This is a genomic window from Yersinia sp. 2541 StPb PI, from assembly GCF_052217145.1.
GTDB lineage: Bacteria > Pseudomonadota > Gammaproteobacteria > Enterobacterales > Enterobacteriaceae > Yersinia > Yersinia enterocolitica_E.
Genome location: NZ_JAZGQB010000001.1, coordinates 4035887 through 4093557 on the forward strand (window position 1 = coordinate 4035887; position 57671 = coordinate 4093557).

Consider the following 57671-nt stretch of genomic DNA (forward strand, 5'->3'; position numbering starts at 1 on the left):
TAACACAGTATGCTGCAAGATGAACACGACTAAATTAGCGGTTATAAATCCTCTAACACCGCCAACGCATCAGCCAATTTCTTCACCCCGAACACCTGCATATTGGGCAGGGGTTTCTTCGGCATATTGGCATACGGCACGATAGCGCGTTTAAAACCGTGTTTGGCGGCCTCAGAGATGCGTTCCTGGCCACTGGGCACTGGGCGAATTTCACCGGCTAGCCCTACCTCACCAAAGACCACTAAATCCTGTGGCAGCGGGCGGTCACGCAAGCTGGAGACTAGCGACATCAACAATGCCAGATCAGCACTGGTTTCTGTCACTTTCACCCCACCCACCACATTGACGAACACATCTTGGTCCGACATCTGTAACCCGCCATGGCGATGCAATACCGCCAACAAGATTGCCAGCCGGTTCTGTTCCAGACCGACCGCCACCCGACGTGGGTTGGACATCATTGAGTGATCGACCAGCGCCTGAATCTCTACCAGCAGCGGGCGAGTCCCTTCCCATACCACCATCACCGAGCTACCAGCAGTGACTTCATTCCCACGGCTGAGGAAAATCGCCGACGGGTTGCTAACTTCACGCAAGCCCTGTTCGGTCATAGCAAATACACCTAACTCATTAACCGCACCAAAGCGGTTTTTGTGGCTACGCAGCGTACGGAAACGAGTATCACCGTCACCATCAAGCATCACAGAGCAGTCAATACAGTGCTCCAGCACTTTCGGCCCGGCCAGTGAACCATCTTTCGTCACATGGCCCACCATGATAATGGCAACACCCCGGGTTTTGGCAAAACGGGTCAGGTAGGCGGCCGTTTCGCGCACTTGGGCCACGCTGCCCGGCGACGACTGAATATCCGCCATATGCATCACCTGAATGGAGTCGATCACCATCAAGCGCGGCTGCTCTTGCTCAGCAATCAAGCAAATTTGCTCGATACTGGTTTCCGACAGCATATTGAGGCCCGCTGTAGGCAACCCCAAACGATGCGCACGCATCGCCACCTGCTGCAACGACTCTTCGCCAGTGACATACAGGGTTTTCATGTTTTCAGACAGCTTGCAGAGCGTTTGCAACAGTAAGGTACTTTTCCCCGCGCCGGGGTTACCACCAATCAGAATGGCACTGCCCGGCACTACACCACCACCTAGCACCCGATCAAACTCAAGAAAGCCCGTTGAAAAGCGCGGTAGTTCGTCCAGACTGATATCTGACAGCTTCTGTACCCGGCTGACGCCTGCATCACCGGCATAGCCACCAAAACGCTCATTGCGCGACGACGACGAGGTTGCCGCCGCCAGCCTGATTTCGGTAATGGTATTCCAGGCATTACAGGCACTGCACTGCCCCTGCCAACGAGGATAATCGGCACCACACTCATTACAGACAAATGCTCGTTTTGGCGCTTTAGCCACGGTTCACCTCAATTTAATTAGCTCACACCTGCCTGAGCCCCAAATTACCTAATAAGCGTAATTGTTGCAGGCAGTTTGAGTGCAGACAGCGCGCAGAAATCGGAGCGTACACCATGACGTTGTAAATCATGGCGACGTGAGGATTTTATTCGCTACGCTCCCCCTACGGGCCGCCCTTAAGTGTGTTCAAAATGGCAAATAAAATAGCCTATTTCATCGTTCTTCGTGCTTCAGACTGCCGGTCAAAATGCAAAGAACACTCAGCAAATCACCGTGGCGGATCGCCACTTTCGCTTTGGCATACACCTTCGGCTTTGCATGGAAAGCCAGCCCTAAACCGGCGGCTTGCATCATTTTCAGGTCATTGGCGCCATCGCCGATAGCCACTGTTTGAGCAATAGGGATATTGAGTTTTTCCGCCAACTTGAGCAGGGTATCGGCTTTATATTGTGCATCGACAATCGGCCCTAACACTTTGCCGGTCAGCTTGCCGTCTTTGATTTCAAGTTCATTGGCTGCCACATCGACCAGACGCAGTTTGTCGCGCAGATATTCAGCGTAATAAGTAAAACCACCGGAGGCGATCGCCACATGCCAATCTAATGCCTGAAGCTTACGGACCAGGCTGGTCAGCCCCGGCATCAATGGCAGTTGGTCACGTACCTGTTTTAAGATATTGGCATCCGCCCCTTTCAGGGTGGCAACCCGCTGGCGCAGGCTGGCGGCGAAGTCCAGTTCACCTTGCATGGCGCGTTCGGTGACGGCAGCCACTTCTTCGCCGACACCGGCGAGTTTGGCAATCTCATCAATACATTCGATTTGGATGGCAGTTGAATCCATATCCATCACCAGCAGGCCCGGGGTACGCAAATGCGGGATAGCTCCCAGAGGGGCGACATCAAGACCGTTTTCATCCGCTAACGTTTTAATCCGTGGGGTTAAACTGCCGGCCAAACGGATGACCTGATAATCCTCCACACACCAGGCGGAGACAATCACCATGGCGGCACCCAATTGGCCCTGAAAACCCGTAATACGCTGTTTATCCAGCTTTCTACCGTACAGTAGCCAACCTGTATGACCGGCACGATAATCCAGCGGCATGACCTCATCACCACTGAGCGAAAGTGGCAGACCTGGCCATTGATAGATCTCCGCGGGGAGATCGCAATAGGTCAGACTATTAGACATGAATGACTCCTGTAGAAAACGGGGTAAAGACCAGACAAAAGGACGCATCAAGCTATCCTATCGCCCTTGCTTCTGGCAACATATACCCTAAATAATTCGAGTTGCGGGAAGGCGGCAAACGAAATAATCCCGATAAACTTACATCAGTAAGTGATTCGGGTTATTGAGAGTAGCCAACGCACATGCGGCTTGAAGTATGACGGGTATAAAGTCACCGATTCTTGCAAGGAACCTGCATGGCTAAGGCCAAACTAAAATTCCGACTGCACCGTACGGCTATTGTGCTGATTTGCTTGGCATTATTAGTCTTGCTGATGCAAGGTGCATCCTATTTCAGCCTCAGTCATCAACTCGCTCGTTCGGAACAAGTTGAAGAGCTGGCGAAAACACTGGCAAAACAAGTCACTTTCAGCCTCGCCCCCATCATGGACAGTGGGGATGATGATATCGACAGCCAAAAAGTTGACGAAATTCTCCAGCAACTGACGCAATCAAGCCGCGTATTGGATGCCAGTGTATATCAAATTGACGGAACGCTGGTCGCCAGCGCTGGAGAGAACGTAAAAGTACGTGATCGACTGGCTTTGGATGGTAAACGCCCCGGCAGCTATTTCAACCACCAGATTGTCGAGCTGATCCCCGGGAAAAGCGGGCCAAGCGGCTTTCTGCGTATGACGCTGGACACCCATGTGCTGGCGACGGAATCCAAGCAAGTGGATAATACCACCAATTTGCTGCGCTTGATGATTCTCGTCGCACTGGCGGTGGGGATCATTCTGGCTCGCACTCTGCTGCAAGGTCGCCGCAGCCGTTGGCAGCAATCACCTTATCTGCTCACCGCCAATACGCCGGTCAAAGAAGATGAGGATGAAACACCTGAGACACCTGAGACACCTGCCAGTCAGGCAGATGCAGATAAAAAGACGGGCGATAAATAATACTGCGGATAGATATTATGCCATGCGCTCAATTAGCGTGGTGAGAGAAAGCAGTTTTCCCTGCATCTGTCGGGCAATAAGTTTGAATTCATTACTGATGTTCGAGTGATCTATCACCTGTTGCCAGAATATATTTGCCAGTTGCTGTGCGCGTTGCCAGTGCAGCTTGCTGATATCAGCAGATAAAGAGATTTCCGGCACGTTGTGGCGCATATTCCCCGTACTCGTCGGGGCAAATGCCATTGGCAGCATATCGTAAACTGGCGCTAATGATAGTGGTGTGTTCTCAGGATGCAGAAAGGAAAGGTTACCTTGGTGCATATCGGTATTGGCGATTAATTTACCAAATGCCCAGATAACGTTGACCTGCTCTAATGCCGGCGCGGCCAGTAATCCTTTATCGACTAATTGTTGGCAAACTTGTGGCCAACTGGCAACTGGGTTGCCAACAAATTCGGCATTAACCGCCTCTAAAGAAACTATCCCTAAACGGCCACGCTGCCCGCAGCGATCAAATCGCTCTACCTCAAGGAATATTTGCCTACCAACCCCCTGTAAAACCTGACTTGTGGCCGCTTTATAACCCCTATCATTCAAGGTGTTAAGTGCAAGCGACTCAGATATCAGTAGGTCACCCCAGCGCCGACTATTGGCGTTTTGTGAAGAGGCAGAAAATTTGACAATAACATAAGACGAAGGCCGATCCAGATACCCTGCATAACAAGTAAATTTCGGTTGTTCGCCGCCCGCAGAAGAACCGACCATTTCACCCGCCAGAGCCTTTTGAGAAAGTTCTGCATAACGAGATAACTTATCTACCGGATCGATAGGTATCGCATCAGGTGCTGCTAACCAATGTTGATAACTTTGTTGTCCAATCAATATATTGCCATTCATATCATCGGCCTGACGTGACAGTGCTAATAAGATATGGTCTTCATTCCACAAACGAACGTCATCGGTGAGCTGTAACTTACCTGCAACTGACTTCCCCCAAATCCGCCCGAGAAACCCCTGAGGCCGCATATCAGTCAAATACCACGGCAAGCTATCAAATAGCTGCCATGTATCAGATGCCAGTTGATGTACACAGCACACTTCAGCCGGATGGATAGGATAGAGCATCGCGAAATGGGTTACATGACCCTGTTCATCGATACGATATAGCGGAAATGCATGCTCTCTGGCACTATCTCCAGCAATGTACCGCCGCAAGGCATATTGGGTTGCTTTACCTTTACCTATTTTCAGCACCCTCTCTTTTAACCTGCTTAATTGCCGGGAAACAGTGGGTTGACTGATTGCCATAGCTTGCGCCAGATAGCTCGCGGTCGCCGGGTTTTGGCGTAATAACGTTTCCAGAGAGAGCATGTGAATAGATTCATGAATAGAATGATGAATAGATTTATAGCGCTAATTATCTGATGTGTAAAGAAACCTATTTTTTCTGGCAGATTTTATGAATAGATTCAGCGGCAGAAATCGCTGCCGCTGAATAGAGGGAAGCAGAGACGGGATTACTTCTGATCGCCCAACAACACCGATTCTAATGCAATTTCAATCATGTCATTGAAGGTGGTCTGGCGCTCCGCAGCGGTGGTTTGCTCACCGGTACGGATATGGTCAGAAACAGTGCAGATGGTCAGGGCTTTAGCACCGAACTCCGCGGCAACGCCGTAGATACCGGCCGCTTCCATTTCCACGCCCAGAATGCCGTATTTTTCCATCACATCAAACATTTGCGGGTCTGGCGTGTAGAACAGGTCAGCAGAGAAGAGGTTACCTACACGGACGTCGATACCTTTCGCTTTTGCCGCATCCACTGCATTGCGGGTCATTTCAAAGTCAGCAATCGCTGCATAGTCGTGATCTTTAAAGCGCATACGGTTTACTTTGGAGTCGGTACAAGCCCCCATGCCGATCACCACATCACGCAGTTTCACATCGGCGCGAACCGCACCACATGAACCGACACGAATGATTTTTTTCACGCCAAAATCAGTGATCAGTTCTTTGGCGTAAATGGAGCAGGACGGGATACCCATACCGTGGCCCATTACAGAGATTTTGCGGCCTTTATAAGTACCGGTGAAGCCCAACATGCCACGCACATTGTTCACTTCGCGCACGTCTTGCAGGAAGGTTTCGGCGATAAATTTCGCACGCAGTGGATCCCCTGGCATTAATACAACGTCAGCGAAATCACCCATTTCAGCATTAATATGTGGCGTTGCCATAATCACTTTCCTTAAAAATCAGAGAATTAAAATTTATATTACTGAGCTGTTTTTAAGTTTGAACTACTTTGCACAGTTCAGAGAAAATCAGCCATCGCCAGCGTAGATGAGCACCGACAGTTTGGGCACGGCCAGCGCACAGCCCCCGGAGCGTACACGCAGTACGTGAGGAGGGCGAGCACTGCCCGGGTTCAAAATGGCACGCTCAGCTTAGCTGAATGACTTAAAGCATATTCTTACCGTAATCCATTGGGGATAGATTGAAATATGTCGCTACCGTCTGCCCAATATCAGCAAAGGTCTCACGATGCCCCAGCGATCCCGGTTTGACTTTCGGGCCGTAAACCAAGACCGGAATGTGCTCACGGGTATGGTCAGTGCCCGGCCAGGTTGGGTCACAACCGTGGTCAGCCGTCAGGATCATGATGTCATCCTCTTTTACCAGCGCCATCAACTCAGGCAGGCGGCGGTCGAACAGTTCCAATGCAGCAGCATAACCAGCAACGTCGCGACGGTGACCGTAAGAAGAGTCAAAATCCACAAAGTTAGTGAACACGATAGTGTTATCACCGGCTTTCTTCATTTCTTCTATCGTGGCATCAAATAGCGCATCCAGACCGGTGGCTTTCACTTTCTGAGTGATACCCACATGCGCATAGATATCGGCGATTTTACCGATAGAAACCACTTCCCCCCCCTTCTCATCCACCAGTTTTTTCAACATGGTTGGCGCTGGCGGTTCAACGGCCAGATCATGGCGGTTACCGGTGCGTTGGAAGTTACCCGGCTTGTCACCAATAAACGGACGCGCAATCACACGGCCAATATTGTAGCCACCTTCGGTCAGTTCTTCGCGGGCAATTTCACACAGCTCATACAAGCGATCCAGGCCAAAAGTTTCTTCGTGGCAGGCAATCTGGAACACCGAGTCCGCCGAGGTATAGAAAATCGGTTTGCCGGTTTTCATATGCTCTTCACCCAATTGGTCAAGGATAACGGTCCCACTTGAGTGACAGTTACCCAGATAACCCGGCAGGTTGGCCCGTTTTACCAGTTTATCCAACAGTTCCTGTGGGAAACTGTTTTCGACATCACTGAAGTAACCCCAGTCAAACAGCACCGGCACCCCCGCAATCTCCCAGTGGCCTGACGGTGTATCTTTACCGGAGGATAACTCACTGGCATAACCATAGGCACCAATGATGTCTGCATTCTTATCCAGCCCAACTGGGAATTTACCGGTGGACTCTTCGGCAGCTTTACCCAACCCTAAACGACTCAAGTTTGGCAGCGTCAATGGGCCACTACGACCAACGTTAGCTTCACCACGGGCGCAGACCTCAGCAATGTGGCCCAGTGTATCGGCCCCTTGGTCACCAAATTTGTTAGCATCGGCGCTGGCACCAATACCAAATGAGTCCAATACCATAATAAATGTACGTTTCATTATTTTCTCCTGCGTGGGTTCACGCTCTGGGGCAGCTACGTTCATTTGCTCCCCCATGTAATTAATCTGTTTTTGCTAACATTTGCCTCGAAAGCAAATAGCGTCAATAACAAAAGTATGGCGTTTATTCAGTAATACGGCGATAGATAACCGGTGTTTCTTCCGGCGCTTTGTCACCCAAGGTGATCGCCGCACGTAGTGCGTCTGCTGCCTGCTGCCAGTCGTCTTCGTTATTGGCATGAATCACCGCTAATGGCTGCTGGCCATCAACACCAGTCCCCAGACGTGCCATTTCAGTGATACCAACACTGTAATCAATAGGATCAGTTGCCCGCCGACGACCACCGCCGAGGGAAACCACCGCCATACCCAGCGCACGGGTATCCATCGCGGTAACAATGCCGGCTCGTTCAGCAAAGACCGGTTTGCTCAGCGTGGCTATCGGCAGGTAGCTGTCATAGCGCTCAACGAAATCACTTGGGCCTTTTTGCGCCGCCACCATGCGACCAAAGAGTTCTGCTGCTTTACCGTTATCCAGCACCGCCTGTAACTTGGATCTGGCGTCAGCATCATCTTGCGCCAAACCACCGGATAACAGCATCTCAACGCACAGCGCCATCGTCACTTCTAACAAGCGTGGATTACGATATTCACCCGTCAGGAAGCGCACCGCTTCGCGCACTTCAACCGCATTACCGGCGCTGGAAGCCAACACCTGATTCATATCAGTCAATAGTGCCGTCGTTTTACAACCCGCGCCGTTAGCCACACTGACAATGGCCTGTGCTAAATCGGCAGATAGTTGATATGTCGGCATAAAAGCACCAGAACCCACCTTCACATCCATCACCAACGCATCCAGCCCCTCAGCCAGTTTCTTCGCCAAAATAGAAGCGGTAATCAGTGGAATGGAATCTACAGTGGCGGTGATATCACGGGTAGCGTAGAAACGTTTATCTGCCGGTGCTAATGAGCTGGTTTGACCAATGATGGCGACACCGACGTCCTGAATGATTTTACGGAACGCATTATCATCGGGGAAAATATCAAAACCGGGTATAGCTTCCAGTTTGTCCAAGGTTCCGCCGGTATGGCCCAAGCCACGGCCAGAAATCATCGGCACATAGCCACCACAGGCTGCGACCATCGGGCCAAGCATCAGTGATGTCACATCACCCACGCCACCGGTAGAGTGTTTATCCACGATGGGGCCGTTTAGATTAAGGCTCTGCCAGTTGAGCACCGTGCCAGAATCACGCATTGCCATAGTAAGTGCCACGCGCTCCGGCATGCTCATGTCATGGAAATAGATGGTCATCGCCAAAGCAGCAATCTGCCCTTCGGAAACCACATTGTCGCGGATCCCATTGATAAAGAAACGAATCTCTTCTTCGCTCAGTGGCTGACCGTCGCGTTTTTTACGGATAATTTCTTGTGCCAGAAACACAGCATCCCCCTGACCTAAATAAGGATAAAAGCCGCACGGCAGGCTAGTCGCCCGCAGCGCATCGGCTAAACTCAATGATTGCGATAATGATTAGTAACCGCTACTTTTGCTATCACTCTGATGGCCCAGCGTGGTTAATAAGCTGGCTAACAGACTGGATGCGCCAAAGCGGAAGTGGCGGGCGTCGGCCCAACCCTCACCCATCAATTGATCGGCCAGTTGCAGGAATTGCGCGGCATCTTCGGCAGTACGTACTCCGCCCGCTGGCTTAAAGCCGACGGTTTTACCCACACCTAAATCACGGATAGTGCTCATCATAATACCCGCACTTTCCAATGTGGCATTGACCGGCACTTTACCGGTGGAGGTTTTGATGAAGTCCGCGCCAGCTTTAATAGCAATTTCAGAGGCTTGACGGATCAAGTGCTCTTGCTTTAACTCACCGGTCTCTATGATTACTTTCAGTAATACATTCGCGGCAGCGCAGGCTTCTTTGCACTCTTTTACTAATTCGAAGCCGACCTTATCATTACCCGCCATTAAGGCGCGGTAAGGGAAAACCACATCCACTTCATCAGCACCATAGGCAATGGCGGCACGGGTTTCGGCCAGTGCAATAGCAATATCATCATTGCCATGTGGGAAGTTGGTCACTGTCGCAATACGGATTTCAGGGGTACCCTGCTCGCGCAACGTTTTACGCGCAATAGGAATAAAGCGGGGATAAATACAGATTGCCGCCGTGTTACCGGCAGGGCTTTTTGCCTGATGACACAACGCGATAACCTTATCGTCGGTATCGTCGTCATTCAGGGTGGTTAAATCCATCAAACTCAGTGCGCGTTTGGCATAATCGTTCAGATTCGCGCAGGCGGTTAAATCGGTCATAAAACTCTCCAACACTATTTCAGCCCCAGCACTTTGCCAGAACTGAGCATCTATTTATGAGCGGACAAAGAGACCGTACCGGTACCTTTGGTGATTAAAAGCCCCTCTCAAGAGGCGTAATTGTTGCCACCGGGCAAATAAAATCGCCCTAATGAGAGGGTTCTAAGCTCAATACGTTGGCGAGCGGACTTGGTTCCTTGAAGATAGCCCCTATGGGTGGCAATTGAGATCCATCTCACCGCACTAACTACTTGGTCATTGCATACATCACTGATGCAATGCGACGACATACAGGCTTTAGGCTTTCAATCCGAAAACCAATAATACTATTTGAACACGTTACCGATGCCTTGGGTGTGCTCAATTTCACACTAATCAATAGTAACTTGTAACGAGACGGAATTATATGTGATTAAAGTCACAAAATAACCTAATTTATAGCTTTCTGACCACGATACGCTCACTCGCTTCAAGAATAGCCTATGGGCAGGAATACGCAGTATTGTAGGCCTGAACCATAAAAAATTAAGCGTCAGCGGCGCAGACAGTTTGGGTGCGGACAGCGCGCAGGGACTGGAGCGTACACGAAGTAGGTGACAGGTCCCGAGCACTGCCCAATCCCAAAATGGCAAGTCAAGCTAGCCTAATTATAATGCCAGGAAGAAACCGGCGATCGTCGCACTCATCAGATTCGACAATGTGCCTGCTGCTACCGCTTTCAGGCCGAAACGCGCGATATCGTGACGGCGGTTTGGGGCCATGCTACCCAAGCCACCCAATAAGATGGCAACAGATGACAAGTTGGCAAAACCACACAGCGCGAAGGAAATAATAGCCTTAGTGTGCTCGGAAAGAACCTGTAAACCCGCGGCTTTGACTAACTCTTCTGCCTGGAGATACTGACCGAAATTCATAAATGCTACGAATTCGTTAACGATAATCTTCTGGCCGATAAATGAACCAGCCACCATCGCTTCACTCCATGGGATGCCTATCAAGTAAGCAATCGGCGAGAATACCCAACCCAGAATCAACTCTAGCGAAAGTTGTGGATAATCAAACCAGCCACCAATCCCACCCAGAATACCATTGAGCAGAGCAATCAAGGCGATAAAGGCCAGCAGCATTGCCCCTACATTCAATGCCAGTTGCATGCCGGAAGCCGCGCCAGATGCCGCTGCATCAATAACGTTAGCCGGGCGTTCATCTTCAGCAATCAAGGTTGTAGCATCAACGTTATCGTGCGTTTTTTCGGTTTCTGGCACCATCAGTTTAGCAAACAGTAACCCACCCGGTGCTGCCATAAAGGAAGCAGCAATCAGATATTCCAATGGTACCCCCATTTGCGCATAACCAGCCAATACTGAACCGGCAACGGAAGCTAAACCGCCGCACATTACTGCAAACAGTTCAGATTGGGTCATGGTGGCAATATAAGGGCGCACCACTAACGGCGCTTCAGTTTGGCCAACAAAGATATTAGCTGTGGCAGAAAGGGATTCAGTACGTGAAGTGCCCAGCAACTTTTGCAAACCACCGCCCAATACCTTAATAACGATTTGCATGATGCCAAGGTAATACAGAACGGCAATCAATGATGAGAAGAATACAATTACTGGTAATACTCGCAGGGCGAATACAAAGCCGCCACCACCAAAAACTTCAAACATTTTGTCAGAAACCAAACCGCCAAAAATAAATGAAATCCCCTCATTACCGTAGGCGATAACGTTAGCGACTCCTTCTGACATACCGCCCAGAATGCGGCGCCCGATGGGCACATATAATACCAGCGCACCAATAGCGATCTGGATAATAAATGCACCAACAACAGTGCGGATATTAATCGCCCTATAATTACTTGAAAGAAGTACGGCTATTAATATCAGTACTGCCATTCCAACCAGACTCATTAGCATGTCGCTATCCCTAATAGTGAAATCATTAATTAAATTGAAATAATTTTCGGGGGATTATACCGACATGAAGGCGCTATCAAATAATCTCTGTCACAAATAAACACAACTAAAAGCAACCGAATCAACGTAAGTGTGACGATGGTCACATTAAAAAGCGAAAATAAAGAGATCACACAAATTATTAGTATGGTTTGTATATTCCCGGAGGTGATTTAAAGTGGGCAGCTATCGGCGGGCGGTAATCGGAACAAACGTTGACTATTCGCTAACAACTGGCTGGCAATCTGTTGTGGCGCTTCAGAGCGTAGCTGACACAACACGCTGAACACATCAGCAGCCCGCTCGGGCCGGTTTGGCTGCCCCTGAAAACCGGCTAACGGCATATCTGGCGCGTCGGTTTCCAGCAGTAATGCGGAAAGAGGCAATGCGGCCATGACACTCCGGGTTTTCTGTGCCCGCACATAAGTAATGGTCCCACCCACACCAATATAATAACCCAAGCGAATAAATGCCTGCGCCTGCGCCAGGCTACCGGCGAAACCATGTACAACACCGGTGCGCGGCAACGCCGTTTTACGCAGCACCGAGGCTAATTGGTCATGGGAACGGCGAGAATGCAGAATAACGGGGAGATCATGCTGTTTAGCCAGCTTAAGTTGGGCCTGCAATAGCGCCAACTGGCGTGGTAACTGCGGCTCATCCATATAAAGATCCAGGCCAATTTCCCCCACGGCCACCAGCTTGTGAGTTTTGTTCGCCAGATAGGATACCAGTGTCGCCAAATCGGCCTCTTGATGTTGAGCGATATAAAGTGGATGCATGCCGAGTGCGGCAAAAAGGGGTGGATAGTTCGCAGCCAAGGCTAAAATACGGGGAAAATAAGCAGCACCCACCGCAGGAACAATCAATTGCCTGACATTCGCCTGAGCCGCAGTGACTAAACTGGCCGCTTCAGCACCACTGAATGGAGGGAAATCAAAGTGACAGTGGGTATCGATAAAATAAGCTTTATCGCTAAGATTCACTATCTGCTCACTCACTTCTACCATTAGACGGTATCACCTTTGTTTTTTGCCACACTGGCAGGCAAAATTATCTCTACTGGCAAGGGCTTTCTATTGGTATTCGTCGGAATAATCAACCCATTGTCACTCACACTCATCTGAGCCGGTAGGCCATAGTGAGTGGCGGTCACTGAATCCGCTGGTGTAATGATATCCGGCGTTTGAGTAATATCAAATGAAGAGTCATCAGTATCAATTAGCTCTGCCATATCATCTGGTTGATTAATATCTTGTGGCTGAATGATACGACGTGAAAGTGAAATCGAGGTTTTCTCCCCATTGATTCCAGCCTGATCCCGTTGATCTTGCGGTAATAGCCAGTGCCCGACGGTAGCCAAAAAATAGCGACCACAACGGCGGCCTAAATGATAATCACGATTTAGTGCCGCGACCCGGCTCCCCAGTGCATTACTGGCAAGTGGCTTAGGCGGAAAAATTTCGAAAATACGCAGGTCACCGGGCGGCTTTTCAATAAATTGCTGAATACGGTGATAGCTCTGCTCATGTTGCTGCATAATCCGCACCAGTTGTTGCAAACTGCTTTCACTCAGCCAATGTTCCATCCGCTTCATCCATTGCGGCGTGTAATAGGCCTGCGACGGTACAGTCCGAATCACCACAATAGTATCAGCGCCACGGCGGTAGGCTTCCTCCACCGGGATGGCATCACTGATGCCACCATCCTGATAACTGATCCCCCCCAAATCTACCCCCTGACGGTATAAACCAGGGATAGCACTGGACGCTTTAATGGTCGGCAGCCAGCTTTCTCGAGTGGGGGAAATATAGGTGGGTTCAAAATCATCACTACGGCAGGCACACATTAAGAATTCACGGCCATTGCGTAAATGCTCTTCAGCATGATCCATGGCCAGAGGCAACTGCTGGGATGTGATATCCACCAACCAGTCGAGATCAATTAAGTGGCCACCACGCACAAAACGTAATGGGTTAAAGAAATTAGCGGTGGTGGTGTAGCGGGTTATGACGCGGCGAGCGTAACCGGGTTGACCGCAGATAAAGGCAGATAGATTTTGTGCACCGGCAGAGGTGCCAATCATCAGATCAAAAGGGTTAAAGCGGGCGCGTTGAAATTCATCCAGCACACCGGCTGTAAAAATTCCCCGCTGCCCGCCTCCCTCACAAACCAACGCCATTTTTCCGGGTTGGTATGGTTTATAGGCGAGTGGCTCAATATTACCGAGCGTGATAGGTATTCTGTATCCCACCATCTATCCTTAATTCGTTACAACAGGTGCCGAGGATACCCCGTCTTACCCTTTGCTGTAACCCTCTCGCCTGACTAAAGGCGCTTACGGCCTGTAAACAGACTGATGAGGAATAGGACAATACCCACTACGAAGACGACTTTTGCGGCCCAGGCTGCCGTACCGGCTAGCCCACCAAAACCTAATGCCGCAGCGATTAAAGCAATAATCAAAAATATAATGCCCCAGCGAAACATAAGCCTCTCCTTCCCGTTTTAAAAAATGGCTTTCTACCCGTCATACTTCAAGCCGCAGGAGTGTTAGCTGCACTCAATCACCCGAATCACTTACCAATGTAAGCTCATCGGTACTCACTCGCTTGCCGCCTTCCTGCAACTCGAATTATTTAGGGTATGTAAACTCGCGTTCAAAAATCACTCTTTAACAGTAGCGTATTTGACAGAAGTCGTATTATTTGGATTTGTGGATGAGTTATTTGGCTGACAAACTTATTAACGGGTATCCCGTGGGTTATTTTATTTCCCCACGAAATACCCATCAGCCGATAATAATTAAGGTTTGATGCTCAGATCATTTTTAACGCTTTTCACGCCATCAACGGCTTTAGCAATACTTTCAGCACGTTCGGACTGAGCTTTATTCTCAACACTACCTGATAACTGCACCACACCTTCGGTGGTTTCTACTTTCACTTTACGTGAGGGTACGATGTCATCAGCCAGCAATTTGGCTTTGATTGAACTGGTTGTTGCAGCATCGCCAGCATATTCACTGACTGATTGTGATTTCTGGTCTTTCACATGCAGCTTATCGCTGACAGATTTAACGCCTTCAACGTTTCCGGCAATTTCAACGGCAGTTTCAGCTTCAGCCTGAGAAGTCACAAAACCAGTCAGAGTGACCACACCATGGTTGGTTTCAACAGAGATATCAGTGCTTTTAAGAGATTTCTCTTCCAACAGAGCGCTTTTCACTTTAGCTGTTGCAGCGCTGTCACCCATGTAGTTATCGACTTTCTTCATGGAGCTATCGAGTTTCGCGCCGGTGCTGTCTACTACGTTGTTTGTCTTATTGAGCATGGTGTCTTCAGCGAACACGCTACCACTCATAAGTGCAGTACCTAAGACAATAGCCATCATTGAACGGGCAAATTTTGTATTTGTCATCGATTTCTTCCTTTGTCGTTATAAACCGTAAAGGGTTATGAAACTTAACTTGTTATAACACCCAAACTTACGGATTTTACGCCACCCAGAGAGGTGACCAGTTGATGAATACTTTACGATTACTACAGGTTATTTGACCTAAAATTGATGCACGTCAATCCTGCGTGTACCTATAAAGATAGAGCATCTCAGAATAAATACAGTCGGAATCGCCCTAAAGCCGGATTTTTATGATTAAGTAGGAGTTATCCTAAGGAGGAAATAGTGAAGACAATTAATGAATCGGGGTACCCTGTACCCCGATAGAGTGCGGCTTGGCGGGTGATTAATGTTCGCGAGTTTTACGGAAATTCACTTCCGGGTAACGTTCTTGCGTAATATTAAGATTTACCATCGTTGGGGCGATATAGCTCAAGTTATCACCACCATCTAATGCCAGATTAACCTCATTCTTACGTTTAAACTCTTCGAACTTCTTCACGTCATCACATTCAACCCAACGGGCAGTAGAGACGTTAACTGATTCATACACCGCTTCCACGTTGTATTCACTTTTCAGTCGTGAAGAGACCACTTCAAACTGTAGAACACCGACTGCGCCAACAATCAAATCGTTGTTGGTCAACGGGCGGAACACTTGCACCGCACCCTCTTCTGACAACTGAACCAGACCTTTTAGCAACTGCTTCTGTTTCAATGGATCACGCAGGCGAATGCGGCGGAACAATTCAGGGGCAAAGTTCGGTATGCCGGTGAACTTCATATCTTCACCCTGGGTGAAGGTATCGCCAATTTGAATGGTACCGTGGTTATGCAAGCCAATGATATCGCCAGCAAAAGCTTCTTCTACATGAGAACGGTCACCAGCCATAAAGGTCAGTGCGTCTGAAATTACTACGTCTTTCTTGGTTCGCACCTGACGCAGTTTCATCCCTTTCTCAAAACGGCCAGAAACCACCCGCATAAAGGCAACACGGTCACGGTGTTTCGGATCCATATTTGCCTGAATTTTGAAAACAAAACCGGTAAATTTGGGTTCAGCAGCAACCACTTCACGGGTATCGGTTTTACGTGGCATCGGGGCCGGAGCCCATTCAACCAAGCCATCCAACATATGATCGACGCCGAAGTTACCCAAAGCGGTACCGAAGAACACCGGCGTTAAGTCACCAGACAAGAAAGCATCATGCTCGAATTCATGAGAAGCCCCCTGTACCAGCTCCAGTTCCTGACGGAACTGTTTAGCCAAGTCCTCACCTACCGCTGCATCCAAGTCTGGGTTATTCAGCCCTTTGACGATGCGCACTTCCTGAATGGTGTGGCCTTTACCCGTCTGATAGAGATACGTTTCATCTTTATAAAGGTGGTAAACCCCTTTAAACAACTTACCGCAACCAATCGGCCAGGTGATTGGTGAACAAGCAATTTTCAGCTCACGTTCCACTTCATCCAGCACTTCCATCGGATCACGAATATCGCGGTCCAATTTGTTCATAAAAGTGAGGATTGGTGTATCACGCAGACGAGTTACTTCCATCAGCTTACGGGTTCGATCTTCAACCCCTTTTGCCGCGTCAATCACCATCAGACAGCAGTCCACGGCGGTCAGAGTACGGTAAGTGTCCTCGGAGAAGTCTTCATGCCCCGGGGTATCGAGTAAGTTAACCAGACAACCGCCATACGGAAATTGCATCACCGAGGTGGTGATGGAGATCCCGCGTTGCTTTTCCATTTCCATCCAGTCTGATTTGGCATGATGGCTTGAGCCACGGCCTTTTACCGTACCGGCGGTCTGAATTGCGTGTCCGAACAACAACACTTTTTCGGTAATGGTGGTTTTACCGGCATCGGGGTGGGAAATGATCGCGAAAGTACGTCTTTTCGCGACTTCCAGTGCGTATTCACTTGGAGACATAATTTGAGATTTCTACTTTTAAGCCGCCCTGCTCTGGGCCTCATATCCTATTGATATGCGGGTCAGGCAAAGCGAGGCATTGATTGTGGCGCTATACCCTGCTTATTGGAAATTGCAGCAGGCTTAGCGGCAACTCCTATCACGTCGGGTATAAGTGGCTATAGCGCGGTATTTTCTCTGATTTATGCGAGATAGACAATTTATTCAAGACAAACAGTCATTATTCACGACTGACAATCGGCAAAACGGGGCTATCCCATCGGCAGCGCCATCATAATGGCATCTTCACGCCCATCGGCACTTGGGTAATAGTTGCGCCGCACAGAAACCTCGTTAAAGCCTAAGCTCTCATAGAGGGCGATAGCCCGTGCGTTTGAAGCCCGCACCTCAAGCCAGAGAGTGACGATATCACGTGTTGCCAACTGCTCAATCAGATGTTCAAGCAGTAAACGGCCATACCCCTGTCGCTGATAGTGCGGATCGATGGCGATATTAAACAGCGTCGCTTCATCCAACACCATTTGGGTAATGGCGAAACCGACCATTTGTTGACTGACACTCAACTTAAAATTGAGATAGCGCTCCCCTTGGTTACTGACCAGGGTTTTTTCCGTCCACGGGAAAGCGTGGCTGGCTTGCTCAATTTTGTACGCTGTGGCCAGATCGGCTGGCGTCAGGATAGAAATCTGCTTCATGGTGACAAATCTGCTGCCAAAGTGCGCGCTTAGCGCTCGCGTCTTGATAAAGTCCGGCCAATGCCGGGCTGTGTAACTGCGCGCCAGCGACCGCAAGCGGTTCACTGATGCCCAATCGCCAACTGTTGCACTGCGTATCTTCCGGCAACATTGCAACCCTGTCCGGCGTCAGTGCATAAGCCTGACGCGGCGTGAGACCCAAGCTGTGCAACACATCACACAACAGGGGATCATCATATTCAGGAAGCAGGTGTGCCACAATCAGCAGTCGGGTATCTTCGGGTAAACGAACTGCGATTTCACCCTGCAAGACGGCCGGGCGGCGCAATGTCCACTGCGTAATGCCTAGCTGTTGTAACAGCAAGTCTCGTCTTGATGCCATGCCATTTCCTGTCAGAGCGACCCGTATTTCGACGCTATGCTAGCAAACCCATCGAACATGCGCCAACAAACCTCTATAATCCCCGATCATATTATTAAGGAGCCAAAGACTGATGTCAGCATTAACCCCAGCCAGTGAAGTGATACTGCGCCATAGTGATGAATTTATAGCCCGCCATGTGTTGTTTGCCGGTGATTTACAAGATGCGCTGCCAGCGCAGTTTGATGCAGCCGGGGTACGGGTTCATACCAATCAATATCACCACTGGCAATTACTGAGCAATACGCTGGAAGAGAATGTGCAATTCGGTCTTTTGGCCACTGCCGACATGGTGGCTAACTGCGATACGCTGGTTTATTACTGGCCGAAAAGCAAACAGGAAGCCCAGTTCCAATTGGCTAATCTCCTTTCGTTATTGCCTGTCGGCACCGATATTTTTGTGGTGGGTGAGAACCGTAGTGGCGTGCGCAGTGCAGAAGAAATGTTATCTGAATTTGCGCAGTTGACTAAAATCGACAGCGCCCGCCGTTGCGGTCTGTACCATGGCCGGTTGGATAAACAGCCGGAATTTGATGCCGATGCCTGGTGGGAAAGTTACCAGGTGGGCGATGTGACAGTTAAAACATTGCCTGGCGTATTCAGCCGTGACTCGCTGGACTCCGGCAGCCATCTGTTACTGTCTACGTTCAGTGAGCCATTTAAAGGCAATGTGCTGGATGTCGGCTGTGGTGCAGGTGTGCTGGCCTCTGTATTGGCGCAGCAATCACCTAAAATCAAATGGACCCTGAGTGATGTCTCTGCGGCCGCTATTGAAGCCAGCCGAGCAACATTAGCGGCGAATAACATCGACGCGCAGGTGATTGCCAGCAATGTCTATTCCGACATTAAAGGCCGCTTCGAGATGATTATTTCGAATCCACCGTTCCATGATGGTATTCAAACCAGCCTGACTGCGGCGGAATTGTTGATCCGCGGCGCAACAGCTCACCTGCATGTCGGTGGTAAATTGCGGATAGTGGCGAACTCCTTCCTGCCTTACCCTGCACTACTGGATGCGGCATTTGGCAGCCATGAAGTGCTGGCCCAGAATGGCCGTTTTAAGGTGTATCAGGCAACTGTCGGGCGTGCGCCACGAGACTCCAAGAAAAAACGTTAAAACTAGGCGTTAAGATGGGCCATCCCTTCCGCGCCGTAGCGTTCACCCGCTGCGGCATGGAACGGGAATACTGCATCCAGTGCTGCCAGCTCTTGCGGGCTGAGTGCCAGATCGAGTGCCGCCAGATTCTCTTCCAGATAAGCACGCCGTTTGGTCCCAGGGATTGGGACAATATATTTCCCCTGCGCCAATACCCAGGCCAGCGCCAGTTGAGAGGGTTTAACCCCTTTCGCGCGCGCCATTTCCACCACCGCATCGGCTAATACCAGATTCATGGCAAAATTATCCCCCTGAAAACGCGGGTTATGACGGCGAAAATCATCAGCAGCCAGATCTTCCGGGCGGCGTAACGCTCCGGTCAAAAAACCGCGCCCCAGAGGGCTATAAGCCACAAAACCCACACCTAACCGTTCGCAGGTCGCCAATACAGAGGATTCCACATCTCGTGTCCAAAGTGAGTATTCACTCTGTACTGCGGTAATTGGATGCACCTGATGGGCCTTCTCTAATGTTGCCGCTGAGACTTCACTCAAACCGATATGACGTATTTTACCGGCAGTGACCAAATCAGCCAGAGTGCCAATCACATCTTCAACCGGTACACTAGGGTCGCCACGATGCTGGTAATAAAGGTCAATAACATCAACACCCAACCGCTTCAGGCTACCGTCAACAGACTTACGAATATAATCAGGCTGGCTACTGACGCCCCGCACTGTCGGGTCAGTCGGATCACGTACAATACCAAATTTAGTGGCCAGAAAGACCTGATCACGTTTGCCTTTAATGGCGCGTCCAACCAACTCCTCATTGGTAAACGGGCCATACATGTCAGCGGTATCGAGTAAAGTCACCCCCAACTCCAGCGCGCGATGTAACGTCGCAATGGATTCATTCACGTCCTGATTGGTGGAGTAAAAGTCACTCATCCCCATGCAGCCAAGCCCCAGCGCTGAGACTAGCGGGCCATTCGAACCTAATTGACGTTGTTGCATTGTGATATTCCCCGTTAATGATGTCGGAAGAAAGTGTGGTTGTTTAGCGAGGAAAGATAAATAATGCAGATTGCTCATTACTGTTCAAAAAACACCAACAATGGACGAGTGCAATCATGGACCAAATACAAGCTATGCGGATATTTGTCCGTATTGTTGAATTAGGTAGCTTCAGTCGCGCGGCGGAGAAACTACAATTGCCCCGTGCAACGGTCAGCCATACCTTAAAACGGTTAGAGCAGCGCTTAGGCGTGCGTTTATTGGTGCGCACCACCCGGCAAGTGAATATCACCGCGGAAGGCACACTGTATTACCAGCGTTGCTTGCAATTACTGTCGGCGTTTGAAGAGGCTGACTCGCTGTTCAGCCATCAGCGGCTGCAACCGGAAGGGAAAGTACGCATTGATATGCCACATTCGCTAGCCCGCAATGTGGTTATCCCCGCACTAAATGACTTTTATCAGCGTTATCCCCATATCACGCTGATTCTCGGCGCGAATGACAGTACCATTGACCTGATGCGTGAAGGTGTCGATTGTGTTTTGCGTGCATGGCTGCCCCATGATGAACAATTAGCAGCACGTAATATTGGTCAGCAACCACAGATAACCTGTGCGTCACCAGCTTATCTCGCCAGATATGGTGTTCCACAGTCCCTCGACGACCTGGCCGGCCATCAAGCGGTGGGGTATTTCTCACAGATAGATGGCCGTGATTACCCATTAGAATTTGTTTATCAGGGGAAAGTTGAAAGCCGCACATTACCTGGTATCTTGAGTGTCAATGGTGCCGATGCTTATATCGCAGCCGGTGTCGCAGGCCTAGGATTGATTCAAGCTCCCACGCCAGGTATTCAGAGCCAATTAACCCAAGGCGAACTGATTGAGGTGTTGCCCCACTGTCCACCACCGGCCATGCCGCTGTTTATTATGTTCCCTGCGGGGCGTTTTCTTGCCCCTAGAGTAAGAGTGCTGATTGACTGGCTGATTGAACTGTTTTCCGATTATCCACAGTTATCACCAACACAACCAAGCGGGCGTTAAAAACTAAAAATACTTCTGTAATCAAATCAATTGCTCAACATATGATGCTTTTTACAGCAAACGTCCCGCTTAAGGGAAATAAGTATTGACCTGAACGCGAAAATCTCTAGAATTCGCCTCCGTAGTTGCTTTATAAAAGTGATGTTCCGGTACGCGATGGTGGCGGAATTGGTAGACGCGCTAGCTTCAGGTGTTAGTGTTCTTACGGACGTGAGGGTTCAAGTCCCTCCCTTCGCACCAAACATACTTTTCTTGGCGATTCGTAGTATATCCCCAAAGTAATTGGTATTGCAGGCAGCAAACAAACCCAGATAGGCTTACTCCGGTAAGTGATTGAGGTTTAATAGCCTGTGGCTTCAAGTACGAGGGGAGATTTATATTGCACAGCACATGCGATGGTGGCGGAATTGGTAGACGCGCTAGCTTCAGGTGTTAGTGTTCTTACGGACGTGAGGGTTCAAGTCCCTCCCTTCGCACCAAGCTGGTGATATAAATCCTAAGCTTTACTTTTTTAAGATATACCCAAAATAATTCGAATTGCAGAAAGGCGGCAAACGAGTGAACTCCCAAGAGCTTACACCAGTAAGTGACTGGGGTGAACAAAGGCAGCCAACGCACATGTAGTTTGAAGTATGACGGATATAGCAGTAAGAAATCATTTGGGCGATGGTGGCGGAATTGGTAGACGCGCTAGCTTCAGGTGTTAGTGTTCTTACGGACGTGAGGGTTCAAGTCCCTCCCTTCGCACCACAATGATTTCAAAAGCACAGTAATACCTCTCTTCTGGCAAGACCCCTTCCTAAAATACACGTAAATACCTGTAATACAGAAAATTCAGCCAATGCTATTGGGTTCAATGCATCCCACTGTGCATTAACACCGCCATCAGGCCACCCAACAGCGCCAGACATGATGGCAGCAATAAGAAATGCCGTAACCGCGCGTGATACAACATGCTAACCGTGGCTAGCATGGCGAGCACAATCAGGATACGTAACTGACCGACGGTGATATCAGCCCATCCCAAAACCGGCAGTAAAGCAAAAGGCAGCAATATCCCCCAACCACTAGACATACCACGGCTCAATAATCCACTGATCCCACACCAGCGATAAGCGGCTAATCTGGCTGTAATCATAACAACGGCCCCAATTGATAATGATAACTAATATCATATATCACTCTATCGTAGTCTGCACTATGAAGTTGTTAGCAGCGGACAGACAGCGACAACATCAAGTTAAGAAACATCATGATGACAGGCTGAAACAAAAATGGTAATTTTGGTTAAGAAAATTCCTAAAACGATACTAAAACGCTTCAAACAAAAATAATTACTAAGAAAAACTATTTATCGTGATGCCTAAATAATAGGGCTTCATGAGGATATTGTTTATTTGTCTACTGACAGCACGACATTATGCAGAGTGAATTGAATATGAATAGCCATTCCTACGATCAGCTTCTGAAAAGTAAGCATCGGCTCTCTTTACTGCTTTTTTTATTTCTTAATGCGTCGTCTTCTATTTTTAGTATGATATTACCGTCACCTGAAACGCCAGCAGTGACATTACCGATAGTACTGATCACGGTTATCAGCCTGAGCGCAGCAACTTATCTGATTTTTATTTCGAAGAATTATGCCAATAAACTGAATTTATTTTCAATAATCATGGGCGTGCTTTGGGCCTGGCAAATCATTCTTAAATACGAATATTTGGGTAATAATGAAAATAACTACTTACTACTCAGCCTGTTTACGATTTTCTTTATCAGCACCATAGCCCTGTCTGATAATTTCCTTGCTTTTTGTCTACACAGTGCACCAGCAGCATTAACCGTTATTTTACTCGACGATTTTCAAAATATTTTCCGTATTGTATTCACCATCATGCTGCCACTGATTGGTTTCTCCTTACATCATTTGATGCTACGTCGTAGTGATGACTTTACCCGAAAACTTGTCGCACGCCTTTATAATGAAAGGGAAAAATTCAGTGATTTAAGCATGATAGATCCCTTAACCAGTTTGTATAATCGCCGGGGTCTGGAGAATAAACTTGAAACACTACTGGCTCAGTCTCCCGGCAATCATTACGTATTGTTGCTCGATATCGACCATTTTAAAGCTTATAACGATAACTATGGTCACACGATGGGGGATCAAGCACTGGTACGTGTTGCGGCGGCTATCCGTGATGCTGTTCGTTCACGGGATATCGTGGTGCGCTACGGCGGCGAAGAGTTTTTAGTGTTACTGACTCATGTGAGTGAAGAGTATGCAAGCCAGCTGGCTGAGCGCGTGCGCCAACGGGTTTTAGGACTTGATATTCCACATGTTTTTAACCATAAAGTTTCTACAACCGTGACATTGAGCGCAGGTATTTCTCCTCTGCAAGCCTATGATCTGGCCTCCTCGCTTAAAGCCGCGGATGAAGCACTTTACCGGGCCAAAAAAGATGGCCGGAATAAAGTTGCCTTTGCCGGAGAGAAATTATCAAACGTTGAATCGTCACCTTGATTAAATGACGCGGTACAAACTCAATTATTATTTTCATCGATAATGGTTGAGTTTAATACTGCAATATTATATTTCACTTTCATTATGTTATTAAACCTTGTCATTGCATCTAAAAAAAATAAATCACTAGCTCATCTGCTGGCAGATAACATCTATTTAAGCGAATCATCCTTCCGCACAGTTGAACATAATTAGCGTTTAAAACTGTAAATTGCGCTATTACCCCCAGTTCAAATACCCATCCATCATCCAGGCAATGTTGCTCAATGTCTCAGGGTAATCTGGCCCATATTCGTATATCACAATACATGTACAATAATGATTATCATTTATAGAAAGAAAAGCCATGCAGGAAGAGTATTGCGAATCAGGGTCTGGGGCTTATCACTGTTTTTTACTATAACGGATTATTTTGTTGCTTTGCTAAACCGATTCTTCTACTTTTAGCAGCAAATAGGATTGAAGAAAACAGGGGTTTATCATGGAAAATACCATTTGGGTTTTAGGTGATGCTGTAATTGATTTAGTTCCTGAAAATTCAAATAATTACCTTAAGTGTCCAGGTGGCGCACCTGCCAATGTGGCGGTCGGCATCGCCCGATTGGGCGGTAAAAGTGCCTTTATTGGCCGGGTTGGGCAAGACAGTTTTGGTCGTTTTATGCAGCAGATATTACAACAGGAAAACGTCGATACCCACGCGATGACACAGGATCCGCTGCACCATACCTCTACAGTTGTGGTGGATTTAGATGAGCATGGCGAACGCACTTTTACATTTATGGTGACACCGAGTGCCGATCTATTCTTACAACCAGATGATTTACCTGAATTTAAAAACAATCAGTGGCTGCATTTGTGCTCTATTGCCTTAAGCCAAGAGCCGAGCCGTAGTGCCGCCTTTGAGGCGATGCGCCGTATGAAAGCCGACGGTGGTTGGGTCAGCTTTGATCCCAATATCCGTGCCGATATCTGGCGCGAACCACAAGCGTTGCTCCCCTGTCTGCAACAGGCGCTGTTATTGGCCGATGTAGTGAAACTGTCGTTGGAAGAACTGAACTTTATCTGCCCAGATCAGGATATTGCTGGCGCAATGGAACAGTTGATGGCCGACTATTGCTGCAAATTGCTACTGGTAACACTGGGTGCCAATGGCGTTTGGGTGCATAACCGCCATCGTCTGCAAAAATACCCGAGTAGGAAAATCACCCCAATAGACACGACTGGCGCGGGTGATGCCTTTGTCGCTGGGTTGCTGACAGCATTGGCACGGCTACCAAATTGGCATTTAGGTGCAGATCTCACCGCCGCCATCGATCAGGCGCAAGCCTGTGGTGCTTTAGCCACCAGCGCTAAAGGAGCAATGACTGCGTTACCTAATGCTCAACAGCTGCGGCATTTTCTTCAACCCGACCACTAACTGCATAAATCCTCTTCCGCATAAACCATTTAGGATGTCGCCTTTGACAGGCAGGCATCCGTCCCTCTTCCTACCTGTCACTCTTTTTGCTAAACACCCAGCATGTTAGCGCCTGCTACATGCATTATCGCGCGCACCCTCTTCCTGCTCATCGCCTTATTCGTCTCAAAAAGTCATGCACTTTGCAGTCTGGATCACAATAGCTGAATCGGGTTAGCAAAATGTTTTGCTAATCCCAAAGGATCCCCCTTATGTTAGCCATGAAAAACCGGTTTAGCTGTTTAGCATAAATACAATCAATCACATACCGAGTGATATAAAATGATGATAAAACCAAGCTATCTTGCTGTATCAATAGGACTTATCCTTTCTTGTGCAGCGACAACCACCTCTGCAGCCTCACCCTCGTCTTCCTCAAACATGGATATTGAAGCCCGCCTCAATGCGTTGGAGCAACGATTGCAACAAGCGGAACAGCGGGCAAAAAATGCAGAAACACGCGCCGAAATTGCCGAAAAACAGGCACAAAAGCTGGAAACTCGAACGCGTCAGGCAGAAGAAAAGACCGTTCAGGTGGCTAAGCGCACAGATAAACTGGAAAGCAAAACACAGGATGGCAACGGTTTTGAGTTTCATGGTTATGCCCGTTCCGGCCTGCTAATGAACGACTCTGGCACCGGCACCCAAGGTGGCCCGTATGTTACGCCAGCCGGCAGTACCGGAGGGGCAGTTGGCCGCTTGGGTAATGAGACAGAAACTTATGTTGAAGTCAATTTGGAGAAAAAGCAGAAGCTGGATAACGGTGCCACCACCCGCTATAAAGTGATGCTGGCTGATGGTCAGCGCAGCTATAACGACTGGACAGCCGACAGCAGTGACCTCAATGTGCGCCAGGCATTTGTCGAACTTGGCACCCTGCCAACCTTTAACGGTATTTTTAAAGACAGTACATTGTGGGCCGGTAAACGTTTCGATCGCGATAACTTCGATATTCACTGGCTGGATTCCGACGTGGTATTCCTTGCCGGTACCGGTGGCGGTATTTATGACATCAAATGGACCGATAACCTGAAGAGTAACTTCTCGTTATATGGCCGTAATTATGGTGAGATCGAGAATATTAATAGCGATATCCAAAGCTATATTTTCACTGCCAATAACTATAGCGGCCCCTTCCAGTGGATGGTGAGCGGGTTGCGCGCCAAAGATAATGAGGCGCGCCAAAATAGCGGTGAAGCCGTTAATACTAATGCCACAGATAAAGGTATTCACAGCATGTTGGCCTATCACGGTGACAGCTTCTATGGGCTACGTGATGGTACGTCAAAAACCGCGCTGCTGTACGGCCATGGTTTAGGGGCTGAAGTAAAATCTATCGGGTCCGATGGCAACTTAACCAGCAGCGCAGATACCTGGCGTTTGGCGACTTACGGCACCACCGCATTAAGTAAAAACTGGAGTCTAGCCCCAGCAATATTGGCGCAACAAAGTAAGGATCGTTATGTCTCGGGCGATAGCTATAAGTGGATAACATTCAACACCCGCCTGATTCAGGAAATCACCGAGAACTTTGCATTAGCTTATGAAGGTAGTTATCAGTACATGAATCTGGATCCGCAGGGCTATAAGGATTATCACAAAGTCAGTGGCGGTTTCTATAAATTGACCTTCGCCCCAACCTTTAAAGCCGGTGATATCAGCAACTTCTTCAGCCGGCCAGAAATTCGGGTGTTCGCCACCTATATGGATTGGAGCCAAGATCTGGATAACTACGCCAAGGATGATTCCTTCGGTAAAGATGGTTTTGCTGCCGGCGGACAATGGAACTTTGGTATCCAAATGGAAACCTGGTTCTAACTATTACGCACCGCGGTAATCACGACGAATACCGCCTGCTGCCGTGACGATCCTCGGCATGCAGGAATAAAAATAAATTTGCGAGGGATATCATGAATATCAATGAGACCGTAACGGCTCTGCTCCCATTGCTTGGTGGTAAAGAGAATATCGTCAGTGCTGCACACTGCGCCACTCGCCTGCGCTTGGTTCTGGCAGATGATTCTTTAGTGCAAAAATCAGCGGTAGAAAAACTCGATGGCGTTAAGGGCTGCTTCAGCAATGCCGGGCAGTTACAGGTGATTTTCGGTACCGGGTTGGTCAATAAAGTTTATGCCGAATTTATCAAGGTAGCGGGTGTAAACGAAGCCAGTAAATCTGAAGCTGCCGCTGTGGCGGCGCGTAAACTCAATCCGTTCCAGCGCATTGCCCGCCTGCTATCCAATATTTTTGTCCCGATCATTCCGGCAATCGTGGCGTCCGGCCTGTTAATGGGCTTGCTCGGCATGGTAAAAACCTATGGCTGGGCCGATGCTGACAGCGCGCTGTTTATCATGCTGGATATGTTCAGCTCCGCTGCCTTTATCATTCTGCCTATCTTGATTGGTTTCACCGCGGCCAAAGAGTTTGGCGGCAACCCGTATCTGGGGGCAACACTGGGCGGCATTTTGACGCACCCAGCGCTAACCAATGCCTGGGGGGTGGCGGGCGGTTTCCATACTATGAATTTCTTCGGTATGGAGGTGGCGATGATTGGCTATCAGGGCACAGTATTCCCGGTGCTACTGGCAGTGTGGTTTATGAGTATGTTGGAAAAACGCCTGCGCAAAGTGATACCTGATGCGCTGGACCTGATCCTCACACCGTTTTTGACCGTAATCATTACCGGTTTTGTCGCGCTGTTATTTATCGGCCCTGCCGGGCGAGTATTGGGTGATGGGATCTCGCTGGTACTTAGCACACTGATAACCCATGCTGGCTGGCTGGCCGGGTTACTGTTCGGCGGGCTTTATTCCGTGATAGTGATAACCGGCATCCATCATAGCTTCCACGCCATCGAGGCCGGGCTATTGGGTAATCCGAATATCGGGGTCAATTTCTTGTTACCTATCTGGTCAATGGCAAACGTGGCGCAAGGCGGAGCCTGCCTGGCAGTCTACTTTAAAACCCGCGATGCTAAAATTAAAGCCATCGCCATCCCATCGGCATTTTCTGCCATGCTGGGTATTACCGAAGCGGCAATTTTCGGGATTAATCTGCGCTTTATCAAACCCTTCCTTGCTGCACTGGCAGGTGGTGCATTAGGAGGCGCTTGGGTCGTCGCGAATCATGTCAATATGACTGCGGTGGGCTTAACCGGTATCCCGGGCATCGCTATCGTACAAGGCAATTCAATTGTTAATTATCTGATTGGATTGGTTATTGCATTTGGCGCTGCATTTATTATCTCTCTACTGCTTAAGTACAAAACGGACAGCGAATAATGCAAGAAGTCAGTTTGCTAAAACAACTTACGCTGGCAGTGATGCGTGGCCAAATCCGCGCATCGCGTGACCCTCATCGGCCAGGCTGGCACCTGGCCCCCAGTGTCGGGCTGCTGAATGATCCCAACGGGTTTATTTATCATGCTGGCTATTATCATTTGTTCTATCAATGGAACCCGTTAGATTGCCGCCATGGCAGTAAATACTGGGGCCATTGGCGTAGTGCCGATCTGGTTCATTGGGAACATCAGCCTGTCGCATTGGTGCCCAGTGAAGAATATGAAAGCCACGGCTGCTACTCAGGTTCTGCCGTTATTGCTGATGACCGAATCACGCTGATTTACACCGGTAATGTGAAATATCCTGATGGCTCGCGCACCGCATTCCAATGTCTGGCACAGGAGAATGAGCGAGGGGAATACGACAAATTAGGACCAGTGCTCCCATTACCTGCGGGCTATACCGGCCATGTTCGCGACCCGAAAGTCTGGCAGCACGACGGTCAGTGGTACATGGTTTTAGGCGCGCAAGATAAGCAACTGCAAGGGAAAGTGCTGCTATTACGCTCCGATGATTTACGTAAATGGCATAATCTGGGTGAAATTGCCGGTTCTGGTCTGGGCGGATTAGGCCCGTTTGGCTATATGTGGGAATGCCCTGACATGTTCAGGTTAGCGGATCAGGAGGTGCTGATTTTCTGCCCGCAGGGCATCGCCGCTGAAGCAGAGCGTTATCGTAATACCTTCCAGGCTGGCTATTTACTGGGCCAATTGGATTATACCAAGGCAGCATTCAACCATCAGGATTTCCATGAACTGGATCTCGGCTTCGAATTCTACGCGCCACAAACCACGCTGGCCGCAGATGGCCGCCGCCTGTTATTCGCCTGGATGGGCATCCCGGATGAAGATGAGTTGTATCAACCGACCGTAGCCCATGGTTGGATCCATACCATGACCTGCCCACGAGAGCTGAGTCTGGTTGACGGCAAAGTCATTCAACGACCCGCGCGTGAATTGCAGGCATTGCGCCGTGAACATCGTCAGTGGCAAGGTCGTGCTCAACAGGCACCGGCACTCTCCATCCGCAGTGCTGAAATGATAGTCGAGGTTAGTGCGCCATTTATCCTCGAATTAGGCGATGAAATGATGCTGATATGGGATGGTGAACGTATCACACTAAGCCGCCGCAATCTGCGTACCGGGCTGCAAGAGTTCCGTTATTGGCGCGGTCAATTGCAGCAGTTACAACTGCTCTGCGATAGTTGCAGCATAGAGATATTTATCAATCAGGGAGAGGCGGTAATGACTACATGCTACTTCCCGACTGAAGACCCGATAGCAATCTTTAACGGAAATGCTGAACTGTGTCTGCAACACTGGTTGTTGTCTTCGCCCATGTTAGAATGAACTATCTTTCAAGGCGACAGATTCACTCAGTGAAAAACAATAACCTGTGAAAAATCATAAACGAATTACCATTAACGATATTGCCAAACTGGCTGGTGTGTCGAAATCGACCACCAGTTTGGTGCTCAATGGGCGCAGCAAGGAGTATCGTGTTTCCGATGAAACGCGGGATCGTATTGTTGCTTTGGCTAACGAGCATAACTATCAACCGAGCTTCCATGCCCGTTCTCTACGCTCAACCCGCAGCCACACCATAGGATTGGTGGTCCCGGAGATGACCAATCACGGTTTTGCCCTGATTTCACGTGAGCTGGAGATGCTGTGTCGCGAAGCCGGATTACAGCTACTTATTGCTTGTACCGATGAAAACCCCGGTCAGGAAATGATGGCGGTCAATAGCCTGGTACAACGTCAGGTCGATGGCCTGATTGTCGCCTCCAGCCAGCTCAATGACAGCGAATATCAAAAGATCAATGCCCGCCTGCCAGTGGTGCAGATGGATCGATTAATTGGTGAATCAGAGTTGCCGCTGGTTATCACTGACTCGGTAGCCTCCACCGCCATACTGGTTGAAAACGTTGCCCGCCAACATCCTGATGAGTTTTATTTTCTTGGTGGTCAGCCACGCATTTCCCCTACTCGCGATCGGCTGGCTGGCTTTCAGCAGGGGCTACAACAGGCAGGGGTGACCTGCCGCCCAGAATGGATACTAAATGGCCATTACCTGCCCAGTTCCGGTTATGAAATGATTGCCCAACTCTGTGCACAATTAGGCCGCCCACCTAAAGCGGTGTTTACTGCCGCCTGCGGGCTGTTGGAAGGTGTACTGCGCTATCTCAATCAGCATCAATTAATGGACAGTGAGATTCATTTATGCAGTTTTGACGATCACTATCTGTTTGATTGCCTGCCGTTGAAAATAGATACCATCGCACAAGATTGCCAAGGGCTGGCACGCCACAGCTTTGAGATGATCACCAGCTTGATTGCTGAATCGGCACTGGCGCAAAATCAACTGATTCTGCCAGGGCAGATCCATTGGCGCCATCCGGGTTCTAAGGCGCTTAATGAGCAACACTGAACCGGTGACCACCCCTGCATTAGCCGACTCCTGGCGGCGCTGCCAAAAATTGATGCAAGCCCACCAATGGCGAGTACCTCACCGGGCCGTGGGTGCGACGTTCCAGTCAATTTGTCAGCGCAAAAATGACTTGCTGGTATTAGGTCAGGCGGCATTGGAAGATGCTTACGAATATATGGAATCACGCCCTTGTGTGCTGCTGATTCTGGATGAAAGTGGCTGTACTCTATGGAAATGCGGGCATCCACAAACGATAAGTCAGCTACAGGCATTAGGGATTGATTGCGGCAGTTATTGGGCAGAAGGGCTAATGGGTACCAATGCCCCGGCGCTGGCAATTGCTGAAGGCAACCCGATACAAGTCAGTGGCCAGCAGCATTTTAAACAGGCGCTGCATCCGTGGCGCTTTTGCGCTACTCCGGTGTATGACAACAGTGGCCGCCAACGGGCGGTCATTGTTTTAGGTAGTCTGCTCACCGAACATGCGGCAAGTGATTTGCCTCTGACATTGGCTATCGCCCGCGAAATTGGCAATTATCTCCACGCAGATAGCTTATTAGCAGAAACTAACCGTCATCTGAATGAACTCAATGCCCTACTCGATGGTGTGGACGATGGTGTCATGGCATGGGACCAACGCGGTTGCCTGCTGTATCTCAATCGTCGTGCTGCGGCTATTTTACAACTAGATGAAACCAGTAGCCTCGGCAAGCCGGTCACAGATTTGCTGACCTTACCCTCCTTACTGACCCACGCCATTTTACACCGTAATCCCCTCAGCCACGTCGAGGTGACCTTTGAGAATCAGCAGCAATTTATTCCGGCTCTCTTAACCCTCAAACCCATCCCAGATGGTAACCGCTGCGGCTTTATTGCATTACTCCATCCACAAGAATTACTGCGGCAAATGGTGCACAACCAATTAGGGGGGGCTAATTGTACTTTTGATGATATGCCGGTTGCTTCACTAGAAATGCGCCGCCTGGTGCGTTATGGCAAGCAGGCTGCCAAAGGTCGGCATCCGATTTTACTGCACGGGGAAGAAGGGGTCGGTAAACAGCAGTTGGGGCAAGCAATCCATAATGCCAGCAATCGCGCCGATGGCCCTTATATCGTCTTAAATTGTCAGGCATTGCCACAAAATTTCATGGCGCGAGAATTTCTTGGTAGTGATGCCAGTGAAGGGGAATCCGGCCAACCCAGCAAATTTGAACTGGCTAACGGTGGCACCTTATATCTGGAACAAGTTGAATATCTGTCGCCGGAAATGCAGTCAGCTCTGCTGCAAATCGTCAAAACTGGCATGGTAATGCGGGTCAACTCTAATCGGGTGATCCCAGTCGATGTCCGGATTATTACCGCCACCGGGGCAGATTTGCCCTTATTGGTTAAACAAGGGCGTTTTCGCCGCCAGCTATTTTATACCCTACAATCTTTCGAATTACATATTCCACCACTGCGTCAGCGTCAACAGGATATCCCCCCACTGGTACAGCATACATTGGCAAGCATTGGGCAACATTTCCACTGCCAATACCAGCCAGATGAGAGTGTTATCCGTCAGTTATGCCAATACCCATGGCCCGGGAATGATCAGGAACTGAAAAGTGTGGTGGAGCGGGCCGCCATGGCTTGCCGCAATAACCGCATTAACCTCAATGATTTGCCAGAGCATCTACTGGGGGAAAGGCTGTTATTAGAACCGGAGATGCCGCAACCTCAGCCTGTCTTATCACTACAAGAATTAGAAAGACAGGCCATTATTCGTGCGGCACTGGTGTGCCAAGGTCAGCTAAATGAAATGGCGACCTTATTAGGGATAGGCCGCACAACCTTATGGCGAAAAGTAAAACTTCATCGGCTGGATATCAGCCAATTTAAGGGTGGCGAGTCATAATCTCAATGCACCGCCCAGTCAGGGAAAATCATCGGCAAAGTAAATGCTTTTAGCTGCTCAGCAGAGAGTTGACGCCGCTGTGCATTAATCTCTGCGCCCGGCCCTTGACTGTTTGCTTCAAAGAAACGTGAATCTTGTGGATAGAACCAGATTTTCTCGCCTTGCTTATCTTTACCAGACATTTTATCCCAACCGTAAATGTGGTCATCCATCGTCGTATTTATAAATACCGCCTGGCCAATGGCCGCAGGATCAGCATAACGGCCATCGTCAAAGGCAGTGGTCGGATGCCACGGACGCCCTAAAGCGAAACTTTTGGCTGGAACACCGGGTTCTTTGGTCAAACGACTATTGAGAAAAATCAAACCATAAGGTGATGTGTTTAATGTACTGGGGGCAGTAATATAGCCATAGGGTGACTCAATATCACGACGATCGCGGGCAATAATATTACATCGGTCAAATACCGTAATACCTGAGCCAAAAATAAAATCGACATGACCACTGATTTCGCAATCAGTAAAATAGCTACGACTGCCCGTTTTGCTGTACAGCGTATCCTGATAACCTTCGAGTTTTACTTGCTTAAAGCGCGCCTTATCACTGTTTTCAGCTAATAATAATGCCACAGCTTGAGTGTCTTTTAACTTCGTCGGATCGCTGTCAGCTTTCTTTTTATTGGCTGGGAAATCAAAATCATTACGAATAGTAAGTTCTTCAGCCGTAAAATTTGCCGCATTAACCAGTACCGTACTACTACCAGATGTTCCCCATTTCTCTCCTTGCGGGTTAAGCATACCCGCTGCCGTATTGGCACTGATCACCGTACCATCACGGTCTTCCCCTTTCAAAGTAACGTTATTACGATTGACCTCTAGCCTTTCGTTATAAATGCCATTTTTCAGGAAAATCACAAACAGCGAATTATCCGCTGGTGCTGATTTTAACGCAGTATTAATCGTGGGAAACTCATTATCCTGAGGCGCAGTAGAAACCACAGCATTATACTGGGCAGCACTGACTTGCCCCAATACAGCAATTGACATCAATCCTAACAATAGCGTTTTACCCAGAAAATTAATTGGCATTACATGATCCTTAGTTATTAATGCTCGCCAGATTAAAATGGTTTTAGGTTATTATCGATTAAGAAAAGCCAGTTACACTATGGTAAAACGGCATAATATCAAAAATGGAACGCTGTTCTATTTACGTAGATCACATTTTTGACATTTATAGTTAAATCATAAAAAACCACCCTATATTGAAAGTATGGATAATTTTCAACTCATCTGGCAAGCCTATCAGTAACAACTGCATTTTATTCACTCGCGTTACTAATTTATAAAAAGCGACCACCAATAAAAACAATATTTAATCAAAAACATATTATTAGCTAAATATAGATACAATGATAGATATTGATAAAAACTTGCCGAAAAGGGATCTTTGATATATAAAAAAGAAAGAAACAATAAAAAATAGCAAGTCATCAATAAAAACAGGCCCACTAATACATGTGCGTTTATATGGCTTATTTTCATCAATGTAATTTATCAATAACAAATTAACTTACTAGGATATTTTCATTATGGGGATTAAATATAAAATCATTCAGTTTAATATCAATGAGCTTGGGATGGATATAAATCACGTTAAAAATACCTTGTCATTTAAATCATTAGCGTGGGATACTAATGATATAAAACTATCTCAATTAAAATTCTTGGCCAGAAAATTTTATAACGATAAAATCATCATCTTTCAGGAGGCTCAACGTTATCTGGATGATAGATGTCCACCACCAAACATTCAAAAACTCATATTGCGTTTATCTGATATAGATAGACATTTTTTTTACTCCTATAAACCCTTTAGAAAAAGAAGCATTAGCCGATTTATTGTTAAACACATTAATAATCAATGGGAAGTCAGTAATATTGCCTGCCCAGAATTAACTAACTTTACTCAACATGCTGACTATCCCTCAGATTTAAGGCAATTAAAACGTCAATTCCCGCCAATGGACCCGGCAATAAGTCATTCACTTATATTAAAAAAGCTCATAAGGAGTTTCGTCGAAATGCTGTGCGAATGTGAGCATGGGCAAAAAATAGAAACAGTTGAAGTTACCTGTCATCAGATGTCTTTAATTATTGATAATACAATGAATTCGGTCTGCAATTCACCAGAAGGCTTACATCAGGATGGATGTGACTATATTGTATCAGCATTAATTATTGATAAATACAACATTGACGGAGGAACGAGTAAACTCTACTGTACAGAGAGAGAAGAGTTTATTAAATCACAAACATTGAACTGTGGTGAAGGTTTGTTTCATATCGATAGAAATTCAACCATTTGGCACAAAGTGACCCCTATAAAATTAAAAGACCCATTAATAAAAACAGGTTACAGAAATATATTAGGATTCGATTTAAACTATATGCAGCAACAATAAACTCATGTGAAATTAATTTAATGAAAATTAATCAAATAAAAACAAAACAAAATATTACACTATCATTACTGTTTTTCATCCACGGAATAGCCTACGCGAGTATCGTACCCTGGATTCCAGACATAAAAGAAAAGTTTCATCTAAGTCATTATATGGTTGGAATAATGATATCTGCAATCCCAGCAGGAGCAATTATTATGGGGTTATTGTCCAAGAATTTTATTAACACCATTGGATTATATTGGGCGACAATTATAACATTTTTATTTTTTATAATTATCATATCAATAATACCATTTGCATCATCATGGTATGAAATAACACTGCTGCTCTTCCTGTTTGGGGTTTTCGATGCTTGGGCAGATACCTGTATGAATGTGCAGGCACTTAACATACAAAGATTATATGGCCGAAGCTTGATTAATAGATTTCATGGTGCAGAAAGTATCGGCACAATAATGGGGGGGGGCATCGCCATATCAGCAATTGGATTCGGACTTTCTATGGGACAATTTAGTTTTTCCGTATTGCTTATGAATCTAATAATATTAATTAATTATATGATATTTTTCCGAAAGGGGGATTCATTTGATGAACTTTCCCTTCGTGAAAATATTAAAAAAAGTATGGGCGCCACAGGTACTCAACTGTATATCATTGCGTTAATCTTGCTAACATTCACTTGCGGCATAGAGGAAACAGCAAGTGTTTGGGGTGCTATCTATATGAATGATTACTATCAAGCTCCATCTGTAATTTCAGGTTTACCTTATTTAGCATGTCAGGTATCAATGGTTATAGGGCGAGGATTTGGTGATTACCTGACCAATAAATTGGGTAATATCCCAGTATTAAGATACGGAATTCTAATGGCAGCATTGGGAATCTTAATTGTGATAACCATTCATTCACCAATTGTTTCAATATTAGGTTTTTCACTAATCGGATTAGGGATGTCAGTGGTATTCCCATTAACAATTTCATTTATTGGCCAAATACCCAATATAAACTCGACGAGTGGAATCGCATTCGCAACTTGGATATCAAGAGTTGGCCTACTTATATTTCCACCGTTAATAGGGATGTTAGCCGACATGACATCATTAAGAACTGCATTGATTATGATATTGGTTAGTTGCGTACTGGCATTCTTATTAATTAATACACTATCAAATACACTAATTAAACAGTTAACCTCAGGAGATAGATAATGAAAAAAACAAAGTGGGCTATCATATCAGGGGATGGACTCCCAACGAGTGGTCTACTCACTATTTTTAGAAATGTTGCAGAAATAGCTATAAAAAACAATGATATTATAAATGAAATACCCGCCGATTTAGGATTTTCTTGGCGGCCGGACAAAAAAAATTTTTTCCCTCATGGTAGTACAGAATCACAATATCCAACATGGATGAGAATAAGTTCTATCCATCAAAAATACTCTTATGATAGCGATCATGGGCACTGTTTTACTCATATCAGAAAGAGGGTGGCAAGATATAAATCATTAACAGGAGAAGAAATTAAACAGATCAATCAAGATATTAATTCTATTGCTAAAATTTATGAGGATTATTTCCTAAGTTGGTTTGAAGATAATAAGGTCGATTGGGTGTTTTGCTTAAATATTACCCTTTCGGATGCCGTTCCTGTTAGCCTGGCACTGCACAACGCAGCGAGAAGGTATTGGGCTAAAAAAGATAACGGCGGTATTATTTTTTGGGATCATGACCTATTTGGTAGTTATGCCATTTATGAACATGAAGAAAGACTATATCCTGAAAAACCCAATATATTGACACCCATACCACAAGATAATACCTATACTAAATGGATAGTTGCGTCTGAAGCCTTGGCGAAGGAAAGTAGAGACTATCCAACAGAATTGGTACCTGATGTCATTCCTAATATATTACCGTCAATCGATGTGTCTGCTTTTAGCAATATTCACATTGATTTTTTAAACCAATATAATATAGCTATAGGTTCATCTATTGTTATAGTTCCCGTTAGAGTATTTAGAGTCAAGGGTATCGAAATATCAATAAGTGTTTTTAATAAGCTACTTGATATTTATAAAGAAAAAAAACTACCCACGCCGAAACTGTTGATATTCGGGAACATGAATGAAGATCCTGAGTATGCTCATGATTTAAAAGAGCAGGTAAAAAAATACAACCTAGACAATAGTATTATATTTTTAGATGAAGTACCGATAAAAACATATAAAGATAAAGACAACAAATGGCATTTAGATGAAATTGACTTACTTATCATTTGCCATACGTTATCCGGCGCAGTTTTATTTACACCTAATGTAGAGAACGTGGAAAGTGTCGGTTTAGGTCCAGCACTTGCTGCTATTGCAGGTATTCCCTGCGCAGTAACACAGTATACGGCCTTCACTGAGTTTTATGGCACTGAGTACCATCACATTAAAGTAATCCCAGAACACCCCAGGGATGCTGCACAACAGTTATTTGAATGGATGCAGTTACATGCTGCCGGGGCTGACGAGATTAAAACGCTATTAGCTAATAATAAAAAATTTGTTCAATCAAAATTCCCTAGAGAACCGTGGAGTAAATTCATGCATAAATTATTATAAATATAGATTATTACTTTCAAAAAAACTCACTTCAAAGGAATATATAATGAATATTATAGATATAAACATACGCAAAAATAAAAATGAAATACCACCCAAAATAAAAATTTTAATACTCGGCGCTGGAATGTCGGGTTTAGAGTTAGCTAAGCATTTAAATTGTAGAGGAATAAAAGACATCGTCGTTATAGAAGCTGGTCCAGCAGATGATTACAACCATATAAATGCAGGAGGTGAATATGAACGAGCCAATGAATATTGGAAAAATGAAGGATCTGATAAATACTCCTACCGTTCATGGCATTCTTTAAATGAACCTCATTTTGCTAAAGGAACTTGTCTACGTCGTAGAGTCGGCGGTAGATCCCTTTATTGGCATGGTGTTATTTTACCAATAGAGGCTGAGACACTTAAATTCTGGCCTTCAAATATTGCCCATGATCTTACTGAAAGTTGGTTAGGTGGACCATCACTTTACACACAGGTCCAGTCTGAAATGCTCGCATGGGCAGATAAGAATCACGATATAGATTACTCTCTTCAGCTTTCTGGTTTTGAGTTTAAAATAACACCTCAGGTTATTCGTAATATTAATTCATCAGGTGGCTGGGAATCTTATTCACCACTTTCCTATTGGAAAGAAGATAACCAATTAAGATCTAACCCGAAAATAATTCCTGGGTATGAAGTTATGTCACTCATCGTTAAAAATGGTCACTGTATTGGTGCTAAGTTGAGACATATAGGCTCTAATGAGGTACATACCATCTTCGCTGATAAATGTGTTCTCGCCTTAGGTACCATTGAGAATACACGTTTGGCAGCGCAAGTACTTTATGATTCGGGACATTTAATTGAGGAAAAAATAACTGGACTCGTCGATCACATTGTTCAGGGGTTTAATGTGACATTTGAGTATTATAAACTATCCGATATGCTGAGAGAGTTAATTGAATATAAATCTGACACTATATTCTTTTGCCATAGTTCCGCAGGAGAAAGATTTAATTTATTTTTCACTATCACCCAATCAGATTTTGGCATTGAATTAGAAGTATGGACAATGGGCGAACAGATCCCCTCCGATCACGGATATATTTTCATAAATAGAAATGATGAGAACATGCCTTTATCAATTTATAGTGGTTTAAATAATGATGATAATGTATTGATACAAAAACAGCGGGATGAACTAAATATATTCTGGCATGGAATTTGTGAAAATATATCAATCCCCTTTTCCCCATTAGTTTTTGAAGGCGGTTTTACTGTCCATGCCAGAACCATGGGGGATGTCTATCATGAATTTCATTCCCCATCGAGGGTAGTCCATGCCAACAAACCCGTCACATGGATAAGCCCACTTGGAACGGAAAACCATGAAAGTAGTACTCTGCCACTGGGAGAAATATTGAATGAAAATCATGAATTTGATCATATCAAAAATCTATATGCTGTTGGCCCAAGTACATTCCCACGACCAGGTGCGGCTAATCCATCGTTAACAACACTCGCACTATCACGTCGACTTGCTTACATTCTTAATTAACAGAAGGCTAAATTAATAAGGATATTACTTTTATGTGTAATCCAATTTATATTCTCGGTACTGCTCTATCGCATGATGGCTCAACATGTCTAATGAAAGATGGCAAAATTATATTCTCGATTGAGAAGGAAAGAATATCCCGAGTAAAACATGATGGATTTAATGATAATTCAACTATTCAATATTGTTTAGATGCTGCGGGTATTGAATATAAGGACCTCTCATTGATAGTAGAACAAAACTCTTATAATCCATTATTTAGCCAATCATTAGAACAGCGGAAAAATAGGGTTTTACCCCCCATGGTGCCGATCATCACACTTTCTCATCACTTGGCACATGCCTACAGTGCCATAGGAACATCACCTTTTGATGATATGGGTATTGTGGTTATTGATGGCCATGGAGGTAGCTTAGACAGTTGTAATGACATTGTTGAGGATATCAAAGGTGCGAATAGTATCCACGTTAACAATCGTTACCGTTACTGGGAAACATGCAGCTACTACGTTTATCAAGATAGTAAAATCAAGCCTATCTTCAAAGACTTCTCCAGGTGGGTTAATCGAAAGAATCGCAAAGACTATCCTGTTTCGAGCTGGGAAATAGAAAATTCTATTGGTGAGTTTTATGAAGGGATAGCGCTGTATATTTTTGGCGAGCTGGATTGCGCAGGTAAGTTGATGGGATTAGCCCCTTACGGAAGGCCGAATGTAATCGATTGGATACCGTTCTACTTCGATTCCGGCAAAGTGGTGTTGCGTAGTGACTGGTGGGCAAAAATAGACCCTCTGTTAAACTCTGGTCCTACTCATTTTCGTGACAACTTCCAATATTACGCCGATTTAGCCTATTGGGCGCAAACCAAACTCGAGGAAGCACTGTTTTATCTGTTCAGCCATTACTACCAACTTTATCCTATGAAAAACTTTGCTTATGCCGGAGGGGTTGCATTAAATGCCACCGCAAATGAAAAGCTCATTACTAATAGTGAGTTTGAGCGTCTCTATATCCAACCTGCGGCGGGAGATAACGGGCTATCAATTGGTTGTTGCTATTATGGCTGGTTGGAAGTGCTGAAGAAAGAGCGAGTAAAACACTCTGGCTCAACATACTTTGGCAAAAAATATGATGATATTAGTGTTATGGCAGAGCTTGAAAAGCATGCCGATAAAATTGAATATACTTACTATGATGATATTGAAGCTATTGCCGCAAAATCCATCGTGGCAGGTAATGTTATTGCCTGGTTCCAAGGGGAGTCTGAATTTGGCCCTCGCGCTTTAGGAAACAGAAGTATCTTAGCGGACCCCCGTAACCCTCGAATGAAAGATCATATTAATACTAACGTTAAATATCGCGAGGATTTTCGCCCCTTTGCTCCTGCCGTTTTGCATGAAAAAGCGAATGACTATTTCGACTTGAACCATGATAGTGATCACATGCTATTTATTGCCTATGTCAAAGAAAAATATCGAGCAGCACTACCTTCGATTGTCCATGTAGACGGTAGTGCCCGCGTGCAAACTGTCAAAAAGGAGATGAATAAAAAATTCCATACCTTGATAAATTATTTTTTTGCCGAGACTGGCGTGCCTATATTACTGAATACCTCTTTGAACACCAAAGGAATGCCAATAGTGGAAACCCCTAAGGATGCCGTCAATTTATTCTTAAACTGTGGGCTAGATTTCCTGTTCATCAACAATTACATGATATACAAGAAAAACACGTCATTAATCTCTTTGTATTAATACAACTGTAAATCATATCTGTATGTTAAAAATATGAGGTTTCTATGCATGAAGATAAATCATCTATTGGTGATAATAACAGCCTAAAAATTGGCATTATCCATTTAATAACCGAAGGCGTACAACTTTTTGTCGGCGGAGTAGGTTCTTATATCAGAGGGCAAATTATGGCATTACCGGAGGTAATTAAATTACTGGCTGATAATAATATCAGCTTAGAACCTCATTTTATTGAAATTGCCTCCAGTAAATATAATTATTTTTTTGACACCAGTAATTATGGTTATTTTATTAACCAAATTCATAATATGGGGGGGACCTTTTCAACTGTACCAGACATGACATTGGGGAAAGGCGTTGATTGTTCATGGCCCTACGGTGATGCTTTTCTTGGTAACTTACAGAACTGGCAAATCTCCTCTGCTGCAGGGGCGGCAAAAATTATTGATCTCAGTAGCCATTACGATATCACTCTGGCCTTTTGTCATGAATTGCCGTTTTCGTTCACGCCGCTAATTGCTCGTTTGCATGCGGCTATTGAGAAACGTAATCTAAAAATTATCTATATTTCCCATGGCACGGCATTTAATCATGAAATGCCATTACCGAATCCTGAACGTATTATGGCTGAATCATTGGCTGTTCACTGGGCCAAGATTGATTCTAATATCAAGCTCGGTAATATCAGCAACTTCCTGGCAATGCACTTAGTGGCACAATACGGTGCTGACCCACAATCATTTATACCGACACCTGCAGGAATAAATATCAATGACCCCTGGTTTCGAATACGCAGTGATCAGGAAATCAGTGACACACTCTCATCACACGGAATATCGCTGGATCACTCATTAGCTATCACTTTAGGCAGAGGGGTTCATTACAAACGCCATGATCTGTTGCTCAGAGCAGCCTGTTATCTGGGTAATGATATTCATCCCGTTATTATGAGTGACCCGATTTTGCCGGAGTTATCTGCCTTAGCGAGCCGACTCGATATCTCTGCCTCTCTGATCAATTCTTTTGATCGCGAACTAATGGCATGTCTTATTCAATGGCGTAATACGCGGGTTTGCGTTCTTTCTGCTGAGAATGAACCTAATGGATTGATTCCGATGGAATCACGTTGGCTGGCCAGACAGCAGGGAGCATTGTTAATTGTTGCCGACTCCGGCGGTTTGAGTGAGCAAGTTGAACATGGGATCGATGGGTTCCTTCACATCCCCGGGAACGCAGCAAGTTTAGCGGAAATAATACGCCAGATTTGCCAATTAACCGACGGCGAAATAGATAAAATCAGACAAGCCGGAGCTACATTAATAGAAGAGCGCTATAACTGGCGAAACCAGATTTTGTCTCCACTGAGATATCTGATTCCGCAAATTGCAGCTCTGGACTGATGCAGAGCTACAATGTTCAGTTAAGCATTTTGGCGATGATTTTTTATTGCAGTTTCAGTGCCCCGATTGCGGTATCTAATATTGCATTTTGCCCATTACGGCTGGCTTCCAGGCAACCCATGGCACCGACTAACATTGGAATATCCAACTCTTTAGCCAGAATAGCGCTATGAGACATGATATGCCCCTTGCTTAAACAGATGCCTTTTACCTGCCGGTGGTTCAGCCCAACCATTTGTGAAGGCAATAATTCCTCGGCTAATAATATAATTTCACCGCTAACTGAAAGAGAAACTGGTGGTAGCCCGGTCAAATGGCCCAATGTGCGGTTAAGTATATCGCGGATATCTAATTCCCGAACGCGTAGATACTCATCATCCAGAGCCAGATAATCTTCCACCATTGTCATCAATTCATCCTGCAATGCCGATTCTGCACAAACTAACTGACGCTCTACGCGCGCATCCATCGCCTGATGCAGTTCCTCATCATCAATCAGCATCACATGAGCGTTAAAAATAGCCGCTGCTTCAGGGCTAATCTGCTGTTCTGCCTGTTGTGCCAACTGCTGCAAATCAGCCACAGTTTGCGCCAACGCCTGTTGTAAACGCCGCTGCTCTTTAACTACCTGGTCAGCATTGATTGTTTGAGGTAAAAAAACCGGAATGGCGGGTAACCATTGCAACAATGGTGCACTAATCGCGCCACGAGGCACCATGACGCCAGTAAATTCCCCCTCACTGGTGGTGGTGACGAATTCGCCAAAATGTTGCCGCGCCAATTGCATAAAAGCATCTAGCGCCTCGCCTGCTTGCTCACCACTGGCCAGCAAACGAATGGTATCACCTTTACGAACTTGCAATATTGCGAGCTGGTTCAGGCTGCGTGGATTCACACACTGACCATTTTTTTCCAGCAGTAAATCTGCCGCGAACGGAGCCAATGCTTCGACCAATTTAGCCGCCGGTCGCACATGTAACCCGTTAGGATTGCGCACCACCCAACTGACACTCTGAGCATCCGCTGCCGCCTTAGCCACCGCATTACTGGCAGGTACCACGGCTTCTTCCCCTAGCTGAGTGGCTTTCGCTATCAACGCCCCCATTGCTTCAGCACGGACGTCGGCAAGTGAAGCGCCAGATGATGCAGCGACGACAGCAGCGAGAGTCCCTTCCACCAGTGGTGCGGCACAGAGTTGCACATGTTGCGCCATATCGGGGTCTAATAGCTCCAGTGCCGTTTCTGCGCTGAGTAAGGCACTGCCTAAATCCATCAAAACCAGTACCCCAGATGGGGTGTAAACCGACTCAATGGCTTCCATCACTTTAATGGCATCCGTGCCAATAGGATGATCCAGGTCGTCTACACCGGCAGCAACCGCTAACTGGCAGCTCCCTTGTGTCATTTGCTGTGCCAGTTCGGCCACACCCTGAGCCAGCAGCGCGCTATGAGAAACTACAACGAGATTGACCATCTTTCCTCCTGATAAACGTGTCAGTCCAGCCTGATTAATGACTGGCAACCTGCCATAACGCCTGCATCATCAGCATGGCTGATGTTGCCCCTGGGTCCTGATGACCAATACTCCGTTCGCCCAGATAGCTGGCACGGCCTTTGCGGGCCTGCATAGTAATAGTGCCGGCCAATGCTTGCTGGGCACGTTCAACGGCCTGCTGCAATGCATCTACCACCGTGGCTCCCTGCTGATTTGCCTGTTCGAGTTGCGCCACTACCGCCCACCAAACATCACACATCGTTTTATCGCCCGGTTCCGCTTTACCGCGCATCACTACCCCTTCCACTCCATCTTTAAACATCTGACAAACCGCCGTCAGATCGAGGCTCTGCTTAGCATTCGTGCTTTGTGCTGCGCGAATAAAAAACGTGCCAAACAGCGGGCCGCTGGCGCCGCCAACACTTGAAAGCAGTGTCATACCGGTATTTTTTAGGATAAAACCAATGTCTTTATCGGCAAAGGTCGGTAACTTTTCGACCACTTTATTAAAGCCGCGATTCATGTTCAGGCCATGGTCGCCGTCGCCGATTTCAGTATCCAACTGCGTCAAAAAATCTCGCTGCTCGCTGAAAACTTCAGCACATAACTGTAACCAACTGACAATTTGTTGTTTGGTGAGTCCCATGTTCTTCTCCTGGCGCATTGTTTTGTAAGATTATTTTCAGCACTTGTGCTGAATTAAACTCAGTGATTCGGGTTGGTGAAAGTCGCGCATCCCTGCGGCTTCAAGTACCAAGGAGATATCAGCAACCCCAGCGCAGCGCGGGGGTACTTACTGGGGCATCCCACAATGACAGGAGTTCATCATCAACTTTCAGCACGGTGATGGACATACCCTGCATATCCAATGACGTACAATAAGAACCAATCAATTTACGCTCGATGGTCAAACCGAATTGTGTACAGCACTCCGCCAGACGGTGCCAGACACCATAAAGTTCCGATAAGGGGGTCGCGCCAAGGTTATTGACCAGAACAATGACCCGATCGCCTTTGGCTAAGGGTTGCTTACTCTGGCGCGTCTCGTTCCAGTCACCGGCTTGTCGATCCCAGTGGCGTAATGTGCGCTGATAGCTGCCGTGATCAATCAAGGTCTGGAACATGGCGTCTACCGTGTTATTCAGTGAAGTAAATGGCCGACGCTCAATACCCGGTTCGCCATGGATACCCACACCAAATTCCATCTCATTTTCAGCCAAAATAAATGACGGCTTACCGGCAGCGGGTACAGTACAAGCACCAAGCGCGATACCAATAGAATGCCCCTGATTATTAATTTTCTGCCCCAGTAGTGCGCATTCATCTAATGAATCACCACGTGCCGCAGCAGCACCGAGTAATTTTTCTATAATGACCGTGTTCGCCACCCCACGCCGCCCGGCGGTATACAGGCTATCTTTGACCGCCACATCATCGTCTATCACTAAGGTAGCAACAGCGGTGCCACCGGCATGCAACAGCTCGGCTGCAGTTTCAAAGTTTAGAATGTCGCCAGTGTAATTCTTAATTAGCATCAGCACACCTGGCCCACCATCAATGGCTTGGCCGCATTCATACATTTGATCGGGGGTCGGCGAGGTAAAAATCTCACCCGGGCAGGCGCCATCCAACATGCCTTCGCCAATAAAGCCACAATGCATCGGTTCGTGACCACTGCCACCACCGGACATCAATGCAACTTTGCCACTCACTGGCGCATCTGCACGGGTGATGAAAAGGGGCTCTTGATGTAATGTCAGCTCAGGATGCGCCGCAACCAGCCCCTGAATTTGCTCCTGTAACACACTCTCAACGCTGTTAATTAATTTTTTCATTTTATGCTCCGCGAACGGGAATGGCTGGAGAACAGAGCTGCCGATGATGAGAAACACCGGCAGACTCGGTCGATTTTCGACTCAGAACGTATTTGCCGCACAGATTAATTGAGGAAAGCCTGACCCAAGCGGTCAGCTACCATAATTGCAGCATAGACACTGTCAGGTGTGACCTTGAACGGCATGTTGTGGATGGTTTCTCCCTCAGCACAGCTGGCCTTGGCGACATCATGGATCTTGCGTTCAATATCCTGAGAAACGCCCATCTCAGCCAATGTGATTGGTAAACCCAGTTGCTGGCAGAATGAGAGCACTGTCTCGATCTCTTCCATGCTGCTGTTCTGTAATACGAGCTGCGTCAGGGTACCAAAGGCCACTTTCTCACCGTGATACAAGTGGTGGCACTCATCTAATACGGTGAAACCGTTATGAATGGCGTGAGCGGCCGCCAGACCACTACTTTCAAAACCAATACCGCTCAGATAGGTATTGGCTTCGATAATACGTTCAACCGCTTCGGTCACAACACCCGCCTCTACCGCCAGTTTGGCTTTATAGCCCTCCGCCAGCAGGGTTTCGTAACACAAGCGAGCCAGTGTAACTGCCGCTAATGTCGATGCACCACCAGCCATACTGATAGCTTTAGCATCAAAACAGGCTTGTGCTTCAAAATAAGTAGACAGCGCATCGCCCATACCAGCGACCAGCAAACGTACTGGTGCTTTGGCAATAATGGTGGAATCCATCAGTACGATGTCAGGGTTTTTCGGGTAAATCATATATTCAGCGAACTTGCCCTGTTCGGTATAAATAACGGATAAGGCGCTGGTCGGGGCATCGGTAGAGGCAATAGTAGGCACCACAACGACAGGGATATGCTGATAGTGAGCAATCGCTTTAGCCGTATCGAGGGTTTTCCCGCCACCGATACCAACCACTCCATTACAGCCGTGCTTTTTCAGCTCAACCGTCAACCGCTCAATTTCGTGACGGGAACATTCGCCATTAAAGCGGCTGAAATGATGTTCCAGCTCACTGGCTTGCAGGCTGGAGCCGACGGTATCAGCAGTCAGCTTCATGACGAAATCATCAGCAATGATAAAATAGTTATTAGCCAATAACTTAGCAAATTCACCAATGGACTGTAATGCATTGGCACCTTGAATATATTTGGACGGAGATTGAATGACTTTCAGCATATCTTGCTCCTGTAGCGTAAGAGATAATGTAAGAATAAATAATTTTTAGGGTCAATTTGATGAAACTGCATCCACTATAAGCGCAAAAAACAGGCTGAGAACCAACAGTTAAAACGTTCCATTATGAAACTCCGTTATCTCAGCATGGTTTCATATTGGAACGATAATGCCGTAACACAGGGACAGGAAGAGAAGTGGCGCACAGAAGCCGCCAAACAGTGTAAGAAGGTAAAATAGAAATAGGTTTACCCGCGATAGGCACCAGCCATAAAAAAAGCCACCCCAATAAAAGGGGCAGCTTTAGTCATTCTCGGTAGTGCTAACGCCACACTAACCGTTATTCACTGACGGGTTCGTCACTCACTTTCTCTTTAGGTTCTGGATTCATACAACTGTAAATCACTGGTAACACCAGCAATGTCAGCACCGTTGCAAAGCCCAGACCAAACATGATGACCACCGCCATACTCTGGAAGAAAGCATCACTGAGCAGCGGAGCCAGCCCCAGAACCGTGGTAAATGCCGTCAACATAATAGGCCGTAAACGGGCGGTAGAGGCATCAATAATAGCTTCGCGCAGTGGTTTTTCCTGTCGCTGTAAGCCTATCTCTTCCACCAACACAATGCCGTTACGTATCAACATACCACTCAGACTTAACAGCCCCAACAAAGCCATAAAACCGAATGGAATCCCCGTCAACAGGAAGCCTACCGTGACACCAATTAATGCCAGTGGCACCGTCAGCCAGATCGCTATAGCATTGCGCACCGAGCTGAACATCAATACCGTTACGATGAACATAATCAGGAACGCGATCGGCAAACTGGTGAAAATACCCCGTTGTGCTTCCTTGGTACTTTCATAGTCACCGCCCCACTCCAGTTCGTATCCGCGCGGTAACTGAATGGCTTCCACACCCGGTTTGATACGCCGCAACAGTTCAGCAGAGGTCTCACCGCCTTGTTGGGTCGGATCCGTTTGTACCGTCAGCGTCCGCTTGCGATCCAGGCGCATAATGAGCGGATCTTCCCACTCGGTTTCAAAACTGGTGACAACGTTATCGATCGGGATAAAGGCCAGGCGCGCCTGACTCCATACCATCACATCATTCAGCCGTTCTGCATTAAGCCGTTCTGCATCCGGTGTGCGCAGTACAATCGGCATTAAGCGAGTGCCATCACGGTATAATCCTACCGGCAGGCCACCAAAGCTCATGCGCAATGTGCCATCAACTTCGCGTTTATCTACCCCCAGTTCGCGCCCCAGATAGTCGGAGAATTGTGGCCGGATCATTTTGCTACGATCCTGCCAGTCATGCCGTGCACCATCTGCCATCGGATCAGCAATGATCGCTTTTTCCGCTTGCGCTGCCAGGGTTCGTAACACTTCAGGATCCGGGCCAACAAAGCGTGCTTCAATGGAACTGTTGTTGGATGGCCCAAACATGATGCGTTTTATCTGCGCATCAACCTGCGGGTATTCGTCATGCATATAGGATTCGATTTCATCAATCAAACCCGGTATTTGGCTGAGGTCCTCGGTACGAACCATCACCTGCGCATAGTTAGGATAACGACGTTGAGCATTGTAGGTCAGCATAAAGCGCATTGCGCCCTGACCAATCGTCACCATGGTGTCCTCAACCCCTTTTTGCTGCTTGATATACTGCTCAACCTTGTTCGCTATCCCTTCGGTGTAATTGATATCAGTACCATTCGGCAGCCAGATATCAACGAAGAAGATTGGCGTATTAGAGGGCGGGAAGAAGCTCTGGCGAACATGACCAAAACCCACCACCGATGCCACTAACATGGCCGCCAGCAGCACCAAAGTGATACTGCGATGTTGCAGTAATTTATTCAATATCACCCGATAATAGCGGAATAACCACCCATCATAAGGTTGTCTGGCCGGCTTATCGGCATCCACTTTCGCCGGTTTCTGGTTTTGGAATGCCCACTTAGCAAAGACCGGTGTTAGCGTCAGTGCCGTGAACCAACTTAACATCAGCGAGATCAACAACACCTGGAATAACGATTTACAGTATTCACCCGTTGCATCATTGGACAGGCCGATAGGTGCAAAGGCCAGAATGGCAATGATAGTCGCGCCTAACAACGGCATCATTGAGCGCTTCACCACATTGCTAATAGCGGTAAAGATGCTTTCGCCTCGCTGGCGACCAACAACGATACCTTCCACCACCACAATGGCGTTATCCACCAACATACTTAGCGCGATAATCAGCGCCCCTAACGACACTCGCTGTAGCTCGATATTAAATAGCCACATAATGAGCAACGTACCCAGTACGTTAAGTGCCAACGAGATAGCAATCACTATACCGCTGCGCACCCCCATGAAAATCAGCAAAGTGACCACAACAATCAACAGTGCCAACAGGAAGTTAAGGATAAAACCGTTAACCGCCCCTTCAACTTCATGGGACTGATCATAGAACACGTTGATATGCATACCTAACGGGCGTTCACCGTCAAGCTGCGCCAGCCGGGCTTTAATCGCATTACCTACGTTTACCACGTTGACATTCGGGGCAAACGAAATCCCCAGTGCCAATGCAGGTTTACCGTTGGCACGATAAATATTGGTCGGTGAATGGCCAAAACCTTGAGAGACAGTAGCGATATCACGCAAATACACGCTTTTCGGGCTGCCGGGCTGACTTACCAGTAAATTCCCCAGTTCTTGTACACTTTGGAATTCACCGGTTGGATGCAAACGAATAGACTCACTGCCCACCTGCAACTGGCCCGCATCGGACACCACATTCTGGCGGCTCAGTAAATCGGATAACTGCTGTGGCGTGATACCTGCGGCGGTCATCTGGGCACGAGAAATCTCCACCTGAACTTCTTCAGGCAGAATACCCACAATACCCACTTTACCTACCCCGGGTACCAGTACCAGTTCACGTCGCAGTTGCTCGGCAAAATTACGTAAATCCTGGTTACTGTACCCCTCTCCCGTGAGTGAGAAGAAGAAGCCATAAACATCGCCAAAGTCGTCATTGACCATCGGCGCACTGGCTCCCGGTGGCAAACGCACACTGTTATCGTTGATTTTACGCCGCAGTTCATCCCAGATTTGCGGTAACTCATTCGCGCCATATTGTGCGCGAATATTGATAGTTATTTGTGATAAACCGGCACTGGAAATAGAAGTGACGTCGTCAACATAAGAGAGTTCCTGAATGGCATTCTCCAATGGGAGTGTGACTTCCTCTTCTACCTGCTGTGCTGATGCACCATCATAACGGGTGACAACTACCGCCGTTTTGATGGTGAAGGCTGGGTCTTCCAGCCTGCCTATATTGAGATAGGCAATAATGCCACCAATACCCAGCAACAGAATCGTTAGCCAGATACGGGTATTATTATTGATAAAATTGTCAGTCAGCTTCATCAGAGACCCCGCTCACGGACCCAAGCCCGGACAACCTGATTTGGGCGAAGCTCACCGGTACCTGCGGAGACAATCTGCTCGCCATCAGCCAGACCGGAGGTGATTTGAATACCGTTGGCGGTCAATTGAGCTACCTGAACTTTGCGCTCTTCAACATGCATCTGACCATCATCATTCTTGATAACCCAGACTCTTGCATCATTCAATTGGGCAGTGTCTGGGTTAAACACGGCTTCCACTGGTACGATAATCGTCGGATGATCAGTGCCAGACAGATTGCCAGAGTTGATTCTTACCCGGCCACTGATACCTGAAAGCAATGGCATATCAGCCGGGCGCTTCATCGTCAGTGTCACCTGGAAAGTCTGTGAAGCAGAGGTGGTTGAGGTGGTGTGTTCTTTATACTCAGCAATAAATTCGCGCCCCGGCATATGATTAAGTAATACCGTTGGTTTGTAGTTACGATTGCTGATATCCAGCGTAGTAAACAGGCGCTCCGGCACACTGAACACCACATCTAACGTATCCAATGCACTTAATGTGGCAACCGCCTGACCTGGGGCCATGACCTGATGGTTACGCACATTCACATTGGCAATAATGCCATCAAAAGGTGCGGTAATAGTTGCATCACTAAGTTCTTTTTGTGCAATTTCCAAGGCCGCACGCGCCGATTCCATCTCAGCACGACGTACATCCAACTCAGCACGAGATACCGCCCTTTGCCCTTGCAAGGTATTGAAACGGTTAAACTGATCGCGAGCCAGATTAAAGGTAGACTGACGATCCCTGACTCGTAGGTTCAAATCCGTATCATTCAGTCTGGCAATGACTTGGCCTTTTTTCACCTGCTCACCTTCACGCACCAGCAACTGTTGCAATTGCCCACTTCGCTTAAAGGAGAGCTGAGTTTCATCGCCAGCTTGTAATCGCGCTGGAAAATAGCGAGTGCCATTTTGCCCACTGTCTTCAACGGTAAATATTTTTACCGGGCGCACACTTTCTGCGACTTCAGGGGGAGTTCTGTCGCAAGCAGCGAGAAGAAACGTTAATAGCAGAGTGATTACTGTTTTTATCTTCACTATAAGATCTCGTTGAGTCAGATTTTAATAATTATTGCAGATTAATTATTCACACTTCTTTATCTGTTTTGGGCTTCACTTTTTTGTGACAGACGGCGCACCAGCGCTCTTATTAGTGTGATTAATAATCCCCCGGTAAACATCCCTAGAAAATAGATCAGCACAATTAGCACCGAAATGGGTAGTGTTATTTGCATGGAAAGTAAAGATAAGTTCACTAGCCCGCTGTTTTGAAATACAAAAAGCGTCATCAGGGCCACTATCAGCAAAAAGCACACTAAATACACGTATTTCACTTGATCACCCTTTTCATCTTAGTTCATCATTTCTCGGCTTTAAAAACGTAATGTCGTGCTTTCTTGCCAAATACAAATCTCTGGCTGCTAAAACAGAGATAGCCAATAGCGAAATAGCACTACTCTGCTACTCACTATCAGCTATTTTTTAAGAGCAACTGCGCTATACCCTATATAATTCGAGTTGCAAGAAGGCGGCAATTGAGCGAATCCCGATGAGCTTACATAAGTAAGTGATTCGGGTAAGTGCGCGCAGCTAACACCCCTGTGGCTTCAAGGCCGAAGGACATCCCAAAAGTCATTGGAGCCACAGGTAGGCAGCCAGCAAACGAATCCCGATGAGCTTACATAAGTAAGTGATTCGGGTAAGTGCGCGCAGCTAACACCCCTGTGGCTTCAAGGCCGAAGGGGATTAGTAGTCGACGGCATCCCGGATGATTGGACACGTCATACAGTGACCGCCCCCACGCCCACGGCCTAATTCACTGCCGACTATCTCAATCACTTCGACCCCTTCTTTACGCAACTGGGTATTGGTTTTGGTATTACGGTCATAGGCCAGCACCACACCTGGTGAAAGAGCAACCATGTTATTACCACTGTCCCATTGTTGACGTTCTGTATCGTAATCATTACCTTCGGTCTCAACCACACGCAGTTTTTTCAGGTTAAGCGCGCCAGCAACTGCTTCAACAAAGGTGCCTTTATCACGACTTAACTTAATGCCGGTCGGGCCATTATCAGGGCGCAGTGAGAAGGTTTGGATCTGATTAACAATCGCCGGATATAACGTCACTACATCACGGTCGCAGAAGGTGAACACGGTATCCAGATGCATAGCGGCACGCAATTTAGGCATGGCCGCGATCATGACGCGCTCCACCTGCCCTTCGCTATTTTTAAACAGCGATTGCGCCAACTGCGTGATTGCCTGATGCGAAGTTCGCTCACTCATGCCGATTAACACGGTTTTATTACCGATTGGCATCACATCACCGCCTTCCAGCGTCGCAGTGCCGTGGTGCTGCGTCGGGTCACCCCACCACACTTTCACATTGGCGTCACCAAAGTCCGGGTGGAATTTATAGATAGCCGTGGTGAGGATGGTTTCTTCATGACGCGCCGGCCAATACAGTGGGTTTAGTGTCACACCGCCATAGATCCAGCAAGTGGTATCGCGGGTATACAGTGTATTGGGCAACGGTGGTAACAAGTATTCAGTAATACCAACCGCTTCGCGGATCAGCTTCAACTCTTCTTTGTCACATTTACCGTCTTTATGCAGTTCGGTGGTGGACAAGCCGCCAATCAGCACTTCAGCCAGCACGCGCGGCTCCAGGCTTTCCAGATAGCTGCGGGTTTCTTGCAAAATGCCCAATGACACTTCATTCGGCACAATTTGCTGATCCAAAATCCACTTTTTCGCCGCTGGAATGGCGACCGTTTCAGCCAGCAGATTATGCATCTCAACCACATCAACACCGCGTTCACGCATTTTGGTCATAAAATCAAAATGGTCGCGCTTGGCTCTCTCTACCCACAGGACATCATCAAATAATAATTCATCACAATTACTTGGCGTCAGGCGGTTATGGGCACGCCCTGGGGCGCACACCATTACTTTATGTAACTTGCCGACTTCAGAGTGAACACCAAACTTAGGTTTAGCGTGAGTTTTCTTAGCTTTATCTGACATAAGAACTCCAATAAATTATATGGTGATAATCCCGGTAGCAATGCTATAAATCGCAGCCACCGCAGCAACAATCAGAACAATAAACAGTATTCTTTCATAGGAATTAAAGGCTTTTTGATGCTGTTCACGTTTGGCAATCAGATACAAAATAGTGCCCGGTCCGTAAATAATGGCCGACAACAGCACGTATTTCAGGCCGCCGGCGTAAATCATCAGAGCAGAGTAGAAAGTCGCAATGATGGCAAAAATCAAATCTTTTCTATGACCACGGTTATTCGTTTCGTAAGTCTCACCGGTCCATGCCAATTTCAGGCCATAAGCCCCTACTAACAGATAAGGGATCAGAGTTAATGAACTGGTTAATTCCAGCGCCAGTTGAAAAGCATAATCAGTAAACAAGGTGAGAATTAAGAATATCTGTATAAAGATGTTGGTCAGCCAAACCGCTGCTGAAGGCACAGCATTGCTGTTTTCAGTCGCGAAGATTTTTGGCATGCTGTTACTCTTAGCCGCCGAAAACAGCACTTCCGCTGCCAGTAGTGACCATGATAAATAAGCACCCAACACGGAGATAATCAGACCCACACTGATAAATATTGCACCCCAGCGGCCGACTATCGCCTCTAACACCCCAGCCATTGATGGCTGGCGTAATGCCGCCAAATCAGGGCGCAGTAACACGCCGTAAGACAACATGGTGATCAATACCAGCAGGCACAGCACACCAATAAAGCCCAGAACGGTCGCGATACCAACATGGCTACGTTCTTTGGCATAACGTGAATAAACACTCGCACCTTCGATACCCAAGAATACAAATACTGTGACCAGCATGGTGCTACGTACCTGAGAGAATAGAGACTCAGGTTCAACTGACGTGGTGATTGCCGCCGCCGCATGACCAACATAGCCATAGTCATTCAGATGGGATAAATCAGCACCTTTAATCACATCTGGCGTACCCCAGAAGTTCAGCGCAAAAACATCACCTTTAAAGGCAAAAATCAGTACGATGACGAAAATGAAGATTGGAATTATTTTTGCGAAGGTGGCGATGGTATTAATTGCTGCAGCTTCTTTAACGCCGCGCAATATCAGGATATGGAATCCCCACAAGATAACGGAGGCAATTAACACCGCCGGAATAGTATTACCATCACCAAATATAGGGAAGAATGCCCCTAACGTTGATTTGATAAGAACAAAATAAGAGACGTTACCAATACAGGTACCGGCCCAGAAACCTAATGCAGAAGCAAAACCAAGATAATCCCCGAAGCCCTCTTTTGCGTAAATGAATACACCAGAATCGAGATTAGGTTTACGCTGCGCTAATGTTTGAAAAACAAAAGCCAGCATTAGCATCCCACCCCCCGCTATACACCAGGCGATAAGTGCGCCAAACCCACCGGTTGCTCGTCCAAATGTTGCCGGCAATGAAAATATACCGGCCCCGATCATTGAACCGACCACCAAAGAGGTAAGGGCCGGTAAAGATAATTTATTCGTTGTTGAATTGGCCATGATGCTCTCAATGACATTGGATAAATTAAGTTAAATGTAAATTCTGCTTATCCTACAAACAGATTCACCCAGACCCACTTATCAATATAAATACATAGTTATCATAGCTTCCTTTAAAACTATTGCATAATTTCGGGAAAGTAGACCAAATCTTACAATATGTAAATTCTTGATAAAATTATCACATACATCAGAATTTTGTAACAGTGTTCAAAGTCATCATTTTGTATATTCAGAAAATGACATTTCAGTTTAATTCACTGCAATCTACCTATTCTATTAGCATAGAAATCTGTTTTTATTAGACGGATCATTTAAGATGATTCCAGTACCCGCATTAATTTAATAATAGACATATGAACGAGAGTCCCTGCCATCTTGCGGACTCTCGTTCTATGAACTAAGCTTATAGATTAACCATTAAAAATATAATTTAAATACCCTTAAATTTCAATAAGTTAAAAATAATCCATTCCATTGTTAAAATAGGCAATGTCTTATTAAAATTCTCTATTAGCTCACATTTACTCCCCTATATCCGCCATCAATCAGACGCAGACAATCAGATGACAGCCACATTTATATACTCCGTTTTAATTTTTATAAAACGGATGTAATAGTTTTTTAAATCATTATTGCGTAGTTACTATTAGAGATAAAATCAATAAAAATCGCATTATTACAATAATTATTTAGATTTCATTTAGATTTCATTTAGATTTCATTTAGATTTCATTTAGATTTCATTTAGATTTCATTTAGATTTCATTTAGATTTATTGTGAACATTAAATATTCGATTTTTACATCTAGTCAAGTGAAAATCGTCACTTGATAACGCCAATAAATCACATAAAACCAGTGCTTTAATTTTAAAAAATCAAAAAAAACAGAATCAATCACCAGTAAAACAAAGTGCTTTAGATAGCGAATATATTCATCTTTCCCATAATTTCATTAGGAACATTGATATTTAATGTCGAAATATCTTACCATTTATAGGGTTATAATGATGAAATCACGTAGGAAAAGCCAATTTTTCCTCTTATTATTCCTACAATGTATAAGAAAGCGTAAATAAAATACGTATATTTAGTGTGTAATATGTACATTTTATTAAAGACCTCCTATTTCAAATAGAGATGTCAGCCTTTCCGTTAAAATTCACTTTTTAGCTTCAAAGCATGCATCATCATGACGGAATCAACAAAAACGGCCCCCATTAGGAGCCGTTTTATAGCACGTCAAATTAGCAGAAATGTGTAACTGTTATGTCAATTGCTTATCCGATACATGCTGCGTCTCTGTCACTGAATAGCCCGCCAAAATTGCTACGAAGATCATAAATAGATGGCCTTCAGATGAGTCCAGCAGGAATGAATTAAAGAAATTACACGCCATATAACTGGTCAATACAGCCAGTAGTACATTGCGTAAAACCGGTATTTGTTGCCAAATAACGCGATAACAACAAACAATCCATGCCAAAAAGATAATTAAGCCAACAAAGCCTGATTGGATCGTTTCCAACAGATATTGGTTGTGTGGATTATTGATTTTGTAATTGATCTCTGGGTTCTCATAATAGAAGCCGCCAGCACCGTGCCCCAGAATAGGTGACTCTTTAATTAGCCGCACCGCTTCAATGGCAAAGGCCGAACGTTGCCCCATCGAACTACGACAAGCATCATTTACATCATCCGCAGACGCGGCCATACAGACTTTTATCTCATCGACACCCTGCACGATACGGTCGGTCGCTTTATTGGGTATCAGTAGTAGTGCAGCAAAGGCTATCGCCCCTAACACTACCAATAGCCAGCGTTGGCGGCGCCCCAGAGAGAAGAAGAGCCATATCCCTAGCCCAACAACTAATGCCACATAACCGGTTCGCCCCAATACCAAGAACAGAATACTGTAACTCGCCGCTGCCACCAGCAAGCCATACCCCCAGCGTTTCCAGCCCTGATTTTTAAAGGCCAGCGCCAGCCACAACATGGCGGCCAAAGCCATAAAGAAGTTTTGGGTAATTTGCAGTTTAAAGATAGTCGGATTGGTTGGATCTACATTGCCAATGGGAATGTGCAACACCCCAACGGCCAGTGTTCCGGCTAATGCCACCGCGTTAGCCGCTAAGAAGCCGATTCCAAACAATTTTATCAACCGTGGTTGGTTGATAAAAAACAGGGCTAACGGCAATACATAAAGAAATTTCTTATCTTTACCCACCATATCCGGGCCATAACTGTTGTGATGAAACAGCAGTGACAATGCCAACAATGCAAACATCGCAGCAGGCAGGTAAACCAACGGATTAGTCAGTAATGGTTTGAATTGCAATGTGTTGCGATTAATTATCAAACAGATCAGGATTAAAACCAGTGAGATATTGATCAGTGGGTTGGATGTCGGTAAAGAGATACCTAGCAGCAATGCTGCAATACCCCCCAGCATTTCACTACGGCGGTTGACCGTGAAAGCGGCCGGTGAAGAAGTCGATGGGATTGTCATAATTCTCTCAGCTTAAGCTGGTTAGCGGAAAATAAGGTTACTGATGCG

The 57671-nt window shown here is 46.6% G+C and carries 44 protein-coding genes and 3 tRNA genes; 19 read left to right on the forward strand and 28 right to left on the reverse strand.

Annotated features, from left to right (window positions below):
• Window positions 1-41: 41 nt before the first annotated feature.
• Both radA and serB read right to left on the reverse strand, forming a co-directional pair.
• Window positions 42-1427 carry a DNA repair protein RadA gene (radA, locus tag V1953_RS18080; RefSeq protein WP_442851183.1) on the reverse strand — a complete coding sequence of 462 codons (1386 nt, stop codon included), beginning with the start codon at window positions 1425-1427 and terminating at the stop codon, window positions 42-44.
• A gap of 213 nt (window positions 1428-1640) precedes the next feature.
• Window positions 1641-2618 carry a phosphoserine phosphatase gene (serB, locus tag V1953_RS18085; RefSeq protein ID WP_083160679.1) on the reverse strand — a complete coding sequence of 326 codons (978 nt, stop codon included), beginning with the start codon at window positions 2616-2618 and terminating at the stop codon, window positions 1641-1643.
• Window positions 2619-2854: 236 nt separating this feature from the next.
• On the opposite strand from serB, the gene V1953_RS18090 reads away from it, so the two are divergent.
• The gene (locus tag V1953_RS18090) at window positions 2855-3556 is read left to right on the forward strand and encodes a YtjB family periplasmic protein (protein WP_083160681.1); all 702 of its coding nucleotides are present in this window, start codon (window positions 2855-2857) and stop codon (window positions 3554-3556) included.
• Window positions 3557-3571: 15 nt separating this feature from the next.
• On the opposite strand, the gene yjjJ is transcribed toward V1953_RS18090, so the two are convergent.
• From yjjJ to V1953_RS18155, 13 genes are all read right to left on the reverse strand, one after another.
• The gene (gene yjjJ, locus V1953_RS18095; protein ID WP_442851340.1) at window positions 3572-4945 is read right to left on the reverse strand and encodes a type II toxin-antitoxin system HipA family toxin YjjJ; all 1374 of its coding nucleotides are present in this window, start codon (window positions 4943-4945) and stop codon (window positions 3572-3574) included.
• 128 nt (window positions 4946-5073) lie between these two features.
• Complete coding sequence (gene deoD / locus V1953_RS18100) at window positions 5074-5793, reverse strand: purine-nucleoside phosphorylase (protein WP_083160686.1); 720 nt, start codon at window positions 5791-5793, stop codon at window positions 5074-5076.
• Between the two features lie 223 nt (window positions 5794-6016).
• Window positions 6017-7240 (reverse strand): phosphopentomutase, encoded by a 1224-nt coding sequence (deoB, locus tag V1953_RS18105; protein ID WP_042568600.1) that lies wholly within the window; start codon window positions 7238-7240, stop codon window positions 6017-6019.
• Between the two features lie 124 nt (window positions 7241-7364).
• The gene (deoA, locus tag V1953_RS18110; RefSeq protein ID WP_442851184.1) at window positions 7365-8687 is read right to left on the reverse strand and encodes a thymidine phosphorylase; all 1323 of its coding nucleotides are present in this window, start codon (window positions 8685-8687) and stop codon (window positions 7365-7367) included.
• 90 nt (window positions 8688-8777) lie between these two features.
• Window positions 8778-9575: a deoxyribose-phosphate aldolase gene (gene deoC, locus V1953_RS18115; RefSeq protein ID WP_050072495.1), complete on the reverse strand. Its 798-nt coding sequence runs from the start codon at window positions 9573-9575 to the stop codon at window positions 8778-8780.
• 647 nt (window positions 9576-10222) lie between these two features.
• Window positions 10223-11494, reverse strand: coding sequence for a NupC/NupG family nucleoside CNT transporter (locus tag V1953_RS18120; RefSeq protein ID WP_372557945.1), 1272 nt, complete (start codon window positions 11492-11494; stop codon window positions 10223-10225).
• A 212-nt stretch (window positions 11495-11706) separates the two neighbouring features.
• Window positions 11707-12543, reverse strand: coding sequence for a TatD family hydrolase (locus V1953_RS18125; protein ID WP_372568643.1), 837 nt, complete (start codon window positions 12541-12543; stop codon window positions 11707-11709).
• Window positions 12543-13790, reverse strand: coding sequence for a patatin-like phospholipase family protein (locus V1953_RS18130; RefSeq protein ID WP_083160694.1), 1248 nt, complete (start codon window positions 13788-13790; stop codon window positions 12543-12545). The genes V1953_RS18125 and V1953_RS18130 overlap by 1 nt, the downstream gene beginning before the upstream one ends.
• Before the next feature lie 71 nt (window positions 13791-13861).
• The gene (locus tag V1953_RS18135; RefSeq protein ID WP_004876076.1) at window positions 13862-14023 is read right to left on the reverse strand and encodes a DUF1328 domain-containing protein; all 162 of its coding nucleotides are present in this window, start codon (window positions 14021-14023) and stop codon (window positions 13862-13864) included.
• 315 nt (window positions 14024-14338) lie between these two features.
• A complete protein-coding gene (osmY, locus tag V1953_RS18140; RefSeq protein WP_083160696.1) occupies window positions 14339-14953 on the reverse strand; it encodes a molecular chaperone OsmY in 615 nt (204 codons plus the stop codon).
• Window positions 14954-15278: 325 nt separating this feature from the next.
• Window positions 15279-16868, reverse strand: a complete 1590-nt coding sequence (gene prfC, locus V1953_RS18145; protein ID WP_005191790.1) for a peptide chain release factor 3 — start codon at window positions 16866-16868, stop codon at window positions 15279-15281.
• Between the two features lie 251 nt (window positions 16869-17119).
• Window positions 17120-17563, reverse strand: a complete 444-nt coding sequence (gene rimI, locus V1953_RS18150; RefSeq protein WP_083160698.1) for a ribosomal protein S18-alanine N-acetyltransferase — start codon at window positions 17561-17563, stop codon at window positions 17120-17122.
• Window positions 17508-17945 carry a DNA polymerase III subunit psi gene (locus V1953_RS18155; RefSeq protein WP_083160700.1) on the reverse strand — a complete coding sequence of 146 codons (438 nt, stop codon included), beginning with the start codon at window positions 17943-17945 and terminating at the stop codon, window positions 17508-17510. The genes rimI and V1953_RS18155 overlap by 56 nt, the downstream gene beginning before the upstream one ends.
• A 112-nt stretch (window positions 17946-18057) precedes the next feature.
• Here V1953_RS18155 and rsmC point away from each other — a divergent pair, with 112 nt between their 5' ends.
• Window positions 18058-19101 carry a 16S rRNA (guanine(1207)-N(2))-methyltransferase RsmC gene (rsmC, locus tag V1953_RS18160; RefSeq protein ID WP_083160702.1) on the forward strand — a complete coding sequence of 348 codons (1044 nt, stop codon included), beginning with the start codon at window positions 18058-18060 and terminating at the stop codon, window positions 19099-19101.
• Window positions 19102-19103: 2 nt separating this feature from the next.
• Here rsmC and V1953_RS18165 read toward each other — a convergent pair whose 3' ends face one another.
• A complete protein-coding gene (locus V1953_RS18165; protein WP_442821281.1) occupies window positions 19104-20096 on the reverse strand; it encodes an aldo/keto reductase in 993 nt (330 codons plus the stop codon).
• Between the two features lie 116 nt (window positions 20097-20212).
• Here V1953_RS18165 and V1953_RS18170 point away from each other — a divergent pair, with 116 nt between their 5' ends.
• From V1953_RS18170 to V1953_RS18185, 4 genes are all read left to right on the forward strand, one after another.
• Window positions 20213-21139, forward strand: coding sequence for a LysR family transcriptional regulator (locus V1953_RS18170; protein WP_372568641.1), 927 nt, complete (start codon window positions 20213-20215; stop codon window positions 21137-21139).
• A 153-nt stretch (window positions 21140-21292) separates the two neighbouring features.
• Window positions 21293-21379 (forward strand) — tRNA-Leu (locus V1953_RS18175).
• A gap of 152 nt (window positions 21380-21531) precedes the next feature.
• Window positions 21532-21618 (forward strand) — tRNA-Leu (locus V1953_RS18180).
• Window positions 21619-21802: 184 nt separating this feature from the next.
• Window positions 21803-21889, forward strand: a tRNA-Leu gene (locus V1953_RS18185).
• 103 nt (window positions 21890-21992) lie between these two features.
• Here the strand turns inward: V1953_RS18185 and V1953_RS18190 are convergent.
• On the reverse strand, window positions 21993-22277 hold the full coding sequence (locus V1953_RS18190; protein ID WP_193784732.1) for a DUF1435 domain-containing protein: 285 nt from the start codon (window positions 22275-22277) through the stop codon (window positions 21993-21995).
• A 282-nt stretch (window positions 22278-22559) separates the two neighbouring features.
• On the opposite strand from V1953_RS18190, the gene V1953_RS18195 reads away from it, so the two are divergent.
• From V1953_RS18195 to dhaR, 7 genes are all read left to right on the forward strand, one after another.
• A complete protein-coding gene (locus V1953_RS18195) occupies window positions 22560-23660 on the forward strand; it encodes a GGDEF domain-containing protein (RefSeq protein WP_083160708.1) in 1101 nt (366 codons plus the stop codon).
• Window positions 23661-24141: 481 nt separating this feature from the next.
• A complete protein-coding gene (locus V1953_RS18200) occupies window positions 24142-25077 on the forward strand; it encodes an aminoimidazole riboside kinase (protein WP_083160711.1) in 936 nt (311 codons plus the stop codon).
• A 321-nt stretch (window positions 25078-25398) separates the two neighbouring features.
• Window positions 25399-26934 carry a carbohydrate porin gene (locus V1953_RS18205; protein ID WP_442851185.1) on the forward strand — a complete coding sequence of 512 codons (1536 nt, stop codon included), beginning with the start codon at window positions 25399-25401 and terminating at the stop codon, window positions 26932-26934.
• Between the two features lie 92 nt (window positions 26935-27026).
• Entirely contained in the window at window positions 27027-28397 is a 1371-nt protein-coding gene (locus V1953_RS18210) for a sucrose-specific PTS transporter subunit IIBC (RefSeq protein ID WP_032907263.1), read from the forward strand.
• Window positions 28397-29806: a glycoside hydrolase family 32 protein gene (locus V1953_RS18215; RefSeq protein WP_442851186.1), complete on the forward strand. Its 1410-nt coding sequence runs from the start codon at window positions 28397-28399 to the stop codon at window positions 29804-29806. The genes V1953_RS18210 and V1953_RS18215 overlap by 1 nt, the downstream gene beginning before the upstream one ends.
• A 46-nt stretch (window positions 29807-29852) precedes the next feature.
• A complete protein-coding gene (locus V1953_RS18220) occupies window positions 29853-30887 on the forward strand; it encodes a LacI family DNA-binding transcriptional regulator (protein WP_372568639.1) in 1035 nt (344 codons plus the stop codon).
• Window positions 30874-32784: a dihydroxyacetone kinase operon transcriptional regulator DhaR gene (gene dhaR / locus V1953_RS18225; protein WP_372557931.1), complete on the forward strand. Its 1911-nt coding sequence runs from the start codon at window positions 30874-30876 to the stop codon at window positions 32782-32784. The genes V1953_RS18220 and dhaR overlap by 14 nt, the downstream gene beginning before the upstream one ends.
• A 2-nt stretch (window positions 32785-32786) precedes the next feature.
• Here dhaR and V1953_RS18230 read toward each other — a convergent pair whose 3' ends face one another.
• Window positions 32787-33872, reverse strand: a complete 1086-nt coding sequence (locus V1953_RS18230; protein ID WP_442851187.1) for a pectinesterase family protein — start codon at window positions 33870-33872, stop codon at window positions 32787-32789.
• 503 nt (window positions 33873-34375) lie between these two features.
• On the opposite strand from V1953_RS18230, the gene V1953_RS18235 reads away from it, so the two are divergent.
• The 6 genes from V1953_RS18235 to V1953_RS18260 are packed head-to-tail and all read left to right on the forward strand — an operon-like array spanning window position 34376 to window position 42562.
• Window positions 34376-35248 carry a 2OG-Fe dioxygenase family protein gene (locus V1953_RS18235; protein WP_372568636.1) on the forward strand — a complete coding sequence of 291 codons (873 nt, stop codon included), beginning with the start codon at window positions 34376-34378 and terminating at the stop codon, window positions 35246-35248.
• A 20-nt stretch (window positions 35249-35268) separates the two neighbouring features.
• Window positions 35269-36459, forward strand: coding sequence for an MFS transporter (locus tag V1953_RS18240; RefSeq protein ID WP_083160726.1), 1191 nt, complete (start codon window positions 35269-35271; stop codon window positions 36457-36459).
• The gene (locus tag V1953_RS18245) at window positions 36459-37859 is read left to right on the forward strand and encodes a hypothetical protein (protein ID WP_442821287.1); all 1401 of its coding nucleotides are present in this window, start codon (window positions 36459-36461) and stop codon (window positions 37857-37859) included. The genes V1953_RS18240 and V1953_RS18245 overlap by 1 nt, the downstream gene beginning before the upstream one ends.
• Before the next feature lie 46 nt (window positions 37860-37905).
• Entirely contained in the window at window positions 37906-39408 is a 1503-nt protein-coding gene (locus tag V1953_RS18250) for a GMC family oxidoreductase (protein WP_442848154.1), read from the forward strand.
• A 32-nt stretch (window positions 39409-39440) separates the two neighbouring features.
• A complete protein-coding gene (locus tag V1953_RS18255) occupies window positions 39441-41162 on the forward strand; it encodes a carbamoyltransferase family protein (protein WP_372568632.1) in 1722 nt (573 codons plus the stop codon).
• 44 nt (window positions 41163-41206) lie between these two features.
• A complete protein-coding gene (locus tag V1953_RS18260; RefSeq protein ID WP_227746565.1) occupies window positions 41207-42562 on the forward strand; it encodes a glycosyltransferase family 4 protein in 1356 nt (451 codons plus the stop codon).
• A gap of 43 nt (window positions 42563-42605) precedes the next feature.
• On the opposite strand, the gene dhaM is transcribed toward V1953_RS18260, so the two are convergent.
• The 10 genes from dhaM to waaL-ps all read right to left on the reverse strand — a co-directional run bounded on the left by dhaM (window position 42606) and on the right by waaL-ps (window position 57623).
• The gene (gene dhaM, locus V1953_RS18265; RefSeq protein ID WP_372568631.1) at window positions 42606-44036 is read right to left on the reverse strand and encodes a dihydroxyacetone kinase phosphoryl donor subunit DhaM; all 1431 of its coding nucleotides are present in this window, start codon (window positions 44034-44036) and stop codon (window positions 42606-42608) included.
• A gap of 34 nt (window positions 44037-44070) precedes the next feature.
• Complete coding sequence (gene dhaL / locus V1953_RS18270) at window positions 44071-44703, reverse strand: dihydroxyacetone kinase subunit DhaL (protein WP_442821290.1); 633 nt, start codon at window positions 44701-44703, stop codon at window positions 44071-44073.
• A 118-nt stretch (window positions 44704-44821) separates the two neighbouring features.
• The gene (dhaK, locus tag V1953_RS18275) at window positions 44822-45892 is read right to left on the reverse strand and encodes a dihydroxyacetone kinase subunit DhaK (protein ID WP_083160739.1); all 1071 of its coding nucleotides are present in this window, start codon (window positions 45890-45892) and stop codon (window positions 44822-44824) included.
• Window positions 45893-45996: 104 nt separating this feature from the next.
• Window positions 45997-47091 carry a glycerol dehydrogenase gene (locus tag V1953_RS18280; protein ID WP_083160741.1) on the reverse strand — a complete coding sequence of 365 codons (1095 nt, stop codon included), beginning with the start codon at window positions 47089-47091 and terminating at the stop codon, window positions 45997-45999.
• Between the two features lie 337 nt (window positions 47092-47428).
• Window positions 47429-50515, reverse strand: a complete 3087-nt coding sequence (locus V1953_RS18285) for an efflux RND transporter permease subunit (protein ID WP_083160743.1) — start codon at window positions 50513-50515, stop codon at window positions 47429-47431.
• Entirely contained in the window at window positions 50515-51597 is a 1083-nt protein-coding gene (locus V1953_RS18290) for an efflux RND transporter periplasmic adaptor subunit (protein WP_372568630.1), read from the reverse strand. Before V1953_RS18290 ends, V1953_RS18285 begins: the two co-directional genes overlap by 1 nt.
• A 59-nt stretch (window positions 51598-51656) precedes the next feature.
• Window positions 51657-51893, reverse strand: coding sequence for a LapA family protein (locus tag V1953_RS18295; protein ID WP_372557918.1), 237 nt, complete (start codon window positions 51891-51893; stop codon window positions 51657-51659).
• Window positions 51894-52305: 412 nt separating this feature from the next.
• A complete protein-coding gene (arcA, locus tag V1953_RS18300; RefSeq protein WP_372568629.1) occupies window positions 52306-53589 on the reverse strand; it encodes an arginine deiminase in 1284 nt (427 codons plus the stop codon).
• Window positions 53590-53604: 15 nt separating this feature from the next.
• Window positions 53605-55113 carry an amino acid permease gene (locus V1953_RS18305; RefSeq protein ID WP_083160751.1) on the reverse strand — a complete coding sequence of 503 codons (1509 nt, stop codon included), beginning with the start codon at window positions 55111-55113 and terminating at the stop codon, window positions 53605-53607.
• 1268 nt (window positions 55114-56381) lie between these two features.
• A complete protein-coding gene (gene waaL-ps, locus V1953_RS18310) occupies window positions 56382-57623 on the reverse strand; it encodes an O-antigen polysaccharide ligase WaaL-ps (protein ID WP_372568628.1) in 1242 nt (413 codons plus the stop codon).
• Window positions 57624-57671 lie beyond the last annotated feature (48 nt).

Excerpts from the sequence above, each read along its gene's own strand:
- V1953_RS18125 (WP_372568643.1), bottom strand. The coding sequence starts at position 12,543 with ATGGTAGAAGTGAGTGAGCAGATAGTGAATCTTAGCGATAAAGCTTAT.
- rsmC (WP_083160702.1), top strand. The coding sequence starts at position 18,058 with ATGTCAGCATTAACCCCAGCCAGTGAAGTGATACTGCGCCATAGTGAT.
- V1953_RS18120 (WP_372557945.1), bottom strand. The coding sequence starts at position 11,494 with ATGCTAATGAGTCTGGTTGGAATGGCAGTACTGATATTAATAGCCGTA.
- deoB (WP_042568600.1), bottom strand. The coding sequence starts at position 7,240 with ATGAAACGTACATTTATTATGGTATTGGACTCATTTGGTATTGGTGCC.
- V1953_RS18240 (WP_083160726.1), top strand. The coding sequence starts at position 35,269 with ATGAAAATTAATCAAATAAAAACAAAACAAAATATTACACTATCATTA.
- V1953_RS18250 (WP_442848154.1), top strand. The coding sequence starts at position 37,906 with ATGAATATTATAGATATAAACATACGCAAAAATAAAAATGAAATACCA.
- dhaL (WP_442821290.1), bottom strand. The coding sequence starts at position 44,703 with ATGGGACTCACCAAACAACAAATTGTCAGTTGGTTACAGTTATGTGCT.
- dhaK (WP_083160739.1), bottom strand. The coding sequence starts at position 45,892 with ATGAAAAAATTAATTAACAGCGTTGAGAGTGTGTTACAGGAGCAAATT.
- deoC (WP_050072495.1), bottom strand. The coding sequence starts at position 9,575 with ATGACCGATTTAACCGCCTGCGCGAATCTGAACGATTATGCCAAACGC.
- osmY (WP_083160696.1), bottom strand. The coding sequence starts at position 14,953 with ATGACAAATACAAAATTTGCCCGTTCAATGATGGCTATTGTCTTAGGT.
- arcA (WP_372568629.1), bottom strand. The coding sequence starts at position 53,589 with ATGTCAGATAAAGCTAAGAAAACTCACGCTAAACCTAAGTTTGGTGTT.
- V1953_RS18285 (WP_083160743.1), bottom strand. The coding sequence starts at position 50,515 with ATGAAGCTGACTGACAATTTTATCAATAATAATACCCGTATCTGGCTA.
- V1953_RS18255 (WP_372568632.1), top strand. The coding sequence starts at position 39,441 with ATGTGTAATCCAATTTATATTCTCGGTACTGCTCTATCGCATGATGGC.
- waaL-ps (WP_372568628.1), bottom strand. The coding sequence starts at position 57,623 with ATGACAATCCCATCGACTTCTTCACCGGCCGCTTTCACGGTCAACCGC.
- V1953_RS18280 (WP_083160741.1), bottom strand. The coding sequence starts at position 47,091 with ATGCTGAAAGTCATTCAATCTCCGTCCAAATATATTCAAGGTGCCAAT.
- deoD (WP_083160686.1), bottom strand. The coding sequence starts at position 5,793 with ATGGCAACGCCACATATTAATGCTGAAATGGGTGATTTCGCTGACGTT.
- V1953_RS18215 (WP_442851186.1), top strand. The coding sequence starts at position 28,397 with ATGCAAGAAGTCAGTTTGCTAAAACAACTTACGCTGGCAGTGATGCGT.
- V1953_RS18305 (WP_083160751.1), bottom strand. The coding sequence starts at position 55,113 with ATGGCCAATTCAACAACGAATAAATTATCTTTACCGGCCCTTACCTCT.
- V1953_RS18200 (WP_083160711.1), top strand. The coding sequence starts at position 24,142 with ATGGAAAATACCATTTGGGTTTTAGGTGATGCTGTAATTGATTTAGTT.
- V1953_RS18135 (WP_004876076.1), bottom strand. The coding sequence starts at position 14,023 with ATGTTTCGCTGGGGCATTATATTTTTGATTATTGCTTTAATCGCTGCG.
- V1953_RS18210 (WP_032907263.1), top strand. The coding sequence starts at position 27,027 with ATGAATATCAATGAGACCGTAACGGCTCTGCTCCCATTGCTTGGTGGT.
- V1953_RS18190 (WP_193784732.1), bottom strand. The coding sequence starts at position 22,277 with ATGATTACAGCCAGATTAGCCGCTTATCGCTGGTGTGGGATCAGTGGA.
- dhaR (WP_372557931.1), top strand. The coding sequence starts at position 30,874 with ATGAGCAACACTGAACCGGTGACCACCCCTGCATTAGCCGACTCCTGG.
- V1953_RS18230 (WP_442851187.1), bottom strand. The coding sequence starts at position 33,872 with ATGCCAATTAATTTTCTGGGTAAAACGCTATTGTTAGGATTGATGTCA.
- dhaM (WP_372568631.1), bottom strand. The coding sequence starts at position 44,036 with ATGGTCAATCTCGTTGTAGTTTCTCATAGCGCGCTGCTGGCTCAGGGT.
- V1953_RS18245 (WP_442821287.1), top strand. The coding sequence starts at position 36,459 with ATGAAAAAAACAAAGTGGGCTATCATATCAGGGGATGGACTCCCAACG.
- V1953_RS18170 (WP_372568641.1), top strand. The coding sequence starts at position 20,213 with ATGGACCAAATACAAGCTATGCGGATATTTGTCCGTATTGTTGAATTA.
- V1953_RS18205 (WP_442851185.1), top strand. The coding sequence starts at position 25,399 with ATGATGATAAAACCAAGCTATCTTGCTGTATCAATAGGACTTATCCTT.
- V1953_RS18195 (WP_083160708.1), top strand. The coding sequence starts at position 22,560 with ATGCAGAGTGAATTGAATATGAATAGCCATTCCTACGATCAGCTTCTG.
- V1953_RS18130 (WP_083160694.1), bottom strand. The coding sequence starts at position 13,790 with ATGGTGGGATACAGAATACCTATCACGCTCGGTAATATTGAGCCACTC.
- V1953_RS18260 (WP_227746565.1), top strand. The coding sequence starts at position 41,207 with ATGCATGAAGATAAATCATCTATTGGTGATAATAACAGCCTAAAAATT.
- V1953_RS18165 (WP_442821281.1), bottom strand. The coding sequence starts at position 20,096 with ATGCAACAACGTCAATTAGGTTCGAATGGCCCGCTAGTCTCAGCGCTG.
- V1953_RS18155 (WP_083160700.1), bottom strand. The coding sequence starts at position 17,945 with ATGGCATCAAGACGAGACTTGCTGTTACAACAGCTAGGCATTACGCAG.
- V1953_RS18090 (WP_083160681.1), top strand. The coding sequence starts at position 2,855 with ATGGCTAAGGCCAAACTAAAATTCCGACTGCACCGTACGGCTATTGTG.
- rimI (WP_083160698.1), bottom strand. The coding sequence starts at position 17,563 with ATGAAGCAGATTTCTATCCTGACGCCAGCCGATCTGGCCACAGCGTAC.
- prfC (WP_005191790.1), bottom strand. The coding sequence starts at position 16,868 with ATGTCTCCAAGTGAATACGCACTGGAAGTCGCGAAAAGACGTACTTTC.
- V1953_RS18235 (WP_372568636.1), top strand. The coding sequence starts at position 34,376 with ATGGGGATTAAATATAAAATCATTCAGTTTAATATCAATGAGCTTGGG.
- serB (WP_083160679.1), bottom strand. The coding sequence starts at position 2,618 with ATGTCTAATAGTCTGACCTATTGCGATCTCCCCGCGGAGATCTATCAA.